This window comes from Streptomyces pyxinae (genome assembly GCF_024756275.1).
Classification (GTDB): Bacteria; Actinomycetota; Actinomycetes; order Streptomycetales; family Streptomycetaceae; genus Streptomyces; species Streptomyces pyxinae.
In genome coordinates, this window is the sequence record NZ_JANUGQ010000036.1 from 1 (window position 1) to 57,671 (window position 57,671).

The following is a 57,671-nucleotide window of genomic DNA, read 5'->3' on the forward strand; positions in this document are numbered from 1 at the left end:
GGGGGCGGGGGGGGGGGCGGGGGGGGGGGGGAGGGGGGGGGGGGCGGGGGGGCGGGGGGGGGGGGGGGGGGGGGGGGGGGGGGGGGGGGGGGGGCGGGGGGGGGGCGGGGGGGGGGGGGGAGGGGGGGGGGGGGGGGGGGGGGGGGGAATGTACGGGCCCCAGGGGGGCGGCCCGGGGTGGTACGGGGGTTGTACGGGTCCCGGGAGGGGAGGGCCCGGGGGGTACGGGGACCCGGGGACGGCTCCCGGGAGACGTGCGGGCCCGGGGCGTACGCGGCCCGGAGCCGCGCGGGCCCCGGGGCGTACCGGACCCGGCGTACGGGCCCCGGGGTCAGGGGCGTTCGAGGACGGCGGCGACGCCCAGGCCGCCGGCCGCGCAGATCGAGATCAGGCCGCGTCCCGGGGCGTCCCGCTCGGCCAGCAGCGCGGCGAGGGTGGCGGTGATCCGGGCGCCGGTCGCGGCGAACGGGTGGCCGGTGGCGAGGGAGGAGCCGGCCGCGTTGAGACGGGCCCGGTCGACGGTGCCGAGCCCCCGCTTCTCCCAGGCCGCCAGGGTGGCCAGCACCTGGGAGGCGAACGCCTCATGGATCTCGACCAGGTCGAAGTCGGCCAGGCTCAGACCCGCGCGGCTCAGCAGCCGGGGCACCACCCGCGCGGGCGCCATCAACAGCCCCTGCTCCGCCGGGTCGCCGCGCACATGGTCCACCGCCCCGGTCTCGTACAGGGTCAGATACGCCAGTGGCGTCAGGCCCCGGTCGCGCGCCCATTCCTCGCTCGCCAGCAGCACCACGGCGGCACCGTCCGTGAGCGGGGTGGAGTTCCCGGCGGTCATCGTCGCGTCCGGCAGGTCGGTACCGAACACCGGCCGCAGCCGCGCCAGTTGCTCGGGTGTCGAGTCGGGACGGAGGTTCTGGTCGCGGGCCAGGCCCCGGTGCGGGACGACCAGGCCGTCGAGGAGGCCCCGGTCGTAGGCGGCGGCGAGGCGCTGGTGACTCGCGGCGGCCAGGGCGTCCTGCTCGGCCCGGCCGATGCCCCACGCCCGGGCGGTCAGCGCCGCGTGCTCACCCATCGACAGACCGGTGCGCGGCTCGGCGTTGCGCGGGATCTCGGGCACCAGGTGCCGGGGGCGCACCCGGGCCAGGGTCCGCAGCCGGGCGGGCAGCGAGCGGGCCCGGCGGGCGGCCAGCAGGATGCGGCGCAACTCGTCGTTGATGCCCAGCGGGGCGTCACTGGTGGTGTCGGCGCCACCCGCGACGGCCGAGTCCAGGGCGCCGAGCGCGATCTTGTTCGCCGCCGCGATCACCGCCTGGAGCCCGGTGCCGCACGCCTGCTGGAGGTCGTACGCGGGGGTGCCCGGGTCCAGCCGGGAGCCGAGCACGGTCTCCCGGGCCAGGTTGAAGTCCCGGCTGTGCTTGAGCACCGCGCCCGCGACGAACTCCCCGACGGTGCCCGGCTCTTGGAGGCCGTATCGCTCGACCAGGCCGTCCAGGGCGGCGGTCAGCAGCTCCTGATTGGAGGCCGTGGCGTAGGGGCCGTCGGAGCGGGCGAAGGGGGTGCGGGCGCCGCCGACGACGGCCACCCGCCGGATCTCCCGCGCGGGGTACGCGCGCGTACCGGCCATCTCGACCTTACCGGCCATCTCGACCAGCTCCTGACCTCTGAGTAACCTTACTCGGAAGTAAACGAGGCAAATCTACGACCGCGCAGGGAGTCGAGACAATGGCCGATCGCTATCTGCACCTCACCCGCACAGCTCCCGGCCGCTTCCTCACCCGCCGTCTCGGACTCCCCGCCCCCGCCGAGCTGCGCCGCTGGTCGCCCGGATTCCCCTCTCTGGACGGGCCGTTGCTGCACCTCACGGCGGGTGCCCCGGGTCACCGGGAGGACCTGGCGGCGCTGCTGGGCCGTACCGGGCTCGCCGTGACCGCCGGTTCCCCGCGCCCGGCCGCCGTGGTGCTGGACGCCACCGGGGTGGCCGCGCCCGGCGAACTCGCGGAGGTGCACGCCGCCCTGCACCCGGTGGTCCGGGGCGTGGCGCCCGGCGGGCGGATCGTCCTCCTCGGCGCCCCGCTCTCGGCGGAGGACCACCATCAGGCCGCCGCCCAGCAGGCGTTGGAGGGTTTCGCGCGGTCGCTCGGCAAGGAGGCGGGCCGGGGGATCACGGTCAATCTGGTACGCCTCACCCGGCCGGGTCCGGCCGAGTCGACCCTGCGCTTCCTGCTCTCGCCGAAGTCGGCGTATGTGAGCGGCCAGGTGGTGGAAGTGGGCCCGGGAGAAGGCGGGTTCGCCTTTCCGGAACGGCCGCTGGAAGGGCGTACGGCGCTGGTGACCGGAGCGGCGCGGGGCATCGGGGCCGCGGTCGCCGCCACCCTGGCCCGGGACGGCGCCGAGGTGGTGTGCCTGGACGTCCCGGGGCTGGCGGACGAACTGGCGCGTACGGCCGAGGGGTTCGGCGGCACGGCGCTGCCGCTGGACATCACCGCGCCGGACGCCGCCGAGCGGATCGCGGCGGCGGTGGCGGCGGCCCCCGGCGGGGCGGGGCGAGCGGACGGGTCCCCCGGCGGAACAGTCGGCACAGCCGGAGAAGGCGGGGCGAGCGAGGCAGCCGGAACACGCGGGACGGACGGATCGGGCGGGCTGGACGTACTGGTGCACAACGCGGGGATCACCCGGGACCGGAAGCTGGTCAATATGCCCGCCGATCGCTGGAGTTCGGTGCTCGACGTGAATCTGGGCGCGGTAGTGGACACCACCGACGCGCTGCTCAGGAGCGGCACCCTGCGGCGCGGCTCCACGGTGATCGCCACCGCCTCCATCGCCGGGCTGGCGGGCAATGCCGGACAGACCAACTACGCGGCGAGCAAGGCCGGGATCGTGGGCCTGGTGCGCTCGCTCGCCCCGCGCGCGGCGGCCGGGCACGGGGTGACGGTCAACGCGGTGGCGCCCGGGTTCATCGAGACCGGGATGACGGCCGCGGTTCCTCTCCTCATCCGGGAGGCCGGGCGCCGGATGAACTCCCTGGCGCAGGGCGGCCTTCCGGCGGACGTGGCCGAGACCACCGCCTGGCTGGCCCATCCCGCGTCGGCCGCGGTCAACGGCCAGGTCGTCCGGGTCTGCGGGCAGAGCCTGCTGGGGGCGTGAGCACCATGAACCTTCCCCTCACCCTGGCGCTCGGCGCCCTGCGCTCCCCCTTCAAGCGGGGCCCGTACCCGGACGCCGGGCGGGACCCGTTCCCGGACGGGGACGCCGTACCGGCCGCCCGGTCCGCCCGGTCCGGGCCGCCCGGCTCGTCCCGGGTCCTGCGGGCCGAGGTGCGGGCGGAGCCGGCCCGGCTGGCCGCCTACGCCCGGCTCTGCGGCTGGTCCGAGACCGGGTGCCTGCCGCTGCCGTATCCGCAGGTGCTGGCCTTCCCGCTCACCACGCGGCTGCTGGCGGCCCGGGACTTCCCGCTGCCCCTGCTGGGGCTGGTGCACACCTGGATCGAGGTGGACGCCCACCGGCCGCTGCTGCCGGCCGACCGGCTGGAGACGACGGTCCGGGTCGAGCGGCTGGCCCCGCACCGGCGCGGCACCGAGGCGGTGGTGGCCACCGAGGCGCGAGTGGGCGGCGAGCTGGTCTGGGCCTCCCGCAGCGGCTACCTCGCCCGGCACCGGACGGGACCCGCCGTCGCCGGGCGGCCCGGCCCCGGAGCCGTACGGGACACCGGGGGCACGACCCCGGCCCCGGGTACGGCGCCGGCCACGGACCCGGACGCGACCCCGGCCCCGGCCCCGGCCCCGGGCACGGACGGCGGGGAGCCCGCCAAGCTGCTGCCGGCGGCCGAGTGGCGGCTGCCCGGGGACCTGGGGCGCCGGTACGGAGCCGTCTCCGGCGACCGCAACCCGATCCATCTGTACCCGCTCACCGCCCGGGCGTTCGGCTTCCGGCGGCCCATCGCGCACGGGATGTGGACCTTCGCCCGGTGCCTGGCCGAACGGGACCTGCCGCGCGGGGTGCGGGTGCGGGCGGAGTTCCGGGCGCCGGTGATGCTGCCCGCGACCGTCACCTATGTCACGGAGGACGCCCCGGCGGGTGCTACGGGGGACGCCGGGGGAGACGGCGACGGCACGGGTGCCCTCGGGCTCGGGGCCTTCGGGCTGCGGGGCGACCGCGACCGCCTGCACCTCACGGGAAGGGTGAGCCCGCTGCCGTACCGCTGACCACCACCGAGCCGCTCGCTCAGCGGGCGGGCGACCAGCGCTTCCCCGCCATCAGATTGCCCAGCCCCGCCCAGGCGAAGTTCATCAGCGTCGCCGCCGCCTCCTTGGCCGAGACGCCCGGGGTCTCATTGGCCCAGCCGGCCAGCGACTCGGCGGCGCCGACCAGCGCCTGGGCGAGCCCGGTGACGTCCCGGTCCCCGAACTCCGGGGTCGGGTGCGCCTCCCGGCCCGCCGCGCCGATCAGATCGGTGACGAACGCGGTCAGTTCGGCCCGGGTCCGCGCCACCTCCCCGGCGAACGGCTCCCCATGGGTACGGGCCTGGTGGTGGAGGACCGACCAGCCGTCGGGGTGCTCGGCGGTGTGGGCGAAGAACGCGGTGAGCCCGGCCCAGAGTTGCCGGTCGGCCGGTTCCTCCGCCCGTACGTCCTCCACACCGTCCCGCACGGCGGCGACCAGGGCGGCGCCCTCCCGCCGGATGCAGGCCGTGAACAGCTCCTCCTTGGAGTTCAGATAGAGGTAGACCAACGGCTTGGAGACCCCGGCGAGTTCGGCGATCTCGTCCATGGAGGCGGCCCGGTAGCCGAGCCGTCCGAAGGTCTGTACGGCCGCGTCCATCATCTGCTGTTCGCGCACGGCGCGCGGCATCCGCTTCGCCTTCGTCCCCGTGCCCGTGCTCTTCACGGCCGATTCCTCCCGATCTCCGGTGCGGCGGCAAGCCTACGTCCCCGGCCCGCCCCCGGACACGCCCGTGCCCCGCCGGTGACCGATCACCGACGGGGCACGGGGTGGAGCCGTACAGGCGTCGTACGGGAGCCGTACGGGCCGGGAGCTACGCGGTGGCGGGCAGCGGGCCGTCCGCCGTACGGCCGCCACCGGTGCCGTGTCCGCCGTGCCCGCCGTGCCCACCGCGTTCGCCGTGCTCGCCCTGGTCCTCGTACGCGTCGACCGGGGAGGACGTGGCGGTGTCGTACGCCCGGTGGTCGAGGATCTTCTCGCGGGCGGCGACCACCACCGGGACCAGGGCCTGGCCGGCCACGTTGGTGGCGGTGCGGACCATGTCCAGGATCGGATCGATCGCCATCAGCAGGCCCACGCCCTCCAGCGGCAGGCCCAGCGTGGAGAGGGTCAGCGTGAGCATCACGGTGGCGCCGGTCAGACCGGCGGTGGCCGCCGAGCCGACCACCGAGACGAAGGCGATCAGCAGATAGTCACCGATGCTCAGCGAGACACCGAAGATCTGGGCGATGAAGATCGCGGCGAGCGCCGGGTAGATCGCGGCGCAGCCGTCCATCTTGGTGGTCGCGCCGAACGGCACGGCGAAGGAGGCGTACTCCTTGGGCACACCCAGCCGCTCGGTGACCCGCTGGGTGACCGGCATGGTGCCGACCGAGGAACGCGAGACGAAGGCCAGCTGGATGGCGGGCCAGGCGCCCCGGAAGAACTGGACCGGGTTCACCTTGGCGGCCAGCGCGAGCACCAGCGGGTAGACGCCGAAGAGCACCAGGGCGCAGCCGATGTAGATGTCGGCGGTGAAGGTCGCGTACTTGCCGATCAGGTCCCAGCCGTAGTCCGCGATGGCGTAGCCGATGAGGCCGACGGTGCCGATCGGGGCGAGGCGGATGACCCACCACAGCGCCTTCTGGAGCAGTTCGAGGACCGACTCGCTGAGGGTCAGGATCGGCTTGGCCCGCTCGCCCAGCTTGAGGGCGGCGATACCGGCGACGGCGGCCATGAAGACGATCTGAAGCACATTGAGCTCGGTGAACGGCGTGATCACGTCCGTCGGCACGATGCCGGTGAGGAAGTCCAGCCAGGAGCCCGCGTGCTCCGGCTTCTTGCCGTCCTTGGGGGTGAGCCCGGTGCCGGCGCCCGGGTTGGTCAGCAGGCCGATCAGCAGGCCGATACCGACCGCGACCAGCGAGGTGATCATGAACCAGAGCAGGGTGCGGGAGGCGAGCCGCGCCGCGTTGTTGACCTTGCGGAGGTTGGTGATGGACACCAGGATCGCGAAGAAGACGAGCGGGGCGACCGCCAGCTTCAGCAGCTGGACGAAGATGTGGCCCACCTGGTCGAGCGTGGTGTGGAGCCACCGCACGTCATAACTGCGGGTGATCCAGCCGAGGACGACACCGAGGACCAGACCGGCGACGATCTGGGCCCAGAACGGGACCTTGGGTATACGGCGGGAGCCCTTGGGGCCGGAATCAGCGGGCTCGGGGATCGCCGGCTCGGGCTTCGCGGATTCGGGGTTCGCGGCGGACGCGGACGCGGACACGGACACACTCCAGTGGTGCGTATCGAGGACATACGGGACGGGGGTGCGGCGTGCGCGCCGGAACGGCGGCGCCGCTGCATGGTGCCGGGATCGGAACAGATCAGAACACGCGGCGACAGACCGCGGACATACAGCGGCAGAGATCGACATGCAGGCGCGCCACGAGCGGCGGGCTCATGGCGTGGTGCGGGCGCACTGCGGTCGTCATGCGAGCAACGTTAACACTTGTACTTTGAGAGACTCAAAGTACTTCTTTGATGTCCGGACACGCGGAAGCCCGGATGCCGGCGATCCAGCATCCAGGCGGTACCGCCGGGGCGGCGGGGAGCACTACGGCACGGAGGCGGCACCACCGGCCACAGCGAGCGCTACGGCACGGAGCGGGGGGCCGCCCCGGGACGGCTACGACGCGGTGGCGGAGCCCCCGGCCGCCTGGGCGGAGCCGGCCGTCCCGGGGGTCCGGCCGACGGCCCGGTCGGACTCCTCGTCCTCGCGGGTGCGGTTGGCGTCGAGCCGCGCCTTGGCGTGGTCCACCTTCTCGACGAGCTGCTCGGACATGGCGTCCCGCTGCTTGCGCAGCAGGACGAAGCTCAGCGGCGCCGACACGACGATCGACAGCAGCAGCACCCACAGCAGGTTGGAGTCACCGAGGCCGCGCGGCAGCACACCCAGGTAGACCAGCCCCCAGAGCGCGAGGAAACAACCGGCGAAGACGCCGAAGCGCATGAGGGTGTACCGGATCGTGGCGCTCGTACGGGCAGCAGCGGACACGGCGGACCTTCTTCCTTCATCTCCGTACGCGTTCCGTACGGCGTTTCCCCGGCTCGGGGGCGGGCCGGCGGGGGGTCGGGTGGCTGTCCGACCAGTGAAGCACGTCCCGGTTCGATCACCTCGGGCGGTGTCGCCCGTACAGTCCCGGTACGACCTTCATACGGCCTCGATACGGCCTCCGTACGGCCGCCCCGGGCCGCGCCCCCGCCCCGCTCACACCCCCAGCGGCAGGAGCATGATGACGTCGTCGCGGTCGTCCCCCTCGGCCACCCGGATCGCGTCCGGCACCCGGCCGACCTCCTTGTAGCCGCAGGCCGCGTAGAACCGGTCGGCCCCGGTGCCGCCCCGGCACGTCAGCCGGATCGCCTCGATGCCGTCGAGGCCCCGGGCCGCCTCCGCCGCCGCGGCCAGCAACTCCCGGCCGTAGCCCTTGCCCTGTTCGCGGGGGTGGACCATCACGGTGTAGAGCCACACCCAGTGCCGCATCAGCCGGTGGGTGTTGTACGTGAGGAAGGCGGTCGCCGCCACGGTCCCGTCCTCGTCGAACCCGGCCAGCAGCCGGGTGCGGCCCTCGGCCATGGCGGCCAGGAGCCGGACCCACTCCGGCCGGATCTCCTCGGCGGTCACGGGCGGGACGAAGCCGACCGCCCCGCCCGCGTTGGAGACGTCCGTCCAGAGGGAGAGGACCCCGTCCCGCAGTGCGGGGCCGACGGGCGGGTCCAGTACGAAGTTCAGCGCCATGGCCCCGACGATGCCACGCCCCGGCGGCCGGCCGGCGACCACCGGGCGTCGGCCGCGGGGACGGCGAGCGCCGGAGTGCGGCCCGCCGGACGGCGACCACGCCCGGGTAAGGGCGCCCCAGCGGTCCGTTCAGACGCGCATCGGCTGCGGGGCCTCGCGGCGGTCCGGGTCCGGGCCCGGGTACTCGCGGATGATCTCGTAGCGGGTGTTCCGCTCCACCGGGCGGAAGCCCGCGTCCCGGATCAGCTCCAGCAGGTCGTCGCGGCCCAGCTTGTTGGGGGTGCCGTAGTTGTCGGCGTCATGGGTGATCTTGTACTCGACCACCGAGCCGTCCATGTCGTCGGCGCCGTGCTGGAGGGCGAGCTGCGCGGTCTGGACGCCGTGCATCACCCAGAAGACCTTGACGTGCGGCACGTTGTCGAAGAGCAGCCGGGAGACGGCGAAGGTCTTCAGCGCCTCGGCGCCGGTGGCCATGGTGGTCCGCGCCTGGAGCTTGTTGCGGACCTTGCCGTCCTGCATGTCCACGAAGTCGTGCTGGTAGCGCAGCGGGATGAAGACCTGGAAGCCGTTGGTCTCGTCCTGGAGCTCACGCAGCCGCAGCACGTGGTCCACCCGGTGGCGGGGCTCCTCGATGTGCCCGTAGAGCATGGTGCACGGGGTCTTCAGCCCCTTCTCGTGCGCCAGCCGGTGGATCCGGGACCAGTCCTCCCAGTGGGTGCGGTGGTCCACGATGTGCTGGCGGACCTCCCAGTCGAAGATCTCCGCGCCGCCGCCGGTCAGCGACTCCAGACCGGCCTCGATCAGCTCGTCCAGGATGTCGGAGGCGGACATCCCGGAGATGGTCTCGAAGTGGTGGATCTCGGTGGCGGTGAACGCCTTCAGGGAGACGTGCGGCAGCGCCTCCTTGAGCGCGCTGAGCGAGCGCGGGTAGTACCGCCAGGGCAGGTTGGGGTGGAGCCCGTTGACGATGTGCAGCTCGGTGAGGTTGTCGTTCTCCATCGCCTTGGCGAGGCGGACGGCCTCCTCGATCCGCATCGTGTACGCGTCCTTCTCGCCCGGCTTGCGCTGGAACGAGCAGTAGGCGCACGAGGCGGTGCACACATTGGTCATGTTGAGGTGGCGGTTGACGTTGAAGTGGACCACGTCGCCGTTCTTGCGGGTGCGCACCTCGTGGGCGAGACCGCCGAGCCAGGCCAGGTCGTCCGACGCGTAGAGCGCGATCCCGTCCTCGCGGGTCAGCCGCTCCCCGGTCCGGACCTTCTCCTCCAGCTCCCGCTTGAGTCCCGCGTCCATCTGCGGCTCCGCCTCCCATGCCTTCGCCGATCGGGTCCCTTCGCCGACCGGGCTCCCCCCACCGTACGCCTACGCCTCCTCGGGCAGGTCCCCGACCCGGTTCTCCCACTTGGTGGAGAGCACGATGGTGGTGCGGGTCCGGGAGACGCCCTTGGTGCCGGAGAGCCGGCGGATCGTCTTCTCCAGGCCGTCCACGTCGCTCGCCCGGACCTTGAGCATGAACGAGTCGTCGCCCGCGATGAACCAGCAGTCCTCGATCTCCGCGAGGTCCTTGAGCCGGCGGGCCACGTCCTCGTGGTCGGCGGCGTCGGAGAGCGAGATCCCGATCAGGGCGGTGACCCCGAGGCCCAGCGAGGCGGCGTCCACGGTGGCCCGGTAGCCGGTGATGACGCCCGCGGCCTCCAGCCGGTTGATCCGGTCGGTGACGGAGGGGCCGGAGAGCCCCACCAGCCGCCCGAGCTCGGCGTATGACGCTCTGCCGTTCTCCCGCAGGGCCTGGATGAGCTGCCTGTCCACGGCGTCCATAGGTGACTTGCCTTCCATTATCCAGCGAAATCGCGAGTTTGAGTGTAGAATCAAAGGCATGCAGGACGGAAGCCCTGCGAATCATTCAGATGATCAACGACGATCCCTCAGGAGTGAAGCCCACCGTGTACACGATCGAGATGGCCTACGCCCACATGCGCGCGCTGCAGGAGCTGGCCAACCGCTCGCGTGCCCACCAGCCCTCCGCCGCCCACCGGGTCGACCGGGTCGCCGGTCCGCGCCGGGTGGCCCGGCCGATCAGCCGGTCCAAGAAGCACTGACCCCGCGCCCGGCGGCTCCCCCGCCGGGCCCCCGCGGCCCGGTCCGGACCGGCCGGGTCAGCCCTCCCGGGAGCCACCGAGCTCACCCTTCCAGCGGCGGTACAGCCGGTGCGGCACACCCGCCGCGTCCAGCACCCGCCCGGCGACGAAGTCCACCAGATCCTGGATGTGCGTCGCCCCCGCGTAGAACGCCGGAGAGGCGGGCAGCACGACCGCGCCCGCCTCGTCCAGCGCCACCAGATGCTTCAGCGTCTGCCCGTTGAGCGGGGTCTCCCGCACCGCCACCACCAGCGGACGCCGTTCCTTCAGCGTCACGCTCGCGGTCCGCTGGAGCAGATCCTTGGAGAGTCCCAGCGCCACCCCGGCCACACAGGCGGTGGAGGCGGGAACGATCAGCATCCCCTTGACCGGGTACGACCCCGAGGACGGCCCGGCGGCCAGATCCCCGGCCGCCCAGTGCCGTACGTCCCCGAGCCCGTCATCGCTGCCACGGTCACCGTCACCGGCCCCGGCACCGGTCCCGCCGTCGGCACCGGCCCCGTCACCGGCCCCGAGCCGGAACGTCCCCGGCTTTCCGTCGGCGCCCCGCTCCAGCCAGGTGCGCAGATCCTGGCGCCAGTGCGCGTCCCGGAACGCGATACCGGTCTCGTCCAGCAGGGTCAGCCGGGAGGCCCGCGAGACGATCAGGTCCACGCTCTCCCCGGCCGCGAGCAGCCCGCGCAGCACGGCGGCTGCGTACGGCGTCCCGGACGCCCCCGACACTCCGACGACCCACGGACGACGCTGCTGCTGTACCGGCTCCACACCGCGAGCCTATCCGGCGCCACCGACCGACCACGGCGCCCGGGGTGCGCCGGGGCCGTCCCGACCGGCGGCGCGGCGGGCGGACGGGTCGACCGGGAACCCCGTGGTGTCGACGGTGAGCCGTCCGAGCCCGGCGGCCCCGGGCACCCGGGACCCGCCGCCCTCCACCGTGACCACCGAGCCGTACGGCACCGTCTCCCGCCCCAGGTATCCGTCCGCGCCCGGGTTCCACAGCACCCGGCAGCGCGCCCGGTAGGGGTCGAGCACCAGATAGTGGGGGATGCCCCGGCGCGCGTGGGCACGGTCCTTGACCTCGTAGTCGGTGTGGGCGGTGCCCGGCGAGACCACCTCGGCCACCAGGGCGAGCAGCTCGGGCGGGTAGGCGATGAGGTCCTTCGCGGCCTCGGTCTCCGGGAGCACGGCGAGGTCCGGGCAGAACTCGTTCTCCGCGTCGAACGGCACCGCGATATCGCCGGCCAGGCCCCAGTCGTCCGGGAGTTGTCCGGCGAGCGCGCCCCACAGCCGGTGGACGGTGGCCCCGTCGTGCGGCTTGACCGGGGTCAGCAGATAGCTGCCCGCGACGATCTGCGGGCGGAAGCCGGGAAACGCGTCCTCGAACCGGGCCAGCCGGGAGGGGGTGCGCTCGCCGTACGCGGGCCCCGGGACGCCGGGGGCTTCGGGACCCGGGCCCGGGACGCCGGATGCGCGCGGGGACGACACCGGCGGCCTCCTTCTCGTACGGCGAGCCGTGAACCGCGAGGCCGCGCGCGGCGGACCGCGCCCGCGCGCCGCGGCCGGGGGCCGCGGCCCGTACCGGAGGCAGGGCCCCGGCTTCCCCGACGCTACCTACACCGTCAGTCCCCGCACCACGAGGTCGAGCAGGGCGCACACGAACAGGGCAATGCCGATGAAGCCGTTGACGCTGAAGAACGCCCGGTTCAGGCGGGACAGATCGTGCGGGCGCACGATGGTGTGCTCGTAGACGAAGGCCACCGCCACGATCACCAGGCCCGCCCAGAAGAGCACCCCGGCATGGGTCGCCAGGGCGAACCAGACGAGCAGCGCCGTCGTGACCACGGCCGTCGCGCGGGCGCCGTACAGCGCGGCCGGGATGCCGAAGCGGGCGGGCACGGACTTGACGCCGTGCGCCCGGTCGGCCTGGACGTCCTGGCAGGCGAAGATCAGGTCGAAGCCGCCGATCCAGACGCCGACCGCCAGGCCCAGGATCACCGCGTCCCAGGACCAGGCGCCGGTCACCGCGAGCCAGGCGCCGACCGGGCCCATCGCCTGGGCCAGCCCCAGGATGGCGTGCGGGAAATGGGTGAACCGCTTGCCGTACGGATAGACCACCATCGGCACCACGGCGACCGGGGCCAGCATCAGGCAGAGCGGGTTCAGCAGCGCCGCCGCGCCCAGGAAGAAGACCAGCGCCACCAGCGCCCCGGTCCAGGCCGAGCGCACCGAGACGGCGCCGGTGACCAGCTCCCGGCCGGCGGTGCGCGGGTTCCGGGCGTCGATCTCCCGGTCGATGATCCGGTTGCAGGCCATGGCGAAGGTGCGCAACCCCACCATGGCGACGGTGACCAGCAGCAGATCCAGCCAGTGCACCGTACGGTCCGTCCGGTACATCGCGGTGAACGCGGCCAGATAGGCGAACGGCAGCGCGAAGACCGAGTGCTCGATCATCACCAGCCGGAGGAAGGCGCGGACCCGGCCGGGCTCCGCCCCGGCGACCGCCGCGGTGGGGGCGCTCACAGGCCGTACTCCTTCCAGCGGCGGTCCACCAGGGCCGCCGTCGCCGGGTCGGACTCGACCATCTCGGGCCAGCCGCCGTCCCGGGTGTAGCCCTCCTCGGGCCACTTCCGGGTGGCGTCGATGCCCGCCTTCCCACCCCAGAACTGCTGGTAGGAGGCGTGGTCCAGATGGTCGACCGGACCCTCGACCACGGTGAGGTCGCGGGCATAGTCGGTGTTGCCGAGCGCCCGCCAGGAGACCTCGTGGAGATTCCGTACGTCGCAGTCGGCGTCCACGACCACGATCAGCTTGGTCAGCGACATCATGTGGGCGCCCCAGACGGCGTGCATGACCTTCTGGGCGTGCTTCGGGTACTTCTTGTCGATCGAGACGATCGCGCAGTTGTGGAAGCCGCCCGACTCCGGCAGGTGGTAGTCGACGATGTCCGGGACGATGATCTTCAGCAGCGGCAGGAAGAACCGCTCGGTGGCCCGCCCCAGCGGCCCGTCCTCGGTCGGCGGCCGGCCCACCACGATCGACTGGAGCAGCGGACGCCTCCGCATGGTCACGCAGTCGATGGTGAGCGCCGGGAACGGTTCCTGCGGGGTGTAGAAGCCGGTGTGGTCGCCGAACGGCCCCTCCGGGAGCATCTGCCCCGGCTCCAGCCAGCCCTCCAGCACCACTTCGGCCTGCGCCGGCACCTGGAGCGGGACGGTCTTGCAGTCGACCATCTCGATCCGCCGGCCCTGGAGGAACCCGGCGAACAGGTACTCGTCGATGTCCTCCGGCAGCGGCGCGGTGGAGGCGTACGTCACCGCCGGCGGCGCCCCGAAGGCGATGGCGACCGGCAGCCGCTCACCGCGCCGGGCCGCGACCTGGTAGTGGTTCCGGCTGTCCTTGTGGATCTGCCAGTGCATCCCGATGGTGTTCCGGTCGTGGCGCTGGAGCCGGTAGAGCCCCAGGTTCCGGATGCCGTTCTCCGGGTGCTTGGTGTGGGTGAGGCCCAGGTTGAAGAAGGAGCCGCCGTCCTTGGGCCAGGTGAAGAGCGCGGGCAGCCGGTCCAGGTCCACGTCGTCGCCGGTCAGGACGGTCTCCTGGACCGGCGCCTCCTTGACCTTGCGCGGCGGTACATGGGTCATCGCGCCCAGCTTGCCGAACGCCTCCCGCATCCCCGTGAAGCCGCTCGGCAGCTCGGGCCTGAGCAGTCCGCCGACCTTCTCCCCGATCTCGTCGTACGAGCGGAGCCCGAGCGCCTTGAGCAGCCGCCGGTCGGTTCCGAAGACATTCATCGCCAGGGGCATCGAGGAACCCTTGACGTTCTCGAAGAGCAGCGCCGGACCGCCGGACTTCTGCACCCGGTCGACGATCTCCCCGACCTCCAGATACGGGTCGACTTCGGCCTTGATGCGCTTGAGGTCGCCTTCGCGGTCCAGCGCCCTGAGCAGCGAGCGGAGATCGTCGTAAGCCATGGGGACCAGTATCCGCCACCCGTTACGCTGGCCCTGTCACCGGGGCTGTCGAAACGCTTCCCGCAGCTCGTTCCCGCCGCACCCCAGGGGGTCGCCCCACATGCTCAGGGCCTTGATCTACATCCTGCCGCTGGCGCTGACGATCTACGCCTTCATCGACTGCCTCAACACCCCGGAGGACGAGGTCAAGCACCTCCCCAAGGTGGCCTGGATCTTCATCATCCTGCTCTTCTGGATCGCCGGTCCGGTGGTCTGGCTGGTCGGCGGACGGGAGCGGCGCGCCCGGGCGGCCGGCGGCTTCGGCGGGAGCTTCGGGGCGGGTGGCGCGGGGGACGGCGACTGGTCCCGGGGCCGCCGGGGCGGCGGGCAGTGGGTCGCGCCGGACGACAACCCGGACTTCCTGAAGTCGCTGGACGACGACGCGGCGGCCAGGCGCCGGGAGCCCGGCCGTCCCGGCTCCGGCTCCCCGGGCCGGGACCAGGGCGCCGAGGAGACCCCCGGCCGGGACCGCCCCGGCGACGGCACCGCCGACCGGGACCAGGCCCGGGAGCCGGGTGCCGGCGGGACCGCCGGCCGGGACCGGGAGCCAGGCGCCGCCGGGCGCGACCGGGAGCCGGGCCAGGCGTGGGACCAGGCCCGGGACCGGCACGCCGACCGGGACCAGGACGGCGACGAGGGCCCCCGCACCCGCTGAGCCCGCCCGGGGCTGTGGCCCTCCGTTTCCCCCACGCCCGGCCGGGCCCGCTGTGCCGGGACCGCGCCCGTACTCCCTCCGTTTCCCCCGCGCCCGGCTGCGGGCTGCGGCCCTCCGTTTCCCCCGCGCCCGGCCGGGCGCGCCGGGCCGTGATCCGGGCCGGGGCCGCGCTTCGGTCGGCCGACCCTGCCCGGCCGGGCCCGCCGGGCCATGCCCCGGGCCGGGGCCGCCCCCCCGTCCGTACCCCCTCCGTATCCCCCGTGCTCGGGCGGGCCCGGGTTCGCCCCCCCCTGGACCCCGCCGGACCGGCCGGGGCCGAACCCCTCCGTACCCCCTGCGCCCGGGCGGGCCCGGGCCCGCTGTGCCGTACCCCGGGCCGGGGCCGCGCCCCCGCCCGTACCCCCTCCGTATCCCCTGCGCTCGGGCGGACCCGGGTTCACCCCCCCTGGACCCCGCCGGACCGGCCGGGGCCGAACCCCTCCGTACCCCCTGCGCCCGGGCGAGCCCGGGCCCGCCGGGCCGTGCCCCGGACCGGGGCCGCGCCCCCGCCCGCACCCCCTCCGTATCCCCTGCGCTCGGGCGGGCCCGGGTTCGCCCCCCCCTGGTCCCCGCCGGACCGGCCGGGGCCGAACTCCTCCGCATCCCCTGTGCATCCCCTGTGCCCCCTGCGCCCGGCCGGGCCGCGCTTCGGCCTGGCGGCCCCGCCCGGGCGGGCCCGGGCCCGGCCCCCGGTGCCCCGCCGTACCGGCCGGGGCCATACCCCCTCCGTATCCCCGTGCCCCCGCCGTACGGCGCCCGGACGCCTCCCGACCGTCAGCAGCGCGTCCGCGCGCGCCCCGCGCGTACGCCCTCCGCGCCCGGCGCGTATCGGACGCGTCACAGAACGTTCACAGAGCGCGCGAAAGCACTCACACGGCCAACCGTTCGGAACTAGCCTTGAGTTGAGGGTCCTCCGGGGGGACGCACGGGACGTCGGGGACGTCCGGGGAACGCCGGGGGCATCGGAGACAACGGGGACATCAGGGATACGGAACTGTCCTGTGACGCTGGGGGGTGGCGCGGGTGGACAGGGAGTTGTACGGCCGCGAGGCGGTGCTCGACGGTACGGGGCTGATCGCGCGGCTGACCGGGCTCACCCCGTACCACTTCGCCAGGACGGCGTACGAACACGGTGACGACCCGCCCGTCACGGTCTTCACCGGCGGGCGCGGCCTGGGCAAGACCGCCCTGCTCAAGCAGATCCGCAACGCCTACCGGGGCGGCACCCCGCTCGCCCTGCTGGACTGCGCCGGGGTGGTGCCGCCCGCCGACCACGGGCCGGGCTGGTCGCCGGTGACCGGGGCGCTGGCCGAGCTGGCCGTGCAGCTGTCGGCCCGGGTGTACGCGGCCCGGCCGGTGGAGTTCCCGCGCCTCGCGCTGGGCCTGGCGGCGGTGACCGGAACCGGCTGGTCGCAGGGGGACGACGAGCGGGTCCGGCGCGACCTCCAGCGGCTCGGGCCGGTCCTCGCCACGGTGGACGAGGCCAAGGGCGCGGCCGGCGTCTGGGTGGCCAAGGTGCTCTCCAAGCTCGCCGCCACCGCCGCCGAGGCCGGGGCCCCGCTCGCCGGACTGCTCGCCGAGGCGACCGTGGAGACGGTGCTGGAGGAGGTGTTCGGCCGCTACCAGCGCAAGTCCCGCGCCTGGTACGGCTCCTACCGCAACGCGGGCGGGCACGGTGGCAGCGGTGGCGGTGAGCTGGGGCTGCACCGACTGGCGGTGGACTTCGGGGGCGGGCGCCGCGCGGAGGCCGAGGGCTTCCTGGTGAACGCGCTCCTCGAAGACCTGCGCCAGGCGTATCTGGGGCTCACCCGGCGCGGCACCCGGCGGGGCCGGCCGCTCATCCTGCTGGACAACGCCCATCTGCCGCTGGGCCGCCGGCTGGTGGAGCCGGTGCTGCGCGAACGGGCCGCCGGGCGCCGGGACCAGACGGTGATCGTCGCCGCCTCCCGGGAGCGGGACCACGAGGGGCTGCGCCGGGCGACCCGGCTGCGGCTGCCGGAGGTCGCGCACCGGGCGCCCTGTCCGCGCGGCGCCGAGATCGGCTCCGGCGTCCTGGCCGTCGGGCTCACCCCGCTGAGCGCCGCCCACACCCGGGCGCTCTGCGAGGGGTACGACCCTCCCGGCCGGGCGCCCGCCGCGCTGCCGGACGCCCTGCACCGGCTGACCGGCGGCCGGCCGCTGGGCGTGGCGCTGCTGGGCCGGGCGCTGGGCCAGGTGCCGGAGGACGAGCGTCCCGCGCTGACGCCCGCCGCGCTGCTCGACCTCACCCTGGAACTGCGGGAGGACTCCCCGGCCGTCCCGGTCGCCCCGGCGCTCCTCGCCGAACTGCTGCCCGGCCCGCCGCCGGACGCGCTCGCGGTGCTGGCCGCCGCGCGGGACGAGGAGTCGGCCCGGATGCTGGCCCGCGCCCGGCTGCGCGCCGAGTCGGACGACGGGGACATGGCACTGCGGGCCCGGGACGCGCTGCGGGCCGACGGCTGGCCCGACGGACCCGGGCACTTCGTGGCCGATCCGCTGCTGCGCGCCCTGCTGCTGCACCGGCTGCGCTTCCACGACGGCGACGGCCCCGGGTACGCCGCCTGGCGAGCCGTCCACGAGACGCTCCGCTCCCGCTACGGCCCCGCCCCCACCCCGTACCGGCTCCGCGAGGACCTGGCGCTGGGGCGGCCCGAGGAGGCGGTGACCGAGCTGTGCCGGGAGTTCCAGGGGCCGGACGTGACCGGCTGGCTGGGGCGGCTGCGGCTGATCGCCACGGCGCCGTACCCCCGGGAGCACGGCCACCCGGGACCGGACCCGCGCCGGGCTGTGGCGCTGGGCCGGGAGCCGGGCGGGCCGCAGCCCGAGGGCCTGGACGAGGAGGTCTGGCTGCACCTCTGCGTACGGCGGCTGCTGCACGCGCTCTGGCTGCTCACCGACCCGCTGGCGCTGCCCGACGAGGAGGTCGTCGAGCGCCTCGCGCACGAGCTGCGCCAGCTCTCCGGCCGCCATCTCACCGGCACCGGGCCGCTCTGGGAGGCGGCCACCCACTGGCCCAGGGACATCCGTGCCTGGCGGGAGCCCTCGCTTCCGCCGGGACGGGGAGACGGAGTCTGACGTGCCCGCACAGCTGCGCTACCGGATCTTCTACACCACCCGCCAGAAAATCGTCACCAGTGTGCTGGTGCTCGTCCTGCTGGCCTGGGGCGGCACCGTGCTGGTCAGGAAGCTCACCACCCCGGAGGACCGGAGCTGCGCCCCGGGCGTCGAGCGACCGGCGGGCAGCGAGGAGTGCGTCGGTGTCTCCGGCGACGGCCATGACTTCCGGGTGCCGGCGCTCACCGAGGTGGCGGCGGCGATCGGCCGGGAGAACGCCACCCTCAAGCCCGGCGAGTACGCCACGGTCGCCCTGCTGCTGCCGCTCACCTCGGCCAGTGCCGGGTTGCGCACCAAGGTCATGCACGAGGTGCAGGGCGCGTTCGCCCAGCAGTACGCGGCCAACCACGCCTCCAACAACGAGGTCCCGCGCATCCGGCTGGTGCTCGCCAACACCGGCGAGGGCAACGCCCACTGGCGCCCCGTGGTGGACCGCCTCAAGGCGATGACCGCCGCCCCGGACCACCTCCGCGCCGTCTCCGGGATCGCCACCAGCAGCGCCGAGGTCCGGGCGGCGGTGACCGAGCTGACCCGGGCGGGCGTCGCCACCGTCGGCACCACCATCACCGCCGACGACATGGCCAACGCCCCCGGCGCCAACCGCTTCCCCGGGCTGGCCCGGGTCTCCCCCACCAACACCGACGAGGCCCGCGCCCTGGCGCACTTCGCCCGGGTGGACGCCGACCGGGCGATCCTGATCCACGACACCCGCCCCGGCGACCACTACACCGGGACCCTGAAGAACGCCTTCTCGACGCTGACGGAACGATCCCCGTACGAGCCGCAGCTGTTCACCTCGCCGGCCCGGGCCACCGACGAGGGCGCCACCGCCAACACCTTCCGCCAGATCACCCTGCTGATCTGCGACACCCGTGCCGACACGGTGTTCTTCGCCGGGCGCCACACCCAGCTCCGCCAGTTCGTCAACGCGCTCGGCCGGCGCGGCTGCGGCGACCGGAAGTTCACCGTGCTCACCGGCGACGAGGGCTCCTACCTGGGCGCCGACGACCAGTTGGAACCGGCGGCGCTGGAGTCCGGGGTGACCGTACGGTACGCCGCGCTCGCCCACCCGGACGCCTGGCACCCCCGCCGGACCACCCCCGCGACCGGTGGCTCCCCGGCGGCGTACGACGCCTTCACCGCCGCGATGGAGACCGTCTCCCGGGAGCCGGCCGGACCGATCGGCCCGAACCGGCTGCCGGACGGCCAGGCGATCGTCGCGTACGACGCCATGGCGGCCGCCGTCCAGGCGATCCGGGGGGCCGCTCCGGAGGGCCGGCTGCCCGCACCGGCCGATGTGGGCCAGCAGTGGCGGCAGCTCAAGGGCCCGCTGAAGGTGGCGGGCGCCAGCGGCTGGATCTGCCTGGACAACGACGGCAACCCGTACGACAAGGCGGTCCCGATCGTGGAGCTGACCCCGGGCGGCAAGCCGCGGTTCGTGGGAATCGCCTGGCCCACCGGAAAGCCCCCGGCCACCGAGTGCGTCCCGCCCCGGCGGCGCTGAACGCGCTCGTCCCCCTGGGGCGGGGGCCCTCGGGGCCGCGGGGGCGGGCGGGTCGTGGCGGGGGGGCCTTGAGGCTGCGGGGGCGGGGGGTCGGCTCGGCCCCGGTCGGGGCGCCGGGACGGTCCGGGCGGGCTTCGGGCGGGGACCGGCTCGACCCGGAATCGGCCTCGGTCGGTGCGAGGGCGGGCTCGGCCGGTGCGGGTTCGGTCGCGTTGCGGCACCGGGCCCGGTCGGTGCGGCAACGGGCTCGGTCGCGGTAGGGGCCGGATCGGCCTGGGGCCTGGGTAGGGGCGGAGGCCCGAGCCTGGCTCGGGAGGGGGTCCGAGTCCGGCTCGGGACAGGGACCGGCTCGGCCCGGGGCCAGGCGGGCCGGGGCAACCCGGGGCGGGGGCCGCCCCGGTCCGGGGCGGGCTTCGGGACCCGGGCCGGGGCGGCGGAGGAGGGGGTGGAGGCGGCGGTCGGCTTCGGGACCGGGACGCGGGGCGGGACATCCGACCGGGCTGGGCGCAGGGCCCGGCCGGGAATCGTGCTCGATCGGGGGCGGCGCGCCGGCCGGCTTCCGGGCGCCGGCCGGCTCCTCGTTGACTTTCGTCGTCGTCCCTCGCGACGAACGGAGGACGCGGCGGCCATACGGGTCTGCCTACTGTGGGCGGGTGACTCGTGTGGAACCGGCGAATCCGACGAAACTGGCCGACCGCTCCCGGGCCCCGGGGCCGGGCCGGGTGCGCTCCCTGCGCACGGCCCTGGCCGCCCCCGTCCGGCGGCTGCTCGATCCGGGCCTGTGGCCGGTGCGGCGGGCCGTCGGTGAGGTGCTGCTCGCCCTGGTGCTGGCGGTGTCGACGGCCGGGATCGAGTCGCTGGGCGACGGCGGCCCGGTGCGGTCGGCCGCCGTGGGGCTGGCCGCCGGGCTGCTGTCCCCGCTGCGCCGGGTGCTGCCGCTGACCGTGCTGCTCGCGGCCGTCGTCTGCTCCGCGCCGCTCGACGGCCTGGCCCCGCTGGTCCCGGTCGCCGCCTGGTCGGCCGGCCGGCGCTCCACCGGCCCGGGCCGGGCGGTGGGCACCTTCACCAGCGCCGTCGCCCTCGGCCTCGGCCTGGACGCGTTCAAGGACTCGCCCGGCCTCTCCCTGTCGTCCATGGTCTTCTTCACCATGTGGTTGCTGATCACCATCGTGGTACCCGGCATCGTCGGCGGCTACTGGTACCAGCGCGATGCTCTGGCGGACCTCCTGGAGCAGTACCGCGTCCAGATCCTCCGCGAGCGCGCCATGGTCGCGGAGCAGGCCCGGCTGCGGGAGCGCCAGCGCATCGCCCAGGACATGCACGACAGCCTGGGCCACCAGCTGGCCCTGATATCGGTGCACACCGGCGCCCTGGAGGTGGACCGCGAGCTGACCGGGCGTCGGCGGGAGACCGTGGCGGTGCTGCGGGAGGCATCGGTGACCGCGATGCACGAGCTGCGCGAAGTCGTGGGGTTGCTGCGGGAGGGCACGGAGCCGGCCGACGGCGCCGGTCCCGGTGCTCCGGCCGCCGTGTCGCGGACCCGGCGCGGAGTCGCGGGTGTCGAAGGGCTGGCGGAAGCCTCCCGGGCGGCGGGCGCGGCCGTGACGCTGCGGCACACCGGCGAGCGCCGGCCGCTCCCGCCGGCCGCCGACCACACGGCGTACCGCGTCGTGCAGGAGGGCCTGACCAACGCGCACAAGCACGCACCGGGTGCCCCGGTCGCCATAGAGCTGCGTTACGAGCCGGACTCGCTGGTCGTGGAGGTGGCCAACGGCCCCGGGCCCGTCCCGGCCGGCGGGGGCCGCCCGGAGGTGGTGAGCGGCGGCCAGGGGCTGACCGGTCTCGGGGAGCGGGCCCGGCTGGTCGGCGGCATGATCCACACGGGCCCGCGCCCGGACGGTGGCTTCCGGCTGGCCGGCGTCCTGCCGTACACCGTGTCCGAGAGCGATCCCGCCGGCCCGTCGCCGCTCCGGGAGGCGCGGGAAACCCGCCGGTCACCGACGACTTTCGTTGGCCCGGCCGGCGACTTTGGAGAGCAGACCCGGGCGGGCTCCTCCGGCGAAGGTGATCCGGTCATCGACTGGAACGATCTGCCGAAGGAGTTGTCCAAAGCGATGAGCAAGCGGAGCAAGGGCTGTGGGATCGCCGCACTGATCATCTTGGTGCTGGTGATCGCCGCAGGCGTCGGAGGGTACTTCCTCCTGAAGGAGGGCGACAAGGCCATGATCGAGCCCAAGAAGTACGACGCGATAAAGGTGGGCTCGACCGAGGAGGAGGTCCGCAAGCAGCTGCCGCAGGGGGACACCTTCCTGACCAAGGGCCTGGACGAGGGCGCGCCGCCGATACCCGCGGGGGCGAGCTGCCTCAGTCTGACCTCGACGGAGATGGGGAGCAGCTGGGACAAGTCCCCGGTCTTCCGGTTCTGTTTCAAGGACGGCCGGCTGATCGAGAAGAAGTCCTTCGAAGTGAAGAGCTGAGCCCGGGGCGGGGAGCCGGGGCCGAGCCAGGACCGGCAGGGGCGCCCGCCCGGGGCCCACCGGGATCGGCCGGGGTCGGCGGGCCGGGGCGCGGGGCCCGGGAAAGAAAGGGCGGCGGGGAGGCCGGGGTCAGCTCGCGTCGTAGTCCCGGGCCTCGTAGTCGTCCCGCAGCTCCTGCCACCGCTCCCGGCCCCGGCCGACCCGGGCGCCTCCACCGGGCCCACTGGACCCGGCAGGTCCGGCAGAGCCGGCAGCCTCATCGGGTCCGGCGGACCCCGCAGGCCCGGCCGCCTGATCAGCCCGGGCCGTCCACTCAGTCCAGTCGGCGGGGTGCCCGTCCAGCGCATCCAGGAGCAGCAGAAAGCGCTCGTGCCAGTCGGCCAGGGCGTCCAGCCGCCGTTCCTCGGAGCCCTCCAGCTCCAGGGTGAACCGCAGCCTGGTCGCCTCCGGGCCGCCGGGCTCCAGATGGAACCGGAACCGGCCCTGTCCCTCGACCGTGTACTCGGCGATCCGCTCCACGTCCCAGGCGGTCACCGTCCCGGTCCGCGCCTCCGGCTCCCCGCCGAAGCGCAGCTCCGCCTCCCCGCCGAGCCGGCACTGCAACAGCTCGGGCACGGCCAGCCAGCCGCGCAGCCCGCCCGGTGTGGCCAGGGCGAGCCAGACCCGCTCCTGCGGATGGGGCAGCGGCACCGCGAACCGCAGTACATGCGTGGTGCCGTCGGTCTCGCTGGTACCCGGGGGAATCGTGAGCGCCATGCCCCCAGCCTGGCCCGCGCCCCGGCCGACCGCCACCCCGCCGCCGTACCCGCCAGCGCGCCATCGCGCCTTCCGCCGCGCCTCGCCGCCGTACCCGCCACCGCGCTCACCGCCGCGCCGCCGGGTGCGGGCGCGCCCGGGGAGCCGGACCGTTGGGGCGACGTCGTACGCGACCTCGTACGCGAAAGGGGCGGCCCGGTCCGGACCGCCCCCTCCCCCGCACACCCTGCGCGCCTACACCCCGGCGTAGGAGTGCTTGCTGTTCACGAAGATGTTGACGCCGTAGTAGTTGAACAGCCAGCAGCCGAAGGCGATGAGCGCGATGTAGGCGGCCTTGCGGCCCTTCCAGCCCGCCGTCGCCCGGGCGTGCAGATAGGCGGCGTAGGCGACCCAGGTGATGAAGGACCAGACCTCCTTGGCGTCCCAGCCCCAGTACCGGCCCCAGGCCTCGCCCGCCCAGATGGCGCCCGCGATGATGGTGAAGGTCCAGAGCGGGAAGACCGCCGCGTTCACCCGGTAGGCCAGCTTGTCGAGGCTGGCGGCGGACGGCAGCCGCTCCAGGACCGAGCGCGCGAAGGCGCCCGGCCGCTCACCGCGCGCGAGCTTCGCCTCGTACGAGTCCCGGAAGAGATACAGCACGGTGGCGACGGCACCGATGTAGAAGACCGCGCCGCAGAAGATCGCCGTGGAGACATGGATCCACAGCCAGTACGAGTGCAGCGCCGGGACGAGCTGGTCGCTGTCGGTGTAGAGCCAGGTGGTGGCGATGCCGAGGTCGAGCAGGACGGTCGCCACCAGCAGCAGACCGATCCAGCGGACCCTCTTCTTGGCGAGCAGCAGTCCCAGGTAGACGCCGACCGCCACCGTGGAGAAGGTGATGGAGAACTCGTACATGTTGCCCCAGGGGGCGCGCTGCACCGAGAGGGCGCGGGCCACCACACCGCCCGCCTCCACCAGGAAGGCGAGGACGGTGAGCGAGACGGCGATCCGCCCGTAGAGGTCGCCCTGCGCGTCGTCGCCGGCCGCGCCGGGGCCGTCCGGCACGTCCCGGGCGCCGGCGGTGGCGCGGGTGACCACCTTCGGTTTGTCGAGGACGGCGGTGCCGCCCTGCGCGGAGCGCACCGAGACGGCGGGCCCGGCGGTCGCACCGGCACCGGCGGAGGTCAGCGCGGCGGCGGTGCGGCCGACCTTGCTGCGTCCGCCCAGCACCCATTCGACGATGTGCGCCAGGAACGCCAGGGTGTAGACGGCCATGGACGAGTAGATGAGGACATTGCTGCCCTGCGCCAGGCTCTCGTTGGTGGCGGCGGCGAGATTCACTGTGCTGCCCCTCGGGGTGGTCGGGGTGATTCGTGCGACGGCGGGGCCGCCGGGGACTGCGACGGCGGGGACGCCGGGGACGGACGGGTGCCGGAGCCCGTACCGCTCGTGGAGTGCGTCCCGGCTCCGGAGTCCGCCTCGGCGGCGGCGGGGGCGGGCGCGGTCGGGGCGAGGGTGTGCAGGGACTGGGCCAGGTCGCCCAGCTCCTCCGGCAGCCGGGCGGACTCGCTGCGGCCGAGCCCGGCCATCTCCACCACGGTGACCCCGTCGGGGCCCTCGGTGGCCCGCACCCAGACCCGGCGGCGCTGGATGAACAGCGAGCCGACCAGGCCCGCGATGGCCGCGATCGCCCCGGTCAGCGCCAGGCCGTTGCCGGGCTGCTGGGTGATCTGGAAGGTGGCCCACTCCTTGACGTCCTTCTCGAAGGTGATCGAGCCGGCGCCGTCCGGGAGCGTCATGGTCTCGCCGGGCCGCAGGGACTTCTTCACGATGTTGCCCCCCGCGTCCTTGAAGGGCTTCATCTTGCTGGTGTCCAGCTGGTAGACGTTCTGCGGCATGCCGCCGTCCACCCGGAGGTCGCCGTGGTAGGCGCCCAGGTTGAGGACCGGGAAGGCGAGCCCCGGGAACGTCGAGAACATCTGGCCCTTGCCCTTGCCCGCGTAGGTCGGCACGAAGAACGCCGGGAAGCCCAGCTGCTCCTTCTTGCCGTCCTTGCCGGTGTAGCCGTCCAGCACCTTCACCACACCGGTGGAGGTGATGTTGCCGTCGATGGGCAGCAGCGGCACGGCCTCCTGGTAGACGACCTGGCCCTTGCCGTCCCGGACGGTGACCACGGGGGCGTAACCGTGCATGTTGAGGAAGACCTTGGAGCCGTCCACCTCCAGCGGCTCATTGACCTTGATCTTCGCCTTCTTCGCCGGGCCGCCGCCCTCGGAGTAGCTGACGTCCGCCTCGAAGGTGCGGGGGGTGCCGCGCTGCGGTCCACTGGGCTCGTACGTCCCCGTGAACTGGTCCAGCGTGAAGTCGAACGGCACCAGGTCGTCCATGCTGAACAGCGAGCCGGACCGGAAGTCGTCGTACTGGGTGATGGTGTTGGCGAAGCCGTCGCCCTCGACGACCAGCTTGCCGCCCTCGGACTTGAAGAGCTGGCCGGAGGCGAAGGCCACCAGCATCACGATCAGCGCCAGGTGGAAGAGCAGATTGCCGACCTCGCGCAGATAGCCCTTCTCGGCGGCGACGGCGTCCCCCGCGGCATGCGCCCGGAACCGCCGCTTCCGCAGCAGCCGGAGCGCCGCCTCGCGGACCTCCTCGGGCGCCGCGTCCGTGCGCCAGGTCGTGTGGGCGGGCATCCGGTCGAGCCGCCTGGGCGCGGCCGGCGGACGGGCGCGCAGCTGGCGGACGAACTGCCAGGTGCGCGGGACGATGCAGCCGATCAGCGAGACGAACAGCAGGATGTAGATCGCCGAGAACCACACCGAGGTGTAGACGTCGAAGAGCTGGAGCTTCTCGTAGACGGGCGAGATGACGTCGTGCTTCTGCTGGAAGGCGCGGACCTTCAGGTCGTCCACGTTGTTCTGCGGGATGAGCGACCCGGGGATGGAGCCCAGCGACAGCAGGAAGAGCAGGATCAGCGCGACCCGCATCGAGGTGAGCTGGCGCCAGAACCAGCGGGCCCAGCCGATCACCCCGAGCGAGGGGCCACCGGAGAGCAGTTCCCGGGCGGACTCCTCCTGGGGGGCCGTGGAGAGCTGGGAGGTGGCCGCGTGCTCGGCGGCGTCGGCGGCCTCGGTTCCGGCCCCGGCTTCGGTCCCGGCCCCGGTCTCGTCCTTGGTTCCGGCCCCGGTCTCGTCCTTGGTTCCGGCCCCGGTCTCGTCCTTGGTTCCGGTCCCGGCCCCGGTTCGGGCCCCGGTTCCGGTTCGGGCTCCGGTTCCGGTCCCGTCCTGCGGGGGGCCGTCCGGTTCGGCGCCGGGGTGGCCGCGGGACGTGTCGGTCGTACTCATGGAACTAGATCCCCACCTGGAACTCGCTGGACCAGCCCTGCACCTGCTCCACCATGACGTCCCAGGCGCCGGTGAGCAGCAGCAGGCCGGTCACGATCATCATGCCGCCGCCGATCCGCATCACCCAGGCATAGTGCCGCTTGACCCACGAGAACGCGCCCAGCGCCTTGCGGAACGCGATCGCGGCCAGGATGAACGGCAGGCCGAGCCCCAGACAGTACGCGAAGGAGAGCAGCGCTCCCCGGCCGGCGCTGGCCTGCTGGGTGGCGAGCATACTGACGGCGCCGAGCGTCGGGCCGATGCAGGGCGTCCAGCCGACGCCGAACAGCACCCCGAGCAGCGGCGCCCCGATCAGCCCGGTCACCGGGCGCTTGTGGAAGCGGAACTCCCGCTGGGTGAACCAGGGCATCAGCCCCATGAAGAAGATCCCCAGCAGGATCATCAGCACGCCCAGCGCGAGGTTGAGCGTCTCCCGGTGCTCCTGGAGCACCCAGCCGAAGCCGCCGAAGAGCGCGCCGGTGGAGACGAAGACGGCGGAGAAGCCGAGGACGAAGAGCGAGGCGCCCGCCGTCATCCGGCCGCGCCGGGCGTCCCCGAGGTCACTGCCGGTGACCCCGGTCACATAGGAGAGATAGCCGGGGACGAGGGGCAGCACGCACGGCGAGAAGAACGAGACCAGCCCGCCGAGCACCGCGACCGGCAGGGCCAGCAGCAACGCCCCGCTGTAGACCGTCTGGTTCATCTACTCGCCCGCAGCCGCACGGGCCGGCGCCACGGCCCCGCCAGGCGCCCCGGCGGACACCGCCTTGGCGGGCACGGCCCCGGCGGGCGCTGCCCTGCCGGACACCGCCTCGGCGGGGACTCCGGCCGGCACGACCTTGCCGGACGCCCCGGCCGGCCCGGACGCCGTCGCGGCGGATCCGGCCCCGGCCGCCGTCGCGGCGGCCTTCCCTCCGGGCTCCCCCGCCGTCTTGCCGCTCTTGTGCCCCTGCTCCCCCGACTCCGGCTTCGGCTTCGACTCCTTCAGCAGCGGATCGATCATCGACCGGAGCTGGTCCTCGCCGAGCGCCATCAAGGAGCGGGCGGCGATCCTGCCGTCCCGGTCGAGCACCACGGTGGAGGGGATGGCCTGGGGGTTGAGGGTGCCCCGGGGGAAGCCGTGCAGAATCAGCTTCCCGGACGGGTCGTAGAGGCTCGGATAGGTGATGCCGTAGTCGGCCTCGAACTTCTGGGCCGGCTGCTTGCTCGGGTTCCGGGTGTTGATCCCGACGAACTCGACGCCCTGCGGCTTCAGTTCCTTGGCGACCTTGGAGAAGTGCTTCGCCTCGGCACGGCAGGGCGCGCACCACGAGCCCCAGACGTTCAGCACGACGATCTTCCCCTTGAGGTCGGCCACGTCCAGCCGGCCGCCGTCCAGGGTCTCCCCGGCCAGCTCGCCCGGGGCCGCCCGCTCGCCCTTGGCGACCGTGGAGATACCGCCCGTATTGGTGACGAAGTTGGTGTCACCGCCGCCGCCGGACTTGCCGGTGTTGTCGCCGGAGCACGCCGAGAGTGTGACTGCGGCGGCCAGGACGCCGGCGGCGAGCAGGATGCCTCGTGGGGCGCGGCTAAGGCTCATGTGAAAAGTTTCGCATGGGCATTCAGGCGATCTTGGGCGCCCCCCTCGGTGCCCGTAAGACCCCGCAAGGCCCGCAAGGCCCCTTGTCAAAACCACCTAAAGGGGCATGACCGGCCACCCCGGCGCCCCTGCGGGGCCCGGGCTCTCCCGGGCCCCGCGGGATCGGCCGCTGCCGCCGGACCCGCCGCTCAGGCGGCCTTGAGGAAGGCGTTCCAGCCGCCCGCCGGGCGCTGTCCCACCTGGAGCGTGCGGAGCTTGGCGAGCACCTTCGGGTCCTGGACGTCGAGCCAGTCCACGTACTGCCGGAAGGAGACCAGCCGGACGTCCTTCTTGCCGGCCATCCCCTTGAGCGCCTCCTCGACGGCGTCCATGTAGATGCCGCCGTTCCACTGCTCGAAGTGGTTGCCGATGTAGAACGGCGCGCGGTTGCTCTCATAGGCGCGGTGGAAGCCGTTGAGGTACGCCTTGGTGGCCTGCTCCCGCCAGCCCGGGTAGCGCGCCGGCATGCCCTTGGTGGAGTTGCCCGACTGGTTGGCCAGCATGTTGTAGTCCATCGAGAGCACCTCGAAGGAGTGACCCGGGAACGGCACCGCCTGGAGCGGCAGGTCCCAGATGCCCTTCCGCTTGACCGGCCACATCTGGTGCCCGCCGGGCGAGCTGGCGTCGTAGCGCCAGCCCAGCTTCTTGGCGGTGGGCAGCAGATTGTCCTGGCCGAGCAGACACGGCGTGCGGCCGCCGACGAGCTCCTTGCGGTAGTCGAAGGGCAGCGGGTCCAGGTCGGTCCAGCCGGTGTTGGTCTTCCACTCGGTGACGAACTTCACCGCCTGGTCGATCTCGCTGCGCCACTGCTCCGGGGTCCAGTGCTTGACCGAGCCGGAGCCGGCGCAGAAGTGCCCGTTGAAGTGGGTGCCTATCTCGTGCCCGTCGAGCCACGCCTCACGGACGTACTTGAGCGTCTGCTTGATGTGGTCGTCGGTGAGGTAGCCGATGTCCGAGGCGCCGACCTTGTTGTTGGGCGGCCGGTACAGCGACTGCTTCGACTCGGGCAGCAGATAGAGCCCGGAGAGGAAGAAGGTCATGGCCGCGCCGTGGTCCTTGGCCAGCTTCAGGAAGCGCGGGAAGAGCCCGTTGCCGACCTCGCCGGCGCCGTCCCAGGAGAAGATCACGAACTGCGGCGGGGTCTGCCCCGGCTCCAGCGGGACCGGCTTCGCGGGCTGGTGCGGCTGCTTGCCGGTGTCGGAGGTGGAGCCGTCCCCGATGGGCCGCCCCTCCACCTTGCCGGGCGCGTCCCCCTGGCCGCCCTGACCGCTGTGGCCGGCCGCCCCGGAGTCCCGGCCGCCGCCCTTGCCGCCGTCCTTGCCGTCGCCGGATCCGCAGCCGGCGACCCCGATGGCCGTGGCGGCTCCGACTCCCGCTCCGAGCAGTCCTCGTCGGCTGATGCCTCGCATTTCGTCCCCATCCACGCTGGCGTGTCGCCGGACGTTCGGTCCAAACCGGCACGCAGGGAGATGAGCGAAATCACGCCAGGGTTCCACCGATCATCAGATAATTCATTGGGTGATGTGACGACTACGTACGGCCCCGCCCGGCATCCGCACGTATCCCCGCACACCCGCCGACTCCGTACAGCGGCCCGGGACTCCGCAGCGGCACGGGAGTGACGACAGGCAAAGGAGTGCCGGCGGTACGGAACTCCCGCATCGGTGGGGAACTCCCCCATCGGTACGGGTCCCCCGACCCCCGCGGCCGACCGGCGGGCCCGCCCGCCAACACCGCGGGGCGGTACGGAAGCCCGTTCAGGCCCCGTACCGCCCCGGTCACCGGCGTCCACGCGCCGCTCAGGCGGCGTCCGCGCGCGCTCAGCCGCCACACCGCGCCGCGCTCAGGCGGCGTCCGCGCGCGATCCGACGGCGTCCGCGCACGCGCTCAGGCGCCGTACCCCTTCGGCTTGCCCTTCACCGGCTTGGCCCCGGCCAGCAGATGGGCCGGCACCAGGTCGCGGGCGGGCTCGCTGTAGCCGACCGAGACGATCCGGTCACCCTGATAGGTGAAGCTGGTCAGCGAGGCGAGGGTGCACTGCCGGCGGCGCGGGTCGTGCCAGAGCCGGCGCCGCTCCACGAAGCTGCGCACGATCCAGATCGGCAGCTGATGGCTGACGCAGACCGCCTCGTGCCCCCGGGCCGCGTCGCGCGCCGCGTTGAGCGCGCCCATCATCCGGACCACCTGCTCGATGTACGGCTCGCCCCAGGACGGACGGAACGGGTTGGTGAGATGGCGCCAGTTGGCGGGGTGGCGCAGCGCGCCGTCGCCGACGCCGAACGCCTTGCCCTCGAAGACGTTGCCCGCCTCGATCAGCCGCTCGTCGGTGGCCAGTTCGAGGCCGTGCGCCTGGGCGACCGGGGTGGCGGTCTCCTGGGCGCGCTCCAGCGGGGAGGCGACGACATGGGTGATGTCCCGCCCGGCCAGGTGCTCGGCCACCCGGTCGGCCATCTTCCGGCCCAGCTCGGAGAGGTGGTAGCCGCTGCGGCGCCCGTAGAGGACGCCGTCCGGGTTGTGCACCTCGCCGTGGCGCATCAGATGGACGACGGTGATCTCCCGGTCCCGCCCGGCGGCAGCGGTCTCGTTCCCGGCCCCGGTCCTGTTCCCGGCCCCGGCCTCGTTCCCGGTCCCCATCCGCTCGGCCCCCGACCCCTTGCCCGTCTCTGTCTCCATCTCCGTCTCCGCACGCTCGTCGGGGGCGCTCACGCGGTCGCCTCCGCGGCGGCGCGGGCGGCGGCGGGCAGCGCGGCGGCGATCCGCTCGACCGCCCGCTCGTCATGGGCCGTGGAGACGAACCAGGACTCGAAGGCGGACGGCGGCAGATAGACGCCCTGCTCCAGCATGGCGTGGAAGAAGGCGGTGAAGCGGAACGCCTCCTGCTTCTTGGCGTCCTCGTAGTCGCGGACCTCGGTGGCGGTGAAGAAGACCGAGAACATGTTGCTCGCGGTCTGGAGGCGGTGCGCCACGCCCTCCTTGGCGAGGGCGCCCGTGACCAGGGTGCGGATCTCGGCCGAGACGGCGTCCACCTTCGTGTACGCCGCGTCATCCAGCAGCCGCAGCTGGGCGAGGCCGGCGGCGGTGGCGACCGGGTTCCCGGAGAGGGTGCCGGCCTGGTAGACCGGGCCGGCCGGGGCGAGGTGGGCCATCACATCGGCCCGCCCGCCGAACGCGGCGGCCGGGAAGCCGCCGCCCATCACCTTGCCGAAGGTCATCAGGTCGGGGGCGACCCCGTCGACGCCGTACCAACCGGCCTTGGAGGTACGGAAGCCGGTCATCACCTCGTCGGAGATGTAGAGCGCGCCGTTCTTGGCGCACGCCTGCTTGAGCCCCTCGTTGAAGCCGGGGCGCGGCGGGACCACGCCCATGTTGCCGGGCGAGGCCTCGGTGATCACACAGGCGATCTCGCCCGGGTGGTTGTGGAACGCCTCCTGCACGGCCTGGAGGTCGTTGTACGGCAGCACGATGGTGTCGCCCGCCTGGGCGCCGGTGACGCCCGGGGTGTCGGGCAGCCCGAAGGTGGCGACCCCGGAGCCGGCGGCGGCCAGCAGAGCGTCCACATGGCCGTGGTAGCAGCCGGCGAACTTGATCACCTTGGCCCGGCCGGTGAAGCCGCGGGCCAGCCGGATCGCGGACATGGTGGCCTCGGTGCCGCTGGAGACCAGCCGGACCTGCTCGACCGGGGCGACCCGGGCCACGATCTCCTCGGCGAGCGCGACCTCGCCCTCACCGGGGGTGCCGAAGGAGGTGCCCCGGGCCACCGCCTCCTGCACGGCGGCGAGCACCTCGGGGTGCGAGTGCCCGAGGATCATCGGGCCCCAGGAGCACACCAGGTCGACATACTCGCGGCCATCGGCGTCGGTGAGGTACGGACCGGCGCCGGACACCATGAACCGGGGCGTTCCGCCCACGGCCCGGAAGGCACGCACGGGCGAGTTCACCCCGCCGGGCGTCACGCGCGAGGCGCGGTCGAACAGCGTCTGGGAGACGGGAGCTTCGTATGGATACGGCACTTTGGTCCTGACCTGCGAGTTCGATGGGACGAAACGATGTTTCCCGAGGTTCCGGGATTCCGGGGGCTTCCACTGCTCCGGGTCCCGGGGTTTTCCGCGACAACGCGATGATGTCACCGAGCACCCGGCCGGCCGGCCGCACCTCCGCGGCCGCCGGAGCGACCGACGTCGCGGGCGGCGCCGTGACCGGTACCGGGCCCGCCACCGATCGTGGCGCCGCCCACGTCATGGCACTGCCCACGGCATCACTTACGACACCTACGACATGACTTGCGGCATTCCTGCCATATCAGGGGCGGCACGACGGCGGGGCACCGGCCCTCCGCGTCTGCGAAACTGGGGCGTCATAGGGAAAGCTCACGGAATCCATGGTGGCAGAGGGCCGGGCGTTCTCGCGGACAGGTGTTTCACCACCCGCCCGTGGGGGAGGTCACTGTCACGATGATCGGGTTGCGCGGCGGGGTCCGCGAGTGGTCGGGTGGAGATATGCATCGCGGTGGCGGACTGGGCGAGGGGACCGACGACCTGGGTCCCGAGCCGGCCCGGCGGGGTAAGCACCGACGCGAGCGGGACGAGCCCGTAGGAAACAAGGGGGGCCGGTTGGGGGTCACCTACAAATACTTCGGCGCACCCAACGGCGCCACCGCCGCCCGGGTGCCCATCTCCATGCGCCCCGAGGAACTCGGCGGCGACGAGCTGGGCATGGGCGGCATGTTCACCAAGATCAAGCCGGAGACCATAGCCGCGATGGTGCTGACCGGTATTCAGGGCATGCCCCTGCACCGGGTGCCCCCGCTGGAACTGGTGGTGCTGCACCCGGACTACGCGGTGGTCAAGCTCCCCACGACCACGGTCGACCCGCTGCGCGGCGTCGGCGAGGAGTCGGTGGGCGCCGCCGCCTTCATCTGGTCCACCGTCCCCGACCGCGGCGGCCCCCGGGACGCCTTCAACGTCTACCGCCTGCTCCATGAGTGGCAGGACTTCTCCGTCCGCCTCCACGAAGCCGGCCACCAGCCCTACTGCCTCGTCTGGCCCTGACCCCGACGCGAAAGCCCCGCCCTCCCGCCCTCCGGGGACCCGGAATCCTCCGGAGGCGCCCCGGCGCACACTGCTGCCGACGAGCGCCGTCGCGCCGCTGACCGAGCCGTCCCGTCCGGAACACCCGTACGGCGCCCCGGACGGGACGGCTCGGACCGCCCCGGACGGGGCGCGCCGTACAGGACGCGCGCCGGTGCCCCGGGCGGAGGTTCTCCCGGTCAGCCGTCGGACAGGGTGGAGAGGCGGCCGGCGAGGGCGCGGAAGAAGTGGGCGTAGGCGGCCGGGCTCGGCGGGGTCTCCGGGTTCCAGGGCTCGACCGGGACGCCCGCGAACCGGCCCTCCGGCACCGGCTGGGCGTTGGCGCGGTTGTCGGCCAGCACCAGGTCGGGGCGGAGGCCGGCCGCGTGGTCCCAGTCGGTGGTGAGCCAGCCGGTGCCCGGGCCGGGGCCGGGGTCCAGCAGCCGGACGCCGAGGCCCGCCAGGTGGCGCAGCTCCGGCCAGGCCTCGGGCCGCGCCAGGTGCACCTGGCCGGATCCCGCGCCGGAGAGGGCCAGCACCCGTGCCCCGCCCGCCCCGGCACCGGCGCCCAACAGTGCCTCGGCCGCCGCCAGTTCCGCGGCGCCACCGGGTTCGGGCGCGGTCCCGTCCCGCAGGCCGGCCGCCAGCTCGCCGAAGCGGGCGAGGATCGCCGGCAGCGGGGCCCCGCCCACCGAGAGCGCCACCAGCGGCACCCGGCGGGGCCGCTCCAGGGCGTACGGGCTCTTCTCGTCGTACGTCAGGTCCACCACCAGGTCCGGGGACGCCGCCAGGAGCGCCTCCTCGGTGAGGTCCTTGCCCGGCCCGAGGTACGGCACCCCCGCCGCCGCCAGCGCGCCCGACTTGGCCGGATCCAGGCGGCCGTCGTCATGCCCGGAGCCGTACACCGCCACCGGGCGTATGCCCAGGTCGTCCAGGGCGGCGCCCGCTCTCGCGTAGGCCACCACCCGTACGGGCACGCGATCCGTCCGTACCGCTTGCCCCGTGTCGTCCGTGAACTCCCACACAGCCACCGCTCCCTCAGTTGGCCGGACTTCACCCCCCACCTTTGTCCGGATACCACATCCGCACAAGACCGCCTCGCGCCGCGTTCACGCTCGCCCCCGGCATGTGCCGGAAGCATGAACTGCCCCCGACCCGCTCCGGCCGGTCCGGCAGAGGCGTGCCCGCCAGCGGACGGAGGCACCCCGGGCCGATCCACTCACGCTCATCAACGTCCTTACGACGCAGGTGGTTTGATGACGGCGGAGGCGCGGGAGCAGACCACCGGACGCGGTACCGGCCGTCCCCGCCGGCTCCCGGACCGGCAGGTGCCGGGGGCAGATACCGGAATGCACGCGACCGCCCGGGCAGCCGGGGTGCGACCGTGGCCGCCGGGCCGGCGCATATGGCCTGGAGGCCCTGGTCGGAGCAGTGGCATGCTGGCGCCGTGAACGGACCGGAGATCCAGATCAGTTTCGCGCCCGGCCTGGGCCTCTTCGTCGCGGCCCCGCGCCGGACCGGCCGCAGCGCGGTGGTCACCGACGGCGCCTCCACCCTCGGCCATGTGGTCGAGTCACTGGGGGTCCCGCTGACCGAGGCGGGCACGCTGCTGGTGGACGGCCGGCCGGTCACCACCGCCCACATCCCCGCCGCCGGGGAACGGGTCGAGGTGCTCGGGGTCGACCGCCCGCAGCCGGTGCCGGGTGCCCCGCTGCGGTTTCTGCTCGATGTGCACCTGGGCACCCTGGCGCGCCGGCTCCGGCTGCTCGGCGTGGACGCCGCGTACGAGAGCGAGGACATCGGGGACGGCGCGCTGGCCGCCCTCTCGGCCCGGGAGCGGCGGGTGATGCTCTCCCGGGACCGGGGGCTGCTGCGCCGCCGGGAGCTGTGGGCGGGCGCGTACGTCTACAGCGACCGCCCCGACGAGCAACTGCGCGACGTGCTGGAGCGGTTCGCCCCGCCGCTCACCCCCTGGTCCCGCTGCACCGCCTGCAACGGGGAGCTGGCGGTGGCCGAGAAGGAGGCGGTGGTGGAGCGCCTGGAACAGGGCACCCGGCGCACCTATGACGTCTTCGCCCACTGCCCCCGCTGTGAGCGGGTCTACTGGCGCGGCGCCCACCACGCCCGGCTCCAGGCCATCGTGGCGGAGGCCGTCCGCGACTTCGGCGCCAACACCCCCCGCACGCCCTGAACCACCCGGGGCCCACCACCCGCCTCCCTCCGGGTCCGCCCCGGCTCCGCCCGGGTGCCTATCCTGGCCGCGTACCGGCCCGGCACCGGTCCGCCGTCCCGTCCGTCCGCCAGCCAGTTAGTCAGCCAGTCAATTCAGTCAGTCAGTCGCCCATTTCCCGCGCGAGGAGTGCCCCATGACCGCCGCCCCGTCCGCCGACGCCACCGCCACCGGCCCGGCCACCGCCACGGATCCGGCCTCCGGCCCGGCGACCGGCCAGGCCTCCGGCGGCGGGCCGGTCGCCGTGGTCACCGGAGCGAGCAGCGGCATCGGCGCCGCCACGGCCCGGCAGCTCGCGGCGGCGGGGCACCGGGTGGTGCTGACCGCCCGGCGCGCGGACCGGATCGAGGCGCTGGCGGCGGAGCTGACCGAGGCGGGCCGCCGGGCCACCGCGTACCCGCTGGACGTCACCGACCGGGCGGCCGTCGACGCCTTCGCGGCCACGCTCGACCGCTGCGACCTGCTGGTCAACAACGCGGGCGGCGCGCTCGGCGCGGACCCGGTGGCCACCGGCGACCCCGAGGACTGGCGCCGGATGTACGAGGTGAACGTGCTCGGCACGCTCCATCTGACCCAGGCGCTGCTGCCCGCCCTCACCGCGAGCGGCGCGGGCACCGTGGTCGTGGTCTCCTCCACCGCCGCGCACGCCAGCTACGAGGGCGGCGCCGGATATGTGGCCGCCAAGAACGGGGCCAGGGTGCTGGCAGAGACGCTCCGGCTGGAGATCGTCGGCACGCCGGTCCGGGTGATCGAGATCGCTCCCGGCATGGTCAGGACCGAGGAGTTCGCCACCACCCGCTTCCGGGGCGACACCGAGAAGGCGGCGAAGGTGTACGCGGGCGTGGCCGAGCCGCTCACCGCCGACGACGTGGCCGACACCATCACCTGGGCGGTGACCCGCCCCGCCCACGTCAACATCGACCTGCTGGTCGTCCGCCCCCGCGCCCAGGCGTCCAACAGCAAGGTCCACCGCGAGCTGTGAACCCGCCGCCGAGCGCGTACGACCGGTGACCGGCGAGCGCCGGCCCCCGACCGGCGAGCACGCGTGAACGGCAGGGTGGTAGCCGGTCGCCCTGCCGTTCGTACGCGCGCCCTGCTCTTCGTACGCGTCCTCAGCCCTTCACACACACCAGCTGCCGCAGCTTGGCCACCACCTCGACCAGATCCCGCTGGCGGTCGATGACCTGCTCGATCGGCTTGTACGCGGCCGGGATCTCGTCCACCACCCCGGAGTCCTTGCGGCACTCGACGCCTCGGGTCTGGTCCGCCAGGTCCTGGGCGGTGAACCGGCGCTTGGCCGCGTTCCGGCTCATCCGGCGGCCGGCCCCGTGCGAGGCCGAGTTGAACGACGCCGCGTTGCCGAGCCCGCGGACGATGTACGACCCGGTGCCCATCGACCCCGGGATGATCCCGTAGTCGCCGGAGCCCGCCCGGATCGCGCCCTTCCGGGTGACCAGCAGGTCCATCCCCTCGTACCGCTCCTCCGCCACGTAGTTGTGGTGGCAGGAGATGACCGGCTCGTAGGTGACCCGCGCCTTGCGGAACTCCCGGCGCACCACGTCCTGGAAGAGCGCCATCATGATCGCGCGGTTGTACCGGGCGTACTCCTGCGCCCAGAACAGATCGTTCCGGTACGCCGCCATCTGCGGGGTGTCCGCGACGAAGACCGCCAGGTCCCGGTCGACCAGCCCCTGGTTGTGCGGGAGCTTCCGGGCCTCCCCGATGTGGTACTCGGCCAGCTCCTTGCCGATGTTCCGCGAACCGGAGTGCAGCATCAGCCAGACCGCGCCGCTCTCGTCCAGGCAGAACTCGATGAAGTGGTTGCCGCCGCCCAGCGAGCCCATCTGCTTGGCCGCCCGCTCCCGGCGGAACCGGACCGCCTCGGCGATACCGTCGAACCGGGACCAGAAGTCGTCCCAGCCGGCCGTCGGGAAGCCGTGCAGCCGCCGGGGGTCGACCATCTCGCCGTGCATCGAGAAGCCGACCGGGATGGCCTCCTCGATCTTCGAGCGCAGCCGCGACAGATCGCCCGGGAGGTCGTTGGCGGTCAGCGAGGTCTTCACCGCCGACATTCCGCAGCCGATGTCCACACCGACCGCCGCCGGGCAGACCGCGCCCTCCATGGCGATCACGGAACCGACCGTGGCGCCCTTGCCGTAGTGCACGTCGGGCATCACGGCCAGCCCCTTGATCCAGGGCAGGGTGGCCACATTGCGCAACTGCTGGAGGGCGCCGTCCTCCACCGTCGCCGGGTCCGCCCACATACGGATCGGCACCCGGGCGCCGGGCATCTCGGTGTACGACATAATTCCTCAGTTCCCCCGGAAAACGATAAAAACGTTGATCACGGCACATACCGGTGCGAAGGCCGCGAAGAAGGTGGCGGCCCGGCAGCGACGGCAGCACGTGCGATACACATTGTGTCCGCCGGGCCCGCCCCGGCGGCAACCGGTTTTCGCGTCGCCCCACGGGGCTCGCGGCGGCCCGCGGGACTTCGGAGCGGCTCCCGGCCACCCCGGGTGACCTGCGGCGACGCGCCGCGAGTAAGGGACGATCCGGGGTGGCGTGGAGCCACCGGCGGCCGTCCGCCGTCCTTACCGGTGCACCGCGCTCGCGCGGAGCGCCGATCATGGTGCGACACGGAACACAAGCGAACATGTCGGCCGCGGTGACCCGCTGTGGCAATCAGTGGCAATCAGTGGCGATCAGTGGCATTCGGTGAAAGGAGCCCCGGACGTGCGGCGAAGGGCATGGGCGTACGGACCCGGTGTGGTGGCCCTCCTGATGGCGTTCACCGCCGGTGTCACCGGCTGCACCGCCGGATCCGGCGACACCGGCGGCACCGGTGACGCCAAGGGCGGCGGCCCGGCCCAGGCGGCGGCGCCCCCCGGTAAGTACCGCACGCTCTACGAGCCCTGCGGCTCGGTCGACCCCGTCACCCTCCGCGACCTGCTCCCGGCCGCCGCGCTGCTCTCGCCGGAGCAGCAGGAGCGGATCTACCGGGGCTCGCCGGCCGTGACGTACGACACCGACCGCCGCGCCGGCTGCGGCTGGAAGGCGGACGGCCCGGACGCCTCGCACCAGCTGACCCTGGACTTCGAGCGGGTCGTCTCCTACGACCCGAACGTCAGCGACGACGACCGGGCCCAGCAGGTCTACAGCCAGAAGGCGACCGCCGCCGGCTTCCCCGCCGACCCGGCGAACCCTGCGGCCCCGGACGGGCCCGCCGGTCCGGGCGCCCCGTCGGGCCCGGCGGCGCCCTCCGGGTCCGCCGCCCGGCCCGGCCCGGCCCCCTCCGCCCATGCCCCGGCCCCGGGCAGCGCCGCCTCCCCGGCCGGGCACGCCCCGTCCACCGCGCCGTCCGCGCCCGGCACTCCGGCGTCGCCCTCGTCCGGCGCCCCCGGCACGCTCCCGGGCCTGGAGCCCCGGCTGCTGGCCGACCTGGGGGACGCGGCGTTCATCGACGACGTGCTGAGCCGCGCCGGTTCGACCGCCCAGCACCGCACCGTGAGCGTGGTGTTCCGCACATCCAATGTCGTCGTCACCGTCACCTACGGCGAGCAGCCGGCCCGGATCACCGAGGTGCCGGACAGCAAGGAACTCCAGGAAAAGGCCCAGGGCCTGGCCCGAAAGCTGGCCGACCGGTTCGACGAGTAGCCGCTCGCCGGGCGTGCTCCCGGCCCCGCCCGGCGACCCGCGCCCGGCCCGCCGCCTCCCCCGGGCACGTACCCGGTCGGGCTACCGTGGCCGGGCCGGACCCGACTCGTACGACAGGTGATCGTCCAGCCGAACGACCAGACGAACGAACGACTGAACGACTGACTGAACGATCAACTGAACGACAAACGCCAAGTGACCGACTGAAGGAACCATGCAGCGATCAGCTCCGCGACTCACCCGCATACTCGCCTGCGCCGCCGTACCGGTGATGCTCGTCGTCGCCGGTTGCTCCTCGGACTCGGACGGCAAGAGCGAGGCCAAGCCGGAGTCCTCCGCCTCCACCGCCGCCACCGGAACGGCGCCCGAGGCCACGCCCTCCGAGAAGCCCGTCGAGCCCGCGAAGTACACCAAGCTGCCCGAGCCCTGCAAGGCGATCTCCGCGAAGACGATCGAGGAGCTGGTGCCGGACGTCAAGGACAAGGCCGGCACCCCCGGCAAGTCCTCCGACGTGACCAGCCGGGGCAGCTGCTCCTGGAACGGCCTGGAGGACAAGGGCGTCGACGGCTCGCAGTACCGCTGGCTGGACATCTCCGTCCTGCGGTACGACTCCGAGCAGTCGCTGGGCAGCGGCGAGAAGCGCGCCCAGGACAGCTACGCCAAGGAGGTCGCCAAGGTGAAGGCGTCCGAGGGCGCCACCCAGGTGAAGACCTCCCCGGCGAAGGGCGTCGGCCAGGACGCGACCGCCATCGCCTACGGCCTCAAGAAGACCGGTGAGGACTTCCGTTACGCGGCGATCGTGACCCGCGCGGAGAACACCGTGATCACCGTCTCCTTCAACGGCGCCGGCTACGCGGGCGCCGACACCCCGGCCTCCTCCGAACTGATGGAGGGCACCGTCAAGGCCACCAAGGAGGCCGTCGCGGCCGTGGCCGCGGCCAACAAGTAGGACCCGGCCGACACGACCGGAGCCCGGCGCCCTCCCCAGGACGCCGGGCTCCGGTCGTACCCACGCTCGTACGAGTGCTCGCACAGGCCCTCGTACGAGTCGCACCACTCCCCCAGCGGCGGCCCGGCCGTACGACCGGGCCTCAGAACCGCTCGATCTCCTCGCCGTCCGGGATCTGGTAGCAGCCCGAGACGACCATCACTTCGAGCTTGGCCGGCTTGGTCGACAGGGCGGTGATCTGCACGCTGTGCTTCTTCGCGTCGTTGTCCGCCGTGAGGGCCAGGTTCTTGTTCTTGCTGGTGTCCCGGCCGTACTCCACGACCTTCCAGCCGTGCTGGGGCAGTTCGTCCTTCAGCCGTTCCACCACCGCGTCGAGGTCCGTGGGGGACGCCGGAGTGAGGGTCCACGGATGGAAGACCGTGAAGTACTTCTCCCGGTCCTTGCCCGAGCACCCCGAGACCCCGGCACCGACCTGGGACGACTTCCCCTTGACGCCGATCAGGTCGTACAGCTCGCTGGAGACCTTCTCCGCCTTGTCCGCGGCGTCGGAGGACGTACTGGTACCGGCGGACGGAGTGTCCCCGGACCCTTTCGCATCGGTCATGCTGCATCCCGTGAGAGTGGTGACGGCGAGGGACAGGAGGAGCGCCGGAGCGCCGAGTCTGATTTTCACGTTGGAGCCTCGATAGGTTCGGTCCGGGCCTGAGCGCGGGCGGGACCGGTCGTCGGATACGTCACATACGCGGCTGCTCCTACTTCAGCTGCCCCCAGTTGACGGGCGGCGCCTTCATCCTCACCTGGTCGTCCTGGCCCACGACCACATGAGCCTGGTTCCGCAGGCTCAGGGTGTTCTCGTCCCAGTAGTCGCTGTGACCTTCCGTGTCCGTGTCCATCTGGTGGGCCCCGAAGCGCTGGTCGCTGGGGATGGCCCAGGGACCGTCCCAGTCCGTCCCGCCGTGCCCGTAGCGGCCGATGTCGGGGACCGGGTCGCCGTCCGCCTCCTCGTTCCACACATGCCCCTTGGGCACGTCCATCTGCTCGGCCTTGGGGACCTGGACACCGGGACTGCCCGCGAGGACCACATCGTCGGCGTTGAGGTCTCCCTGCCGGGCGGCCGAGCCGATCAGCGTGGTGCCGTAGGAGTGGCCGATCGCGGTGCGGTGCGGCTCCGAGTCGCCCGTGTGCGACACGTCGAGCCCGTCCATGAACCGGTTGTACGCGGGCGCCCCGTCATTGGCGTAGTGGCTGAACGGCGAGTCGAACACGATGTCCTGGGGTGCGTCGTAACCCAGCCAGGTGATCGTCGACACCGGCCCCTTGTCCTGCGCCGCCGCCACCCGCCAAAGGTTGCCCATCCGGTCGATGTCACCGCCGACGCTGCCGAGCTTCGACGTCGTACCCGGCACGTAGACGGCCTGGTGGGCGGCGGTGTCGGGGTTGCCGTTGGCCACGATCGCCCGTCCGTTGCCCTCCGGGCTGAAGCCCAGCAGATACGCCTCGGGCAGCCCTCGCTCACCGGTCGCGCCGAGACGCTTCTGGATGCTCTTCATCCCGTCGACCGACGACTGGAGCGCGTCATGACGGGCCCCGTACGTGTTGCGCCACTCGATCCACTCCGGGTTGTCGATCCTGACCGGTATCCCGTTGGCGCCGGGGATCATCCGGTAGGTGTGCAACGGCTCCGGCGGGATGGCGTCCAGCTTGAGCTGGTACTCCCCCTGCTTCCCGGCCAGCACCATCCGGTTGGCCTCGTCCCGGACCGGCGAGGGCAGCCCGTCGAGCCCGCCCACGGTATCGGGGCGGAGCGACACCCAGGCCGCCCGCTCCTCGGGGCTGAGCTTCTTCCACCAGGCCGCGTTGTCCTTGGGGGCGCCGTCCTTGGGCGGCTGCGGCAGCGAGTCCAGATAGCTCTTGCCCGCCTCCTGGACCCCGCTCGCGTCGGACCGGGTGTCGGCCCAGTCCCGGTCGGAGACCTTGAGGTCGTCGTCGGCCTTGAGCGCCCGGAGCTTCGGCGCCCACCGGCCGTCCGCCTCCCCGGCGTCCCGGACGGCCTCGGCGACCCGGTCGGCGTACGCGTGCGCCTTGCCGAAGTACGGGTTCGGGTGGATGTTGGCGGCCTGGCGATCCAGCGCGTCGGAGGTGGGGGTGCCCGGCAGGGAGCTGCCGGTGACGGTGCCGCCCTCGGTGTCCTTCTCCGCGCCCGGCTTGCGGCCCGCCGGATAGCTGACGGAGCCGTCCGGGTTGACCGTGCACCCGTCGGCCGCCGCGTCCTCGATCGCCGCCTCCAGCTTGCGCTTGGCGGCGGCCATGTCGAAGGCGAACCCGTCGAGCGCCGCGGCGGCGAGCCCGCACTCCGTCTGGGCGTAGTGGAAGTTCTTGGCCAGCTCTCCGAGTTCCGTCAGCGCGGCATTCGCCGTCTTGCCCGTGAGCTGCTTGCGGATTCCGGCGGAGATCCGGTCCAGGATCGCGTCCTTGGCGGCCGAGGCGGCGTCACCGGCGGCGCGGTAGCCGGTGGCCGCCTGCTCGTACTCGGCCGGCTTGAACGTCTTGAGCGTCGCGAAGTCCATGGGCCCGGATCACCGACCCTTGCCCTGGCCGCCGACCGCCTCGGTGTCCTTGTACTGGGCCTTCACCTTGCCCAGCTGCTCCCGGAGCCGCTCGTCCGGCTCGGACAACTGGTGCCCCGACGCCTCCAGCAGGCCGCCGAGCCCGCCGCACCGCTTCCGTACGTCTCCGAGGTACCGCTTCCAGGAGTCGTACAGCTCCTGCTGCGCCGCCGCGCTCTGGACCCCGGCACCGTCCCCGAGCCCGGTCTGGCCGTCGCTCAGGGCGGTCAGCGCCTTGCCGATCGGCTCGTCGAGGCGCTTGAGCTCCCCGCCCGCCGTCGCCCACACCTTCTTGTCCGACCGCAGGTCACCGGCCGGACCGCCCGAACCGCCAGGACCTCCGCCGGGACTGGCCGGCATCTGGTTCAGCCGCATCCCCGTCGACCCCCGGGCCGCCGCGTCCGACTTGAGCTGCTCCCACTCGTCCCAGGCCATCCGTCTTCCCCGTTCCCCGTTGTTCCCGTCACCGGTTTCCCCTTGCGGTTTCCCGTCCGCGGTTCGCGGTGTTCCGCTTCGGGCTGTCCGCTGCCGGCTCTCCGTTCCCGGCTTCCGCTGCCGGCCGTGCGTTTCCGCTCTCCCGTCCTCACGGACCGGCTGTCCCGCCCTCCTCACGCCGCCGGCCCGCGGTGATCGCCCAGGACGGCGGTGAGCCGGCTCCGCGGGCGACCCGGCGATCTTAGTAGCACGAGCAAAACACCCGCTCCTCCGTCGAACGCGGAAGCGGGCAGGCGCGGACGGACACCCCCTCCGGACGGGGAGCGGGCGGGGCACGAACGCGGAACCCGTCACTCCCCCGGAGGAGGAACATCCCGAACGCATGTGCCAGGCTTTGCCTGTCGGACACACAGGGAGGGGTCGCGGGAACCGCGATGCAACTGACACGCACACACAAGGTCTTGATCGGCGTGGTCATCGCCGGTGCCCTGGTCATCGCCGGTATCGGCTTCGCGGGTTCGTACGCCGCCGTGCGCGAACTCGCGCTCTCCAAGGGCTTCGGCGACTTCTCCCTGGTCTTCCCGATCGGCATCGACGCCGGTATCTGTGTCCTGCTCGCGCTCGATCTGCTGCTCACCTGGCTCCGGATCCCGTTCCCGCTGCTGCGTCAGACGGCCTGGCTGCTGACCGCCGCCACCATCGCCTTCAACGGCGCCGCCGCCTGGCCCGATCCGCTGGGCGTCGGCATGCACGCCGTGATCCCGGTGCTCTTCGTGGTCGCCGTGGAGGCCGCCCGGCACGCGGTCGGCCGGATCGCGGACATCACGGCCGACAAGCACATGGAGGGCGTCCGGCTCACCCGCTGGCTGCTCTCCCCGGTGCCCACCTTCCGGCTCTGGCGCCGGATGAAGCTGTGGGAGCTGCGCTCGTACGAGCAGGTCATCAAGTTGGAGCAGGACCGGATGATCTACCAGGCCCGGTTGCAGGCCCGCTTCGGCCGGGCCTGGCGCCGCAAGGCCCCGGTGGAGGCGCTGATGCCGCTGCGGCTGGCCAAGTTCGGCGTGCCGCTGGCCGAGACGGCTCCGGCCGGGCTGGCGGCGGCGGGCGTGGAGCCGGTGCTGCTGCCCCCGGGACCGCGACCGGCCGGCCGGCAACCGGACCCCGCCGCCCTCCCGGCGCGCCCCCGGCACCAGGACGGACCCGCCACCGCGCCGGGCCCGGACCTCGCGAAGGCCCCGGCCGGCCACGGACCGGCGAGCGGCGCCCGGGCCGGCGCTGCCCGCCCCGTCGGCCCGGGCGCCGCCCCGGCCGCCGGCCCGGCCGCCGGCCCCGCCGGTGAGCGGCCGGCCGAACACCCCCGGCCCGCCGAGGAGTCCGGGCCCCAGCAGCACCCGGAGGGCGGACCGGAGTACGGCCCCGAGCTTTCGCCGACCGACCACGAGAGCCCCTGGTTCGCCACGCCGCACCCGGGCCAGGAGCGTTCGTACGAGGGCGCCTACGACCCCTCGTACGACCCCGGCACCGAGCCCGCCCCGCCCACCGGTCCCGGCCCGCTCCCCGCGCACGAGGGCCCGGCGGCCTCCGGGCCCGACGCCCCGGCGGAGCCGGCCGGCCCGGCGCGCCCGGCCGGCCCGGCGGCCGCTGCCGGACCGGACCGCCCGGCGGAGCGGCCCGAGAGCCCCGGCGCCGAGCAGGAGTTCATCGACCGGGCCTACGAGGTGTACCGGATCTACGCCGACCGCAACCGGGCCTTCCCGAGCGCCGAGGAACTGGAACCCCACCTCCGGGACGCCGAGGTCCACCACCCGAACGGCTCGGTCCTGCTGCGCCGGCTGCTCCCCGGCTTCCAGCGCCGCGTCGAGGAGGAGCAGGAGGCCGAGCACATCGCCTGACCCTCGTGCCGCGCCGCCGGGAAGGCGCTCCCGCGGCGGGAAGACACAGCGATGGCCCGCAGCGGGACGACACGGCGATGGCCTGAGGCGGGACAGCACAGCGGTGGCCCACGGCGGAAAAACACAGCGGTGGGGCGCGGCCCCCGGCCACGCCCCACCGCTCATCGCTCATCGCTCATCGCTGTCCGGGCCCCGCACGCGGCGGCCCGGACCTCACCTCACGACCTCACGCCCCCAGCAGCAGCCGCACCCGGTCCGCGCCGACGGCCAGCAGCAGGGTGGGCAGCCGGGGCCCCGTCTCCCGCCCGACCAGCAGCCGGTAGAGCAGCGCGAAGAACGTCCGCTGGGCCACCTTCAGCTCCGGGGTCGGCTTGGCCTCCGGGTCGAGCCCGGCCATCACCTTCGGCACCCCGTAGACCAGCGTGGTCAGCCCGTCCAGCGACCAGTGGCTGTCCAGTCCCTCCACCAGCAGCCGCAGCGACTCCCGGCCCTCGTCGTCCAGCGAGCCCAGCAGCTCGGCGTCCGGCTCGGAGCGGACGATCGTGCGCTGCTCGGCCGGCACCTGCGTGGAGATCCAGCTCTCCGCACGGTCCAGCCGGGGCCGCGCCTCGTCCAGCGAACCGAGCGGGTTCGCCGGGTCCAGCTCGCTCAGGATGCGCAGGGTCTGCTCGTCGTGCCCGCCCGTGATGTCCACCACCGACGCCAGCGTCCGGTACGACAGCGGGCGCGGCGTGCGCGGCAGCTCACCGGCGGCCGTGCGCACCGCCCGGGAGTGGGCGGCGGCGTCGGCCGGCAGCACCGAGCCGTCCGCGACCTTGCCCTCCAGCTTGTCCCACTCGTCGTACAGCCGCTGGATCTCCTGGTCGAAGGCGATCTTGAACGCCTGGTTGGGCCTGCGGCGCGCGTACAGCCAGCGCAGCAGCGGCGCCTCCATGATCTCCAGCGCGTCGGCCGGGGTGGGCACGCCGCCCTTGGAGGAGGACATCTTCGCCATCCCGGAGATGCCCACGAACGCGTACATCGGGCCGATCGGCTGCACCCCGTCGAACACCTCGCGCACGATCTGGCCGCCCACCACGAAGGAGGAGCCGGGCGAGGAGTGGTCCACGCCACTGGGCTCGAAGATCACGCCCTCGTACGCCCAGCGCATCGGCCAGTCGACCTTCCAGACCAGCTTGCCGCGGTTGAACTCGCTCAGCTTCACCGTCTCCGTGAAGCCGCACCGGCAGGTGTACGACAGCTCGGTGGTCTCGTCGTCGTACCCGGTGACGGCGGTCAGGTCCTTCTCGCACCGCCCGCAGTAGGGCTTGTACGGGTAGTAGCCGCCGGCGCCGCCCGAGCCGTCGTCCTCGCTCGCCGCGCCGGAGCCCTCGGCCGCCTCCAGCTCGGCCTCGTCCACCGGCTTCTGCTGCTTGGCCTGCTTCGGCTTGCCGGTCGCCTTGTCCTTGGTGCGGTACCGGTCGAGGATCGCGTCGATCGCGCCCCGGTGCCGCATGGCGTGCAGGATCTGCTCGCGGTACGCGCCCGAGGTGTACTGCGCGGTCTGGCTGATCCCGTCGTACTCGACGCCCAGCTCGGCGAGCGAGGCGGTCATCGCGGCCTTGAAGTGCTCCGCCCAGTTCGGATGGGCCGAGCCGGCCGGGGCCGGGACCGAGGTCAGCGGCTTGCCGATGTGCTCCGCCCAGGACTCGTCCACACCCTGGACCCCGGCCGGCACCTTCCGGTACCGGTCGTAGTCGTCCCAGGAGATCAGGTGACGGACCTCGTGACCGCGCCGCCGGATCTCGTCCGCGACCAGGTGCGGGGTCATGACCTCGCGGAGATTGCCCAGGTGGATGGGACCGGACGGCGACAGACCGGAGGCGACGACGACCGGTTTCCCAGGCGCACGACGCTCCGACTCGGCGATGACCTCGTCCGCGAAACGGGAGACCCAGTCGGTCTCGGTGCTGCTCTGAGCCACGGTCGGCACGTTCTTGGTTCCTCTGGATGCTCGGGGGATCTCGAAGGGCTGGCGTACGCCATTCTCCCAGACGGAACAACCTCGGCCGAGGTTGTCCACAGACCGAGGTTGTCCACAGCCGGAGGAGCCCGAGGGCCGGAGAGCCGGAGAGCCCGAAGAGCCGACGGACGCGCCGCCACCCAGGCACCCAGGCACCCAGGCACGACAACGGACACACGGGCACATGGGCACATGGGCACACGGGCACGGCAGCCACACAGGCACACGACAAAGGGTTTGCGCACGCGTGGGAGAATCACGAGACAGGTGCCACCCCGATCGCCCCGCGATCACCGGCACCGCCCGCAGACCGCACCACTGACAGGAACGGAAGCACATGGCCTCGGTCCCTTCCCTCGCTTCGACCGTGCAGCAGCGCCTCGCGGACGCCCTCTCGGCAGCCCTGCCGGAGGCCGGTTCCGCCGACCCGCTGCTGCGACGAAGCGACCGGGCCGACTTCCAGGCCAACGGCATCCTGGCGCTGGCCAAGCGGCTCAAGGGCAACCCCCGCGAGCTGGCCGGCCAGGTCGTGGACGCCATCCCGGCCAATGACGAGCTGCGGGAGATCGAGGTCTCCGGGCCCGGCTTCCTCAACATCACCGTCTCCGACCGGGCGATCACCAGCACCCTGGCCGCCCGCGCCGCCGACGACCGCCTCGGCGTGCCGCACGCCGCGAAGACCGGCACCACGGTGATCGACTACGCCCAGCCGAACGTGGCCAAGGAGATGCACGTCGGCCATCTGCGGTCGGCCGTCATCGGTGACGCCATGGTGAAGATCCTGGAGTTCACCGGCGAGCAAGTGATCCGCCGTCACCACATCGGCGACTGGGGCACCCAGTTCGGCATGCTCATCCAGTATCTGATCGAGCACCCGCACGAGCTGGACCACAAGACCGGCCCGGAGGACTCGGCCGCCTCCGGCGAAGAGGCGATGTCCAACCTCAACCGGCTCTACAAGGCGTCCCGCGCCCGCTTCGACTCCGACGAGGAGTTCAAGGCGCGCAGCCGGGACCGGGTGGTGGCCCTCCAGTCGGGCGACGAGGAGACCCTCGCGCTCTGGCAGCGGTTCGTGGACGAGTCGAAGATCTACTTCTACTCGGTCTTCGGCAAGCTCGACATGGAGATCGACGACCCGGACGTGGTCGGTGAGTCCGGCTACAACGACATGCTGGACGAGACCTGCCGCCTCCTTGAGGAGGCCGGGGTCGCCGTCCGCTCCGAAGGCGCGCTCTGTGTCTTCTTCGACGATGTCAAGGGCCCGGACGGCAACCCGGTCCCGCTGATCGTCCGCAAGTCGAACGGCGGCTACGGCTACGCCGCCACCGACCTCTCGGCCATCCGTGACCGGGTCCACCACCTCAAGGCCGACACCCTTGTCTATGTGGTGGACGCCCGGCAGTCCCTGCACTTCCGGATGGTCTTCGAGACCGCCCGCCGGATGGGCTGGCTGAACGAGGACGCGCACGCCGTCCAGCTCGCCTTCGGCACGGTGCTCGGCAAGGACGGCAAGCCGTTCAAGACCCGTGAGGGCGAGACCGTCCGGCTGGTCGACCTGCTGGACGAGGCGATCGACCGCGCCTCGGCCGTGGTGCGGGAGAAGGCCCAGGACCTGACCGAGGACGAGATCGCCGAGCGCGGGGCCCAGGTCGGCATCGGCGCGATCAAGTACGCCGACCTCTCCACCTCCGCCGCCCGGGACTACAAGTTCGACCTGGACCAGATGGTCTCGCTCAACGGCGACACCTCCGTCTACCTCCAGTACGCCTACGCCCGTATCCAGTCGATCCTGCGCAAGGCCGGCGACCGCCGCCCGGCCGCCCGGCCCGAGCTGGCGCTCGCCCCCGCCGAGCGCGCCCTCGGCCTGCACCTGGACCAGTTCGGGGAGACGCTGGCCGAGGTGGCGGAGTCGTACGAGCCCCACAAGCTGGCCGGCTACCTCTACCAACTGGCCTCGCACTACACGACGTTCTACGCCGAGTGCCCGGTCCTCAAGGCGGACACCCCGGAGCAGACCGAGAACCGGCTGTTCCTGTGCGACCTGACGGCCCGTACGCTCCACCAGGGCATGGCGCTCCTCGGTATCCGCACCCCCGAGCGCCTCTGACGCCTCCGGGCCCCGCGCCCCGGGCGGCAAGCCCGCCCAAGGCCCTCGGCCACGGCAACAGGCCCCTCCGGCACGACCATCGCGTCCGCCGGAGGGGCCGTCGTCATGCGCCGCCATGCCCCACCGGACAAAGGAATTGACCGAGCGCCGGGACTCGGCCCTCGACCGCGCCATCGGTGTCCTGCGTCACTCCCGGGCGTGGCGGCCTTCCGGGGGCCGCAGCGAGGGCAGCTTGAGCGAGGCGGAGCGGTGCTTGGCGTTCGCCTGCGGGATCTGGAGGAGCAGCACCGCCGCCACCAGGGGCAGGACGAGCAGAACGAGGGTCATCATCGCCGGTTCTTCCTTCCGTGGGTCGCGTCCGTACCTCTGCGCCTCACCCGATCCCCGCCGGGGAAACCCGCCCACCGCCTCCCGGGGTGGCATCCGCCCCGGCGCGTACCGGGAGCGCGGCTCTCCTCCCGGGCCAGCGAATCCTGCCCGTGAACCCGGCTCGGGAGCCCCCGGCCCGGAGTCCGGCCGCGCAACATTTCCTCGGAAAGGGTGATGTCTCGCACGCACTGCGCCCTGGCCCGGACCGTTGCCGCCGTGCAACGCTGTGGGGACACGAGACTGCTCCTCCCTGCCCGCCGAAGGCCGGTCGACGCCACTGACAGGACGGCGCCACAGGCAGGGCGGGGGCAGGGGCCCGGAAACAGCCCCCACCCCGGGTATCCGGCCCCGCCATCGACGGCCGGCCTCACCAGCCGGTTCGCTTTGGGCTCCGTACTCCCTGAGAGGGGACGCCCGATATGAACATCACCACCACGACCGACGGCACCACGGCCGAGATCACCCCGAACGAAGACATCGACTACACCAAGCTGTCCGAGATCCGTGCCGTCGTCGCCACCCTGCCCAGCACCGTCACCGATGTGACCTGGCGCATGGAGAACGCCCGCTTCATGGACATCGCCGGGCTGCATCTCCTCAACGACCAGCGCCGGGCCGCCCGCCGGCGGTGCGGCCGGCTCACCGTGACCGGTCTCCAGCCCCAGCCCCGGCGCCTGCTCGAAGTCGCGTCGGAGGTGTTCCCCGCCATGGACTGGGCGAGCTTCCTTCCGTCCGCCCCCAGCCCCGCCCGCGTCTGACCGAGCAGGCCGCCCGGGGGCCCGCCGCGCCGCCGACCGCACCCGCACCGTCCCGTCCCGCCGGCCGAATTCCCCGGCGCCCGGCGCCCGGCTCCTCCAGCCTTCCCCCATGACCTGGGGGGAGCTCGTCCGTGTGAGCCTCGGCCACGCGGCTCTGCACACCGCGTTGTTCACCGCCGTGGTCCTCGGCTCCCCCCTCTCTCCCGGGACGCCCCGCTCTCCGACTACCCGCCCGCCATCCAGCGGCGGTACGGCGAGCAGAGCCCCCGCGGCCGGCGCGTCGCCGCCCTCGCCGGGGTGCTCAACCCCCTGGTCTTCACGGCCGTTCCCGTCCTCGGGGTGCTCGATCTCCGTTCCCGTGCCGACGCGCCCCTGGGCTTCTGGCCCCCGTTCCTCCTCGGCGCCCCCGGCTTCCTCGCCGTCACCCTCTTCGACCTGCTGGTCATCGACCGGTGGCTTTCCGCACCGCCCGCCCCTGTTTCCCGGTGCTGCCAGGCACGGAGGACATGCCCGACTACCGCGACCGGGCCTTCCGCGTCCGCCAGTTGGTCCCCCGGGCCCGTTCCCTGGCCCCTGGTCCTGATCCCCGGCTACGACGCCCTCGTCGGCGCCCTCAGCTGCCTCGCCGAAGCCCTGGGGGCCTGAACTCCCGCCCGCCCCGCCGCGTCTCTCCATGCCCTGGTGACCGGAAGGCCGGACGTGCGACCTTTTCCTGGGACGAGGCGCCGGGGTGGGCAGCCCGCCGTACCGCCGGTGAGCCCCGGGTGGCTTCTCCCGACCGCTGACCGTTCGGCAGGGGAGCGCGCATGCTGCGGGTGCACTTCACCGGTGACGACCTCGCCCGCGTCCGGGTGGCCACGGCCCCCGATCCCCTCTGGGAGATCACCAACAGCTTCCAGGTCCTCATGACCGAGGAGAACCCCCTGGCGTTCGGCGAGTGGCGGCGGCTCGTCCGGCCGGTGCTGCCCCCGGCCTGCCGGATGCTCGCCGCCCTGCTGCCGCCGCGCGGCTACTCGCCCGACTTCCTCACCCCGGACCCGGGCGGCTCCTCCGACCTGCCGGGCGCGCTCGACACCGTACTCAGCACGCCCAGGACCGTGCTGCGCCAGGATTTCGGCCGGCTCACCGCCGTCTCGCCCCGCCCCCTGCCCGCCGGCCTCCGACCGCTGGCCGAAGGCGATCCCGGGGCCCTGCGCCGGCTGGACGGCGTCCTCCGCGTCTACCACCGCCACGCGCTGGCCGGTTTCTGGCCGCAGATCCGCGCGCACATCGACGCCGACCTCGCCCTGCGCTCCCGGGCAGTACTGACGGGCGGCACGGAGGGGCTGCTGGCGAGCTTCCGCCCCGTGCTGCGCTGGCGGCCCCCGGTGCTGGAGAGCGACTACCCGGTCAGCAGGGAGCTGCGGCTCGGCGGGCGGGGTCTGCTGCTCCAGCCGTCCTTCTTCTGCGTCCGCAGACCCGTCACCCTCGCCGATCCCGGGCGGACCCCGGTCCTGGTCTACCCGATCCGGCACACCCCGGACTGGACCCGGGGCGGCGCCGTCCCGGGCTCCGCCGAACTGGGCGCCCTGCTCGGCCACACCCGGGCCGCCATCCTGGAGGACACCGTGACCGGTCGTACCACCGGCGAACTCGCCGCCCGGTTCGGCATCTCGGCGGCGGCGGTGAGTCAGCACACCGCCGTCCTGCGCCAGGCGGGGCTGCTGACCAGCGCACGCCACGGCCGCTTTGTGCTGCACACCATCACCCCGGCCGGAGTCAGCCTCCTGGAGAGCCCCTCGGGAAGTCCCCCGGTCTCCTCGCGACCCCGGGGCAACCGCCCGCACCCTTAAGCCAGGACTTCGGCATGTGGCGGCCCCGGCGTCCCCGCCCCCACGCTGGGGGAACTCGAATTCGGCAGGGCCTGCCCCGTCCGGCGGGCCGTGCAATCGACAGGGGGCTTCATATGCGCGACAAGCGCTTCGTTCTCGGCATCCTCACCGTCCTGGCCTGTGTGCTGGCGGCGGTCTTCGGCATCGGAGGTACCGCCCAGGCGGCCCCGGCGGCGGACCACCGGTCCGAGGCGGGAGTCGTCGTCACCCTCCCGCCGGCACCCGCCGGCGCCCAGCTCCGCTCGGACCGCGCGGCCGGAGCACCCGGCACCTCACCGGCGGTCCACCGGGAGCACCGGCCGGGGGGAACGACGTACACCTGCCCGTCGGGCAACCTCTGCGCCAACGTCTGGGACCCCACCACCGGGGACTGGGTGACCTTCTACTTCTACACCTGCAAGCGGTACGGGCTGTCCAACTGGAGCGGCACCGGCAACTACCGCAACGCGCAGACCGGCAGCGTGACCTCGTACTTCTACGGCCAGGGCGGCAATGTGCTCTGGACCAGCACCCCGGGGCCCGCTGACCACGGCGCCGACTGGGGACCCGTCTGGTCGATCCGCAACTGCTGACCCGTCCCGCACACCGCCCCGGCCCCGGTCCTTCCGACCGGGGCCGGGGCCCGTGCTCGTGGTACGCGCCTCCGCCGGCGGCGGGCTCAGCCCCGGTTCAGGCGCTGGGCGACCTCGGTGGCCCAGTAGGTGAGGATCATCCGGGCGCCGGCGCGGCGGATGCCGGTGAGGGACTCCATGATCGCCGCGTCCCGGTCGATCCAGCCCTTCTCGGCGGCGGCCTCGATCATCGCGTACTCGCCGCTGATCTGGTAGGCGGCCACCGGCACGTCCGCCGACTCCGCGACCTTCGCCAGGATGTCCAGGTACGGGCCGGCCGGCTTGACCATCACCATGTCGGCGCCCTCCGCGAGGTCGAGCGCCAGCTCCCGCAGCGACTCCCGGGCATTGGCCGGGTCCTGCTGGTACGTCTTGCGGTCGCCGCGCAGCGAGGAGCCGACCGCCTCCCGGAACGGGCCGTAGAACGCCGAGGTGTACTTGGCCGTGTACGCGAGCACGGCGACGTCCTCCCGGCCGATGGTGTCCAGGGCGTCCCGGATCACCCCGATCTGGCCGTCCATCATGCCGCTGGGCCCCACCACATGGGCGCCGGCGTCGGCCTGGACCTGCGCCATCTCGGCGTACCGCTCCAGGGTGGCGTCGTTGTCCACCCGCCCCTCCGCGTCCAGCACCCCGCAGTGGCCGTGGTCGGTGTACTCGTCCAGGCACAGGTCGGACATGACGACCAGTTCGTCGCCCACCTCGGAGCGCACATCCCGCAGCGCCTGCTGGAGGATGCCGTCCGGGTCCGTACCGGCCGTGCCGAGCGCGTCCTTCTTCGCATCCTCCGGCACCCCGAACAGCATGATCCCGGAGATCCCCGCCGACACCGCCTCCACGGCGGCCTTCCGCAGGGTGTCCCGGGTGTGCTGGACCACGCCGGGCATCGCCCCGATCGGCACCGGCTCGGCGACCCCCTCCCGGACGAACGCGGGCAGGATCAGATCCGCCGGGTGCAGCCGCGTCTCGGCCACCATCCGGCGCAGGGCGGGCATGGTGCGCAGCCGCCGCGGCCGCGCTCCGGGGAAGGAACCGTAGGCACTCATACCTGCCACGCTACGCCCGCCCGGCACCCGGAATTGCCGACACCCCGTCGGCCGGACCGGCCCCCGGCCACCCGTGCGGGCACCGGCCGCCGAGGGGCCGTGCGGAGTCGCCGCCGCGGGCACCGGCGGTCGGCGCACCCGTCTCCGGGCCGGCCGGGCACCCCGCCGGCGCCCGGGCGACGAACCCGGCGGGACCCCGGCGGGACCCCGGACGGCGGACGGCTCCCCACCGGCACAGAGCCCCACCCCGCCCCTCCCGCCACCGGGCCGCCGCCCGCCGCCGCGAACGTCGGGCGCCCGGGACAGCAGCCGCGTCGGCTGCGTCCCGGGCGCCCGTACCGTCACCGGCCTCCCGCACCCGATGACCGGCGAAAACCCTCAGGTCATCAGGTCATCAGGTCGTCGGGCCCTCAGGTCGTCGTACGCCTCCGGCGCGCACCCGGGCGGCGTTCGCTGGGGCGGGTGACCGGGTCGCCCGCCTCCAGCGCGGCGGCCCGGCGACGGGAGCCGAACTCGGCCAGCGCCTCGGCCAGCTTGTGCACCGACGGCTCGGGCGACAGCACGTCCACCCGCAGCCCGTGCTCCTCCGCCGTCTTGGCGGTGGCCGGGCCGATGCAGGCGATGACCGTCACGTTGTGCGGCTTGCCCGCGATGCCGACCAGGTTCCGCACGGTCGACGACGAGGTGAACAGCACCGCGTCGAAGCCGCCGCCCTTGATCGCCTCCCGGGTCTCGGCCGGGGGCGGCGAGGCACGGACGGTCCGGTAGGCGGTGACGTCGTCCACCTCCCAGCCCAGCTCGATCAGCCCGGCCACCAGCGTCTCGGTGGCGATGTCGGCGCGCGGCAGGAACACCCGGTCGATCGGGTCGAAGACCGGGTCGTACGGCGGCCAGTCCTCCAGCAGACCGGCGGCCGACTGCTCGCCGCTCGGCACCAGGTCCGGCTTGACGCCGAACTCGACCAGCGCGGCGGCCGTCTGCTCGCCCACCGCGGCGACCTTGATCCCGGCGAAGGCGCGGGCGTCGAGCCCGTACTCCTCGAACTTCTCCCGCACCGCCTTGACGGCGTTGACCGAGGTGAAGGCGATCCACTCGTACCGCCCGGTGACCAGGCCCTTGACCGCCCGCTCCATCTGCTGCGGGGTGCGCGGCGGCTCCACCGCGATGGTCGGGACCTCGCTGGGCACCGCGCCGTACGAGCGCAGCTGGTCGGAGAGCGAGGCGGCCTGCTCCTTGGTGCGCGGCACCAGGACCTTCCAGCCGAACAGCGGCTTGGACTCGAACCAGGCCAGCTGGTCGCGCCGGCCGGCGCCACCGGGCTCCCCGACGACGGCTATGACCGGTCGGTGGCCCTCCGGCGAGGGCAGCACCTTCGCCTGCTTCAGCACCTGCGCGATGCTGCCTAGCGTCGCGGTCCAGGTCCGCTGCCGGGTGGTGGTGCCGGCGACCGTCACGGTCAGCGCGGTGTCGGGCTTCCGGCCCCCGGTGACCAGCTCGGCGGCGGCCGCGGCCACCGCGTCCAGGGTGGTGGAGACGACGACCGTGCCGTCCGAGGCGCCGACCTCGCTCCAGCACCGCTCGTCGGCGGTACGGGCGTCCACGAACCGGACGTCCGCGTTCTTGGCGTCCCGCAGCGGCACCCCGGCGTACGCGGGCACGCCGACCGCCGCCGCGACACCCGGCACCACCTCGAAGGGGATGCCCTCGGCGGCGCAGGCGAGCATCTCGGCGCCCGCGTCGCCGTCGAGGCCCGGGTCGCCGGTCACCGCACGGACGACCCGCTTGCCGCCGCGCGCGGCCTCCATGACAAGATTGGCGGCGTCCCTCAACACCGGGACGTCAGCGGTCATTGACGTGTCGTCAATGACCGTCAGCTCGGGCGTGCTCACCCCCGCCCGGGCGTGGACGCGGACGACGTCGAGTACGTCCGGCTCGGCGATCAGCACGTCCGCGCCCGCCAGTGCCTCGACGGCACGCAGGGTCAGCAGGCCCGGATCGCCCGGCCCCGCCCCGAGGAAAGTGACGTGCCCGCACGCGGAGTACACCGAAGAGGCCTTGGTTGCAGTGGTGGGGCTCAAAGTGCTCGCTCCCCCATAAGACCGGCCGCACCCTTGGCGAGCATCTCGGACGCGAGTTCGCGACCGAGCGCGACGGCGTCGCCGTGCGACGTGGGTACGGGACCGGTGGTGGACAACTGCACCAGCGTGGCGCCGTCGGTCGTACCGACGACTCCGCGCAGGCGCATCTCTACAGCCTGCTGGTCGGCCAGCAGGTCGGCCAACGCACCCACGGGTGCGGAGCAGCCGGCCTCCAGGGCGGCGAGCAGGGATCGCTCGGCGGTCACGGCGGCCCGTGTGTGCGGGTCGTCGAGCTCGGCGAGCGCGGCGACGAGACCGGCGTCGGCCGCCGGGCACTCGACCGCCAGGGCCCCCTGGCCGGGGGCGGGCAGAACATGGTCGACCGCGAGGAAGTCGGTCACCTCCGAGATCCGGCCGATCCGGTTGAGCCCGGCCGCGGCGAGGACCACCGCGTCCAGCTCCCCCTTCTCGACATAGCCGACACGGGTGTCGATGTTGCCGCGGATGGCGACCGTCTCGACGCGCTTCCCGAGGTCCCGGGCGTACGCGTTGAGCTGGGCCATCCGGCGCGGCGAACCGGTGCCCACCCGGGCACCGTCCGGCAGCCGGTCGAAGGTCAGTCCGTCCCGCGCGACCAGCACGTCCCGCGGGTCCTCGCGCTTCGGGACCGCCGCCAGCGCCAGGTTCTCGGGCTGCGCGGTGGGCAGGTCCTTCAGCGAGTGCACGGCGAAGTCCACCTCGCCCGCCAGCAGCGCGTCGCGCAGCGCGGTCACGAAGACCCCGGTGCCGCCGATCTGCGCCAGGTGCTCGCGGGAGGTGTCGCCGTAAGTGGTGATCTCCACGAGCTCCACGGGGCGCCCGGTGAGCCGGCGGACCGCGTCCGCCACGTGTCCGGACTGGGCCATGGCGAGCTTGCTCCGCCTGGTTCCCAGCCTCAAAGCCCTGTCGGTCATACCCGCCCTCGGTTCTTGAGGTCCGCGTCGGTCGTCACATCGGTCAGTTCGGCCAGCACGGCGGAGGCGCCCGCCGCCCGGCCGTCGGCCCGGCTGACGGAGGCGACCGTCTCCGGGTCGAGGTCGAAGAGGGTGCGGAGCGCGTCCGCGTACCCCGCGCCGCCCGGCTCGCCGGCCAGCTGCTTGATCCGCACCGTCGGCGCGTGCAGCAGCTTGTCCACCACCCGGCGCACGGTCTGGGTGATCTCGGCGCGCTGCTTCTCGTCCAGTCCGGGCAGCCGCCCCTCCAGCCGGGCCACCTCGCTGGCCACCACATCGGCGGCCATGGTGCGCAGCGCGACCACGGTCGGCGTGATGTGGGCGGCCCGCTGGGCGGCGCCGAACGCGGCCACCTCGGCGGAGACGATCCCCCGCACCTGGTCCACGTCGGCGGCCATCGGGGCGTCGGCGGACGCCTCGGCCAGCGACTCGATGTCCACCAGCCGGACGTTGACCAGCCGGTGCACGGCGGCGTCGACGTCCCGGGGCATCGCCAGGTCCAGCAGGGCCAGCGGCCCGCGCGGCGCGGTGCGGTCGGCGGTCGCCTTCTCCACCGCCTCGCCGGTCAGCACCAGCCCGGTGGCCCCGGTGCAGGAGACCACGATGTCGGCACGTGTCAGCTCCTCGTCCACCGCCGCCATCGCGACCGAGCGGGCGGTGACCCCGCTCCCGCCGGGCTCGGTGAGGATCTGTACGAGCCGTTCGGCGCGGGCGGCCGTCCGGTTGGCGACGACCAGCTCGCGCACCCCGGCCCGCGCCAGGGTGGCGGCGGCCAGCGAGGACATCGAGCCGGCGCCGATCACCAGCGCCCGCTTGCCCCGGGCCCACTCCCCGACGGTCGTGCCGGTGGCGAGCTGCTCCAGGCCGAAGGTGACCAGCGACTGGCCGGCCCGGTCGATCCCGGTCTCGCTGTGCGCCCGCTTGCCGACCCGCAGCGCCTGCTGGAACAGGTCGTTCAGCAGCCGCCCGGCGGTGTGCAGCTCCTGGCCGCGCGCCAGGGCGTCCTTGATCTGGCCGAGGATCTGGCCCTCGCCGACCACCATCGAGTCCAGCCCGCAGGCCACCGAGAAGAGATGGTGGACGGCCCGGTCCTCGTAGTGCACATAGAGATGCGGAGTGAGCTCCTCCAGGCTCACCCCGCTGTGCAGGGCGAGCAGGGTGGACAGCTCCGCCACACCCGCGTGGAACTTGTCCACGTCGGCGTAGAGCTCGATGCGGTTGCAGGTGGCCAGCACGGCCGCCTCGGCCGCCGGTTCGGCGGCGAGGGTGTCCTGGAGCAGCTTGTTCTGGGTCCCGGGGTCCAGCGAGGCCCGCTCCAGGACGCTGACCG

46 protein-coding genes and 2 pseudogenes (1 of these 48 running past the window's edge) are annotated in these 57,671 nt (G+C 73.5%); 18 read left to right on the top strand and 30 right to left on the bottom strand.

Going from position 1 to position 57,671, the window contains the following annotated elements; all coding sequences use genetic code 11:
* Positions 1 to 331 precede the first annotated feature (331 nt).
* Positions 332 to 1,639, bottom strand: coding sequence for an acetyl-CoA C-acetyltransferase (locus tag NX801_RS28040; protein ID WP_258790747.1), 1,308 nt, complete (start codon positions 1,637 to 1,639; stop codon positions 332 to 334).
* Positions 1,640 to 1,719: 80 nt separating this feature from the next.
* Here NX801_RS28040 and NX801_RS28045 point away from each other — a divergent pair, with 80 nt between their 5' ends.
* Complete coding sequence (locus NX801_RS28045) at positions 1,720 to 3,141, top strand: 3-oxoacyl-ACP reductase (protein ID WP_258790748.1); 1,422 nt, start codon at positions 1,720 to 1,722, stop codon at positions 3,139 to 3,141.
* Positions 3,142 to 3,146: 5 nt separating this feature from the next.
* Positions 3,147 to 4,199, top strand: coding sequence for a MaoC/PaaZ C-terminal domain-containing protein (locus NX801_RS28050; protein WP_258790794.1), 1,053 nt, complete (start codon positions 3,147 to 3,149; stop codon positions 4,197 to 4,199).
* Between the two features lie 19 nt (positions 4,200 to 4,218).
* Here NX801_RS28050 and NX801_RS28055 read toward each other — a convergent pair whose 3' ends face one another.
* From NX801_RS28055 to NX801_RS28080, 6 genes are all read right to left on the bottom strand, one after another.
* Complete coding sequence (locus tag NX801_RS28055; RefSeq protein ID WP_258790795.1) at positions 4,219 to 4,845, bottom strand: TetR/AcrR family transcriptional regulator; 627 nt, start codon at positions 4,843 to 4,845, stop codon at positions 4,219 to 4,221.
* A 184-nt stretch (positions 4,846 to 5,029) separates the two neighbouring features.
* The gene (locus NX801_RS28060; RefSeq protein WP_428986255.1) at positions 5,030 to 6,475 is read right to left on the bottom strand and encodes a dicarboxylate/amino acid:cation symporter; all 1,446 of its coding nucleotides are present in this window, start codon (positions 6,473 to 6,475) and stop codon (positions 5,030 to 5,032) included.
* A 402-nt stretch (positions 6,476 to 6,877) separates the two neighbouring features.
* On the bottom strand, positions 6,878 to 7,201 hold the full coding sequence (locus NX801_RS28065) for a DUF4229 domain-containing protein (protein ID WP_258790797.1): 324 nt from the start codon (positions 7,199 to 7,201) through the stop codon (positions 6,878 to 6,880).
* 258 nt (positions 7,202 to 7,459) lie between these two features.
* Entirely contained in the window at positions 7,460 to 7,987 is a 528-nt protein-coding gene (locus tag NX801_RS28070) for a GNAT family N-acetyltransferase (RefSeq protein WP_258790749.1), read from the bottom strand.
* Positions 7,988 to 8,116: 129 nt separating this feature from the next.
* The gene (mqnE, locus tag NX801_RS28075; protein WP_258790750.1) at positions 8,117 to 9,280 is read right to left on the bottom strand and encodes an aminofutalosine synthase MqnE; all 1,164 of its coding nucleotides are present in this window, start codon (positions 9,278 to 9,280) and stop codon (positions 8,117 to 8,119) included.
* A 69-nt stretch (positions 9,281 to 9,349) separates the two neighbouring features.
* Positions 9,350 to 9,805 (bottom strand): Lrp/AsnC family transcriptional regulator, encoded by a 456-nt coding sequence (locus tag NX801_RS28080; RefSeq protein ID WP_169094305.1) that lies wholly within the window; start codon positions 9,803 to 9,805, stop codon positions 9,350 to 9,352.
* An 89-nt stretch (positions 9,806 to 9,894) separates the two neighbouring features.
* Between NX801_RS28080 and NX801_RS28085 the strand changes: the two genes are divergently transcribed.
* Complete coding sequence (locus NX801_RS28085; RefSeq protein WP_258790801.1) at positions 9,895 to 10,086, top strand: hypothetical protein; 192 nt, start codon at positions 9,895 to 9,897, stop codon at positions 10,084 to 10,086.
* A 57-nt stretch (positions 10,087 to 10,143) separates the two neighbouring features.
* On the opposite strand, the gene NX801_RS28090 is transcribed toward NX801_RS28085, so the two are convergent.
* From NX801_RS28090 to NX801_RS28105, 4 genes are all read right to left on the bottom strand, one after another.
* Complete coding sequence (locus tag NX801_RS28090; protein WP_258790751.1) at positions 10,144 to 10,890, bottom strand: UbiX family flavin prenyltransferase; 747 nt, start codon at positions 10,888 to 10,890, stop codon at positions 10,144 to 10,146.
* Between the two features lie 9 nt (positions 10,891 to 10,899).
* Entirely contained in the window at positions 10,900 to 11,610 is a 711-nt protein-coding gene (locus NX801_RS28095) for a Uma2 family endonuclease (RefSeq protein ID WP_258790752.1), read from the bottom strand.
* A gap of 126 nt (positions 11,611 to 11,736) precedes the next feature.
* A complete protein-coding gene (gene mqnP / locus NX801_RS28100) occupies positions 11,737 to 12,645 on the bottom strand; it encodes a menaquinone biosynthesis prenyltransferase MqnP (protein WP_258790753.1) in 909 nt (302 codons plus the stop codon).
* On the bottom strand, positions 12,642 to 14,093 hold the full coding sequence (locus NX801_RS28105; RefSeq protein ID WP_258790754.1) for a menaquinone biosynthesis decarboxylase: 1,452 nt from the start codon (positions 14,091 to 14,093) through the stop codon (positions 12,642 to 12,644). Before NX801_RS28105 ends, mqnP begins: the two co-directional genes overlap by 4 nt.
* A gap of 100 nt (positions 14,094 to 14,193) precedes the next feature.
* Here NX801_RS28105 and NX801_RS28110 point away from each other — a divergent pair.
* From NX801_RS28110 to NX801_RS28125, 4 genes and pseudogenes are all read left to right on the top strand, one after another.
* Positions 14,194 to 14,514, top strand: a pseudogene (locus NX801_RS28110) (PLDc N-terminal domain-containing protein); the annotation flags it as partial.
* 1,335 nt (positions 14,515 to 15,849) lie between these two features.
* Positions 15,850 to 17,919 (top strand): hypothetical protein, encoded by a 2,070-nt coding sequence (locus NX801_RS28115; protein WP_258790755.1) that lies wholly within the window; start codon positions 15,850 to 15,852, stop codon positions 17,917 to 17,919.
* A 1-nt stretch (position 17,920) separates the two neighbouring features.
* Entirely contained in the window at positions 17,921 to 19,462 is a 1,542-nt protein-coding gene (locus NX801_RS28120) for a type 1 periplasmic-binding domain-containing protein (protein WP_258790756.1), read from the top strand.
* A gap of 743 nt (positions 19,463 to 20,205) precedes the next feature.
* Positions 20,206 to 21,939, top strand: a complete 1,734-nt coding sequence (locus NX801_RS28125) for a sensor histidine kinase (RefSeq protein WP_428986257.1) — start codon at positions 20,206 to 20,208, stop codon at positions 21,937 to 21,939.
* A 129-nt stretch (positions 21,940 to 22,068) separates the two neighbouring features.
* Here NX801_RS28125 and NX801_RS28130 read toward each other — a convergent pair whose 3' ends face one another.
* From NX801_RS28130 to hemL, 8 genes and pseudogenes are all read right to left on the bottom strand, one after another.
* A complete protein-coding gene (locus NX801_RS28130; protein WP_258790757.1) occupies positions 22,069 to 22,695 on the bottom strand; it encodes an SRPBCC family protein in 627 nt (208 codons plus the stop codon).
* 234 nt (positions 22,696 to 22,929) lie between these two features.
* Entirely contained in the window at positions 22,930 to 24,015 is a 1,086-nt protein-coding gene (ccsB, locus tag NX801_RS28135) for a c-type cytochrome biogenesis protein CcsB (protein ID WP_258790758.1), read from the bottom strand.
* Positions 24,012 to 26,015, bottom strand: coding sequence for a cytochrome c biogenesis protein ResB (gene resB / locus NX801_RS28140; RefSeq protein ID WP_258790759.1), 2,004 nt, complete (start codon positions 26,013 to 26,015; stop codon positions 24,012 to 24,014). The genes ccsB and resB overlap by 4 nt, the downstream gene beginning before the upstream one ends.
* A gap of 4 nt (positions 26,016 to 26,019) precedes the next feature.
* A complete protein-coding gene (locus NX801_RS28145; RefSeq protein WP_258790760.1) occupies positions 26,020 to 26,757 on the bottom strand; it encodes a cytochrome c biogenesis CcdA family protein in 738 nt (245 codons plus the stop codon).
* A 276-nt stretch (positions 26,758 to 27,033) separates the two neighbouring features.
* Positions 27,034 to 27,633 (bottom strand): annotated as a pseudogene (locus tag NX801_RS28150) (TlpA family protein disulfide reductase); the annotation flags it as partial.
* Between the two features lie 188 nt (positions 27,634 to 27,821).
* A complete protein-coding gene (locus NX801_RS28155; RefSeq protein WP_258790761.1) occupies positions 27,822 to 29,081 on the bottom strand; it encodes a polysaccharide deacetylase family protein in 1,260 nt (419 codons plus the stop codon).
* A 478-nt stretch (positions 29,082 to 29,559) separates the two neighbouring features.
* On the bottom strand, positions 29,560 to 30,207 hold the full coding sequence (locus tag NX801_RS28160) for a histidine phosphatase family protein (protein ID WP_258790799.1): 648 nt from the start codon (positions 30,205 to 30,207) through the stop codon (positions 29,560 to 29,562).
* A gap of 167 nt (positions 30,208 to 30,374) precedes the next feature.
* The gene (hemL, locus tag NX801_RS28165; RefSeq protein WP_258790762.1) at positions 30,375 to 31,682 is read right to left on the bottom strand and encodes a glutamate-1-semialdehyde 2,1-aminomutase; all 1,308 of its coding nucleotides are present in this window, start codon (positions 31,680 to 31,682) and stop codon (positions 30,375 to 30,377) included.
* A 486-nt stretch (positions 31,683 to 32,168) separates the two neighbouring features.
* On the opposite strand from hemL, the gene NX801_RS28170 reads away from it, so the two are divergent.
* Positions 32,169 to 32,720, top strand: coding sequence for a hypothetical protein (locus NX801_RS28170; protein ID WP_258790763.1), 552 nt, complete (start codon positions 32,169 to 32,171; stop codon positions 32,718 to 32,720).
* Positions 32,721 to 32,938: 218 nt separating this feature from the next.
* Here NX801_RS28170 and NX801_RS28175 read toward each other — a convergent pair whose 3' ends face one another.
* Entirely contained in the window at positions 32,939 to 33,763 is an 825-nt protein-coding gene (locus tag NX801_RS28175) for an ABC transporter substrate-binding protein (RefSeq protein ID WP_258790800.1), read from the bottom strand.
* Positions 33,764 to 34,185: 422 nt separating this feature from the next.
* Between NX801_RS28175 and NX801_RS28180 the strand changes: the two genes are divergently transcribed.
* Both NX801_RS28180 and NX801_RS28185 read left to right on the top strand, forming a co-directional pair.
* The gene (locus NX801_RS28180; protein WP_258790764.1) at positions 34,186 to 34,929 is read left to right on the top strand and encodes a Mut7-C ubiquitin/RNAse domain-containing protein; all 744 of its coding nucleotides are present in this window, start codon (positions 34,186 to 34,188) and stop codon (positions 34,927 to 34,929) included.
* Positions 34,930 to 35,104: 175 nt separating this feature from the next.
* Positions 35,105 to 35,950: an SDR family NAD(P)-dependent oxidoreductase gene (locus NX801_RS28185; RefSeq protein WP_258790765.1), complete on the top strand. Its 846-nt coding sequence runs from the start codon at positions 35,105 to 35,107 to the stop codon at positions 35,948 to 35,950.
* Positions 35,951 to 36,080: 130 nt separating this feature from the next.
* Here the strand turns inward: NX801_RS28185 and NX801_RS28190 are convergent, their stop codons facing one another.
* A complete protein-coding gene (locus tag NX801_RS28190; protein WP_258790766.1) occupies positions 36,081 to 37,274 on the bottom strand; it encodes an RtcB family protein in 1,194 nt (397 codons plus the stop codon).
* Between the two features lie 478 nt (positions 37,275 to 37,752).
* Between NX801_RS28190 and NX801_RS28195 the strand changes: the two genes are divergently transcribed.
* A complete protein-coding gene (locus tag NX801_RS28195; RefSeq protein WP_428986259.1) occupies positions 37,753 to 38,625 on the top strand; it encodes a DUF3558 domain-containing protein in 873 nt (290 codons plus the stop codon).
* A 214-nt stretch (positions 38,626 to 38,839) separates the two neighbouring features.
* Positions 38,840 to 39,574, top strand: a complete 735-nt coding sequence (locus NX801_RS28200) for a DUF3558 domain-containing protein (protein WP_258790768.1) — start codon at positions 38,840 to 38,842, stop codon at positions 39,572 to 39,574.
* 142 nt (positions 39,575 to 39,716) lie between these two features.
* On the opposite strand, the gene NX801_RS28205 is transcribed toward NX801_RS28200, so the two are convergent.
* The 3 genes from NX801_RS28205 to NX801_RS28215 form a co-directional block, all read right to left on the bottom strand.
* Entirely contained in the window at positions 39,717 to 40,178 is a 462-nt protein-coding gene (locus tag NX801_RS28205) for a hypothetical protein (RefSeq protein WP_258790769.1), read from the bottom strand.
* A 148-nt stretch (positions 40,179 to 40,326) separates the two neighbouring features.
* Positions 40,327 to 42,141, bottom strand: coding sequence for an alpha/beta hydrolase family protein (locus NX801_RS28210; RefSeq protein WP_258790770.1), 1,815 nt, complete (start codon positions 42,139 to 42,141; stop codon positions 40,327 to 40,329).
* A 9-nt stretch (positions 42,142 to 42,150) separates the two neighbouring features.
* Positions 42,151 to 42,615: a hypothetical protein gene (locus tag NX801_RS28215; RefSeq protein ID WP_258790771.1), complete on the bottom strand. Its 465-nt coding sequence runs from the start codon at positions 42,613 to 42,615 to the stop codon at positions 42,151 to 42,153.
* Between the two features lie 434 nt (positions 42,616 to 43,049).
* Between NX801_RS28215 and NX801_RS28220 the strand changes: the two genes are divergently transcribed.
* Positions 43,050 to 44,507 carry a DUF2637 domain-containing protein gene (locus NX801_RS28220; protein WP_258790772.1) on the top strand — a complete coding sequence of 486 codons (1,458 nt, stop codon included), beginning with the start codon at positions 43,050 to 43,052 and terminating at the stop codon, positions 44,505 to 44,507.
* A 226-nt stretch (positions 44,508 to 44,733) separates the two neighbouring features.
* On the opposite strand, the gene lysS is transcribed toward NX801_RS28220, so the two are convergent.
* On the bottom strand, positions 44,734 to 46,479 hold the full coding sequence (gene lysS, locus NX801_RS28225) for a lysine--tRNA ligase (protein ID WP_258790773.1): 1,746 nt from the start codon (positions 46,477 to 46,479) through the stop codon (positions 44,734 to 44,736).
* A gap of 367 nt (positions 46,480 to 46,846) precedes the next feature.
* Between lysS and argS the strand changes: the two genes are divergently transcribed.
* On the top strand, positions 46,847 to 48,616 hold the full coding sequence (gene argS / locus NX801_RS28230; RefSeq protein WP_258790774.1) for an arginine--tRNA ligase: 1,770 nt from the start codon (positions 46,847 to 46,849) through the stop codon (positions 48,614 to 48,616).
* Between the two features lie 186 nt (positions 48,617 to 48,802).
* Here the strand turns inward: argS and NX801_RS28235 are convergent, their stop codons facing one another.
* Positions 48,803 to 48,946 carry a hypothetical protein gene (locus NX801_RS28235; protein WP_258790775.1) on the bottom strand — a complete coding sequence of 48 codons (144 nt, stop codon included), beginning with the start codon at positions 48,944 to 48,946 and terminating at the stop codon, positions 48,803 to 48,805.
* Between the two features lie 458 nt (positions 48,947 to 49,404).
* Here NX801_RS28235 and NX801_RS28240 point away from each other — a divergent pair, with 458 nt between their 5' ends.
* From NX801_RS28240 to NX801_RS28255, 4 genes are all read left to right on the top strand, one after another.
* On the top strand, positions 49,405 to 49,743 hold the full coding sequence (locus NX801_RS28240) for an STAS domain-containing protein (RefSeq protein ID WP_258790776.1): 339 nt from the start codon (positions 49,405 to 49,407) through the stop codon (positions 49,741 to 49,743).
* A gap of 297 nt (positions 49,744 to 50,040) precedes the next feature.
* Positions 50,041 to 50,388 (top strand): hypothetical protein, encoded by a 348-nt coding sequence (locus tag NX801_RS28245; protein ID WP_258790777.1) that lies wholly within the window; start codon positions 50,041 to 50,043, stop codon positions 50,386 to 50,388.
* A 161-nt stretch (positions 50,389 to 50,549) separates the two neighbouring features.
* Positions 50,550 to 51,575 carry an ArsR/SmtB family transcription factor gene (locus tag NX801_RS28250; protein ID WP_258790778.1) on the top strand — a complete coding sequence of 342 codons (1,026 nt, stop codon included), beginning with the start codon at positions 50,550 to 50,552 and terminating at the stop codon, positions 51,573 to 51,575.
* A 113-nt stretch (positions 51,576 to 51,688) separates the two neighbouring features.
* Positions 51,689 to 52,186, top strand: coding sequence for a hypothetical protein (locus NX801_RS28255; protein WP_258790779.1), 498 nt, complete (start codon positions 51,689 to 51,691; stop codon positions 52,184 to 52,186).
* A gap of 86 nt (positions 52,187 to 52,272) precedes the next feature.
* Here the strand turns inward: NX801_RS28255 and hemB are convergent, their stop codons facing one another.
* From hemB to NX801_RS28275, 4 genes are all read right to left on the bottom strand, one after another.
* Positions 52,273 to 53,271, bottom strand: a complete 999-nt coding sequence (gene hemB, locus NX801_RS28260; RefSeq protein WP_258790780.1) for a porphobilinogen synthase — start codon at positions 53,269 to 53,271, stop codon at positions 52,273 to 52,275.
* Positions 53,272 to 53,681: 410 nt separating this feature from the next.
* Positions 53,682 to 55,349 (bottom strand): bifunctional uroporphyrinogen-III C-methyltransferase/uroporphyrinogen-III synthase, encoded by a 1,668-nt coding sequence (locus tag NX801_RS28265; RefSeq protein WP_258790781.1) that lies wholly within the window; start codon positions 55,347 to 55,349, stop codon positions 53,682 to 53,684.
* Positions 55,346 to 56,302: a hydroxymethylbilane synthase gene (gene hemC, locus NX801_RS28270; RefSeq protein ID WP_258790782.1), complete on the bottom strand. Its 957-nt coding sequence runs from the start codon at positions 56,300 to 56,302 to the stop codon at positions 55,346 to 55,348. The genes NX801_RS28265 and hemC overlap by 4 nt, the downstream gene beginning before the upstream one ends.
* Positions 56,299 to 57,671, bottom strand: partial view of a glutamyl-tRNA reductase gene (locus tag NX801_RS28275; RefSeq protein WP_258790783.1) — the 3' portion only. 40 nt of this gene lie beyond the right edge of the window; only the last 1,373 of its 1,413 coding nucleotides appear in the window; its start codon lies beyond the right edge, outside the window — the gene reads right to left on this strand; its stop codon occupies positions 56,299 to 56,301. The genes hemC and NX801_RS28275 overlap by 4 nt, the downstream gene beginning before the upstream one ends.

Coding starts and splice junctions, on each gene's coding strand:
- NX801_RS28070 (WP_258790749.1), bottom strand. CDS start 7,987: ATGGCGCTGAACTTCGTACTGGACCCGCCCGTCGGCCCCGCACTGCGG.
- NX801_RS28185 (WP_258790765.1), top strand. CDS start 35,105: ATGACCGCCGCCCCGTCCGCCGACGCCACCGCCACCGGCCCGGCCACC.
- NX801_RS28200 (WP_258790768.1), top strand. CDS start 38,840: ATGCAGCGATCAGCTCCGCGACTCACCCGCATACTCGCCTGCGCCGCC.
- NX801_RS28220 (WP_258790772.1), top strand. CDS start 43,050: ATGCAACTGACACGCACACACAAGGTCTTGATCGGCGTGGTCATCGCC.
- hemC (WP_258790782.1), bottom strand. CDS start 56,302: ATGACCGACAGGGCTTTGAGGCTGGGAACCAGGCGGAGCAAGCTCGCC.
- NX801_RS28210 (WP_258790770.1), bottom strand. CDS start 42,141: ATGGACTTCGCGACGCTCAAGACGTTCAAGCCGGCCGAGTACGAGCAG.
- mqnE (WP_258790750.1), bottom strand. CDS start 9,280: ATGGACGCGGGACTCAAGCGGGAGCTGGAGGAGAAGGTCCGGACCGGG.
- NX801_RS28145 (WP_258790760.1), bottom strand. CDS start 26,757: ATGAACCAGACGGTCTACAGCGGGGCGTTGCTGCTGGCCCTGCCGGTC.
- hemB (WP_258790780.1), bottom strand. CDS start 53,271: ATGAGTGCCTACGGTTCCTTCCCCGGAGCGCGGCCGCGGCGGCTGCGC.
- NX801_RS28045 (WP_258790748.1), top strand. CDS start 1,720: ATGGCCGATCGCTATCTGCACCTCACCCGCACAGCTCCCGGCCGCTTC.
- NX801_RS28250 (WP_258790778.1), top strand. CDS start 50,550: ATGCTGCGGGTGCACTTCACCGGTGACGACCTCGCCCGCGTCCGGGTG.
- NX801_RS28215 (WP_258790771.1), bottom strand. CDS start 42,615: ATGGCCTGGGACGAGTGGGAGCAGCTCAAGTCGGACGCGGCGGCCCGG.
- NX801_RS28105 (WP_258790754.1), bottom strand. CDS start 14,093: ATGGCTTACGACGATCTCCGCTCGCTGCTCAGGGCGCTGGACCGCGAA.
- NX801_RS28065 (WP_258790797.1), bottom strand. CDS start 7,201: ATGCGCTTCGGCGTCTTCGCCGGTTGTTTCCTCGCGCTCTGGGGGCTG.
- NX801_RS28130 (WP_258790757.1), bottom strand. CDS start 22,695: ATGGCGCTCACGATTCCCCCGGGTACCAGCGAGACCGACGGCACCACG.
- NX801_RS28050 (WP_258790794.1), top strand. CDS start 3,147: ATGAACCTTCCCCTCACCCTGGCGCTCGGCGCCCTGCGCTCCCCCTTC.
- NX801_RS28080 (WP_169094305.1), bottom strand. CDS start 9,805: ATGGACGCCGTGGACAGGCAGCTCATCCAGGCCCTGCGGGAGAACGGC.
- NX801_RS28190 (WP_258790766.1), bottom strand. CDS start 37,274: ATGTCGTACACCGAGATGCCCGGCGCCCGGGTGCCGATCCGTATGTGG.
- NX801_RS28195 (WP_428986259.1), top strand. CDS start 37,753: ATGGCGTTCACCGCCGGTGTCACCGGCTGCACCGCCGGATCCGGCGAC.
- NX801_RS28155 (WP_258790761.1), bottom strand. CDS start 29,081: ATGCGAGGCATCAGCCGACGAGGACTGCTCGGAGCGGGAGTCGGAGCC.
- NX801_RS28160 (WP_258790799.1), bottom strand. CDS start 30,207: ATGCGCCACGGCGAGGTGCACAACCCGGACGGCGTCCTCTACGGGCGC.
- NX801_RS28205 (WP_258790769.1), bottom strand. CDS start 40,178: ATGACCGATGCGAAAGGGTCCGGGGACACTCCGTCCGCCGGTACCAGT.
- NX801_RS28235 (WP_258790775.1), bottom strand. CDS start 48,946: ATGATGACCCTCGTTCTGCTCGTCCTGCCCCTGGTGGCGGCGGTGCTG.
- NX801_RS28040 (WP_258790747.1), bottom strand. CDS start 1,639: ATGGCCGGTAAGGTCGAGATGGCCGGTACGCGCGCGTACCCCGCGCGG.
- NX801_RS28170 (WP_258790763.1), top strand. CDS start 32,169: ATGCATCGCGGTGGCGGACTGGGCGAGGGGACCGACGACCTGGGTCCC.
- argS (WP_258790774.1), top strand. CDS start 46,847: ATGGCCTCGGTCCCTTCCCTCGCTTCGACCGTGCAGCAGCGCCTCGCG.
- NX801_RS28055 (WP_258790795.1), bottom strand. CDS start 4,845: ATGCCGCGCGCCGTGCGCGAACAGCAGATGATGGACGCGGCCGTACAG.
- NX801_RS28240 (WP_258790776.1), top strand. CDS start 49,405: ATGAACATCACCACCACGACCGACGGCACCACGGCCGAGATCACCCCG.
- NX801_RS28085 (WP_258790801.1), top strand. CDS start 9,895: ATGATCAACGACGATCCCTCAGGAGTGAAGCCCACCGTGTACACGATC.
- resB (WP_258790759.1), bottom strand. CDS start 26,015: ATGAGTACGACCGACACGTCCCGCGGCCACCCCGGCGCCGAACCGGAC.
- NX801_RS28255 (WP_258790779.1), top strand. CDS start 51,689: ATGCGCGACAAGCGCTTCGTTCTCGGCATCCTCACCGTCCTGGCCTGT.